Annotated in this window: 55 protein-coding genes, 2 tRNA genes and 1 other RNA gene (2 of these 58 running past the window's edge); 32 read left to right on the forward strand and 26 right to left on the reverse strand. The window is 70.3% G+C overall.

The window, feature by feature from the left end; translation table 11 throughout:
* From Actob_RS42360 to ffs, 6 genes are all read right to left on the reverse strand, one after another.
* Positions 1–1,399 carry the 5' portion of an ABC transporter substrate-binding protein gene (locus tag Actob_RS42360; RefSeq protein WP_284917574.1) on the reverse strand. 386 nt of this gene lie to the left of the window's left edge, so only the first 1,399 of its 1,785 coding nucleotides appear in the window; its start codon is at positions 1,397–1,399; its stop codon lies off the left edge, out of view.
* A gap of 72 nt (positions 1,400–1,471) precedes the next feature.
* Entirely contained in the window at positions 1,472–2,479 is a 1,008-nt protein-coding gene (locus tag Actob_RS42365) for an ABC transporter permease (RefSeq protein ID WP_284917575.1), read from the reverse strand.
* Positions 2,480–2,888: 409 nt separating this feature from the next.
* Complete coding sequence (gene recR / locus Actob_RS42370; protein ID WP_284917576.1) at positions 2,889–3,482, reverse strand: recombination mediator RecR; 594 nt, start codon at positions 3,480–3,482, stop codon at positions 2,889–2,891.
* 3 nt (positions 3,483–3,485) lie between these two features.
* Complete coding sequence (locus Actob_RS42375; RefSeq protein ID WP_189332240.1) at positions 3,486–3,809, reverse strand: YbaB/EbfC family nucleoid-associated protein; 324 nt, start codon at positions 3,807–3,809, stop codon at positions 3,486–3,488.
* A 913-nt stretch (positions 3,810–4,722) separates the two neighbouring features.
* On the reverse strand, positions 4,723–8,184 hold the full coding sequence (locus tag Actob_RS42380) for a DNA polymerase III subunit gamma and tau (RefSeq protein WP_284917577.1): 3,462 nt from the start codon (positions 8,182–8,184) through the stop codon (positions 4,723–4,725).
* A gap of 91 nt (positions 8,185–8,275) precedes the next feature.
* Positions 8,276–8,371, reverse strand: an RNA gene (gene ffs / locus Actob_RS42385) — signal recognition particle sRNA small type.
* A gap of 84 nt (positions 8,372–8,455) precedes the next feature.
* Between ffs and Actob_RS42390 the strand changes: the two genes are divergently transcribed.
* A tRNA-Ser gene (locus Actob_RS42390) sits at positions 8,456–8,540 on the forward strand.
* 271 nt (positions 8,541–8,811) lie between these two features.
* Here Actob_RS42390 and Actob_RS42395 read toward each other — a convergent pair.
* The 3 genes from Actob_RS42395 to Actob_RS42405 all read right to left on the reverse strand — a co-directional run bounded on the left by Actob_RS42395 (position 8,812) and on the right by Actob_RS42405 (position 10,108).
* The gene (locus Actob_RS42395) at positions 8,812–9,153 is read right to left on the reverse strand and encodes an STAS domain-containing protein (protein WP_284917578.1); all 342 of its coding nucleotides are present in this window, start codon (positions 9,151–9,153) and stop codon (positions 8,812–8,814) included.
* Between the two features lie 187 nt (positions 9,154–9,340).
* The gene (locus tag Actob_RS42400) at positions 9,341–9,550 is read right to left on the reverse strand and encodes a hypothetical protein (RefSeq protein ID WP_284917579.1); all 210 of its coding nucleotides are present in this window, start codon (positions 9,548–9,550) and stop codon (positions 9,341–9,343) included.
* A 468-nt stretch (positions 9,551–10,018) separates the two neighbouring features.
* A tRNA-Ser gene (locus Actob_RS42405) sits at positions 10,019–10,108 on the reverse strand.
* A gap of 116 nt (positions 10,109–10,224) precedes the next feature.
* On the opposite strand from Actob_RS42405, the gene deoD reads away from it, so the two are divergent.
* Positions 10,225–10,932 (forward strand): purine-nucleoside phosphorylase, encoded by a 708-nt coding sequence (deoD, locus tag Actob_RS42410; RefSeq protein ID WP_284917580.1) that lies wholly within the window; start codon positions 10,225–10,227, stop codon positions 10,930–10,932.
* A gap of 830 nt (positions 10,933–11,762) precedes the next feature.
* Here the strand turns inward: deoD and Actob_RS42415 are convergent.
* From Actob_RS42415 to Actob_RS42430, 4 genes are all read right to left on the reverse strand, one after another.
* Complete coding sequence (locus tag Actob_RS42415; RefSeq protein WP_284922523.1) at positions 11,763–12,179, reverse strand: nucleoside deaminase; 417 nt, start codon at positions 12,177–12,179, stop codon at positions 11,763–11,765.
* A gap of 213 nt (positions 12,180–12,392) precedes the next feature.
* Positions 12,393–12,908: a tRNA adenosine deaminase-associated protein gene (locus Actob_RS42420; protein WP_284917581.1), complete on the reverse strand. Its 516-nt coding sequence runs from the start codon at positions 12,906–12,908 to the stop codon at positions 12,393–12,395.
* A gap of 90 nt (positions 12,909–12,998) precedes the next feature.
* Positions 12,999–13,166, reverse strand: coding sequence for a hypothetical protein (locus Actob_RS42425; RefSeq protein ID WP_284917582.1), 168 nt, complete (start codon positions 13,164–13,166; stop codon positions 12,999–13,001).
* Positions 13,167–13,290: 124 nt separating this feature from the next.
* Positions 13,291–13,638 carry a hypothetical protein gene (locus Actob_RS42430; protein ID WP_284917583.1) on the reverse strand — a complete coding sequence of 116 codons (348 nt, stop codon included), beginning with the start codon at positions 13,636–13,638 and terminating at the stop codon, positions 13,291–13,293.
* Between the two features lie 71 nt (positions 13,639–13,709).
* Between Actob_RS42430 and Actob_RS42435 the strand changes: the two genes are divergently transcribed.
* From Actob_RS42435 to Actob_RS42445, 3 genes are all read left to right on the forward strand, one after another.
* Positions 13,710–14,390: a M23 family metallopeptidase gene (locus tag Actob_RS42435; protein ID WP_284917584.1), complete on the forward strand. Its 681-nt coding sequence runs from the start codon at positions 13,710–13,712 to the stop codon at positions 14,388–14,390.
* Positions 14,391–14,455: 65 nt separating this feature from the next.
* Positions 14,456–15,397 carry a prephenate dehydrogenase gene (locus tag Actob_RS42440; RefSeq protein WP_284917585.1) on the forward strand — a complete coding sequence of 314 codons (942 nt, stop codon included), beginning with the start codon at positions 14,456–14,458 and terminating at the stop codon, positions 15,395–15,397.
* Positions 15,398–15,435: 38 nt separating this feature from the next.
* On the forward strand, positions 15,436–16,017 hold the full coding sequence (locus tag Actob_RS42445; RefSeq protein ID WP_284917586.1) for a DinB family protein: 582 nt from the start codon (positions 15,436–15,438) through the stop codon (positions 16,015–16,017).
* Here the strand turns inward: Actob_RS42445 and mtnA are convergent.
* The 3 genes from mtnA to Actob_RS42460 are packed head-to-tail and all read right to left on the reverse strand — an operon-like array spanning position 15,983 to position 18,815.
* Complete coding sequence (gene mtnA / locus Actob_RS42450; RefSeq protein WP_284917587.1) at positions 15,983–16,951, reverse strand: S-methyl-5-thioribose-1-phosphate isomerase; 969 nt, start codon at positions 16,949–16,951, stop codon at positions 15,983–15,985. The two genes, Actob_RS42445 and mtnA, sit on opposite strands and share 35 nt — an antisense overlap.
* Positions 16,952–16,968: 17 nt before the next feature.
* Positions 16,969–18,303 (reverse strand): HtpX-like protease, encoded by a 1,335-nt coding sequence (locus Actob_RS42455; protein WP_284917588.1) that lies wholly within the window; start codon positions 18,301–18,303, stop codon positions 16,969–16,971.
* On the reverse strand, positions 18,300–18,815 hold the full coding sequence (locus tag Actob_RS42460) for a M48 family metallopeptidase (protein ID WP_284917589.1): 516 nt from the start codon (positions 18,813–18,815) through the stop codon (positions 18,300–18,302). Before Actob_RS42460 ends, Actob_RS42455 begins: the two co-directional genes overlap by 4 nt.
* 172 nt (positions 18,816–18,987) lie before the next feature.
* Between Actob_RS42460 and Actob_RS42465 the strand changes: the two genes are divergently transcribed.
* The 12 genes from Actob_RS42465 to Actob_RS42520 all read left to right on the forward strand — a co-directional run bounded on the left by Actob_RS42465 (position 18,988) and on the right by Actob_RS42520 (position 33,928).
* Complete coding sequence (locus tag Actob_RS42465) at positions 18,988–20,046, forward strand: PHP domain-containing protein (RefSeq protein ID WP_284917590.1); 1,059 nt, start codon at positions 18,988–18,990, stop codon at positions 20,044–20,046.
* Positions 20,047–20,089: 43 nt separating this feature from the next.
* Positions 20,090–21,760 (forward strand): DUF885 domain-containing protein, encoded by a 1,671-nt coding sequence (locus Actob_RS42470; RefSeq protein ID WP_284917591.1) that lies wholly within the window; start codon positions 20,090–20,092, stop codon positions 21,758–21,760.
* 465 nt (positions 21,761–22,225) lie between these two features.
* Positions 22,226–23,302, forward strand: a complete 1,077-nt coding sequence (locus tag Actob_RS42475; protein ID WP_284917592.1) for a hypothetical protein — start codon at positions 22,226–22,228, stop codon at positions 23,300–23,302.
* On the forward strand, positions 23,289–26,546 hold the full coding sequence (locus Actob_RS42480; protein WP_284917593.1) for an ATP-binding protein: 3,258 nt from the start codon (positions 23,289–23,291) through the stop codon (positions 26,544–26,546). The genes Actob_RS42475 and Actob_RS42480 overlap by 14 nt, the downstream gene beginning before the upstream one ends.
* Positions 26,543–26,989 carry a roadblock/LC7 domain-containing protein gene (locus tag Actob_RS42485; protein ID WP_089295051.1) on the forward strand — a complete coding sequence of 149 codons (447 nt, stop codon included), beginning with the start codon at positions 26,543–26,545 and terminating at the stop codon, positions 26,987–26,989. The genes Actob_RS42480 and Actob_RS42485 overlap by 4 nt, the downstream gene beginning before the upstream one ends.
* Positions 26,986–27,453 carry a DUF742 domain-containing protein gene (locus tag Actob_RS42490; protein ID WP_284917594.1) on the forward strand — a complete coding sequence of 156 codons (468 nt, stop codon included), beginning with the start codon at positions 26,986–26,988 and terminating at the stop codon, positions 27,451–27,453. Before Actob_RS42485 ends, Actob_RS42490 begins: the two co-directional genes overlap by 4 nt.
* Complete coding sequence (locus Actob_RS42495) at positions 27,431–28,057, forward strand: GTP-binding protein (RefSeq protein ID WP_185038245.1); 627 nt, start codon at positions 27,431–27,433, stop codon at positions 28,055–28,057. The genes Actob_RS42490 and Actob_RS42495 overlap by 23 nt, the downstream gene beginning before the upstream one ends.
* 118 nt (positions 28,058–28,175) lie before the next feature.
* Complete coding sequence (locus tag Actob_RS44230) at positions 28,176–28,955, forward strand: hypothetical protein (protein ID WP_284917595.1); 780 nt, start codon at positions 28,176–28,178, stop codon at positions 28,953–28,955.
* Positions 28,956–29,298: 343 nt separating this feature from the next.
* Positions 29,299–30,630: a glycosyltransferase family 2 protein gene (locus Actob_RS42505; protein ID WP_284917596.1), complete on the forward strand. Its 1,332-nt coding sequence runs from the start codon at positions 29,299–29,301 to the stop codon at positions 30,628–30,630.
* 62 nt (positions 30,631–30,692) lie between these two features.
* Complete coding sequence (gene wecB, locus Actob_RS42510) at positions 30,693–31,874, forward strand: non-hydrolyzing UDP-N-acetylglucosamine 2-epimerase (protein ID WP_284917597.1); 1,182 nt, start codon at positions 30,693–30,695, stop codon at positions 31,872–31,874.
* The gene (locus tag Actob_RS42515) at positions 31,874–33,502 is read left to right on the forward strand and encodes a polysaccharide deacetylase family protein (RefSeq protein WP_284917598.1); all 1,629 of its coding nucleotides are present in this window, start codon (positions 31,874–31,876) and stop codon (positions 33,500–33,502) included. Before wecB ends, Actob_RS42515 begins: the two co-directional genes overlap by 1 nt.
* Before the next feature lie 75 nt (positions 33,503–33,577).
* Positions 33,578–33,928: a hypothetical protein gene (locus Actob_RS42520; protein ID WP_284917599.1), complete on the forward strand. Its 351-nt coding sequence runs from the start codon at positions 33,578–33,580 to the stop codon at positions 33,926–33,928.
* Positions 33,929–34,092: 164 nt separating this feature from the next.
* Here Actob_RS42520 and Actob_RS42525 read toward each other — a convergent pair whose 3' ends face one another.
* Positions 34,093–34,854: a dienelactone hydrolase family protein gene (locus tag Actob_RS42525; protein WP_284917600.1), complete on the reverse strand. Its 762-nt coding sequence runs from the start codon at positions 34,852–34,854 to the stop codon at positions 34,093–34,095.
* 89 nt (positions 34,855–34,943) lie between these two features.
* On the opposite strand from Actob_RS42525, the gene Actob_RS42530 reads away from it, so the two are divergent.
* Positions 34,944–35,501: a TetR/AcrR family transcriptional regulator gene (locus Actob_RS42530; RefSeq protein WP_284917601.1), complete on the forward strand. Its 558-nt coding sequence runs from the start codon at positions 34,944–34,946 to the stop codon at positions 35,499–35,501.
* Between the two features lie 116 nt (positions 35,502–35,617).
* Entirely contained in the window at positions 35,618–37,084 is a 1,467-nt protein-coding gene (locus Actob_RS42535) for a cellulose binding domain-containing protein (RefSeq protein ID WP_284917602.1), read from the forward strand.
* Positions 37,085–37,165: 81 nt separating this feature from the next.
* Here Actob_RS42535 and Actob_RS42540 read toward each other — a convergent pair whose 3' ends face one another.
* Positions 37,166–37,774 (reverse strand): TetR/AcrR family transcriptional regulator, encoded by a 609-nt coding sequence (locus Actob_RS42540; protein WP_284917603.1) that lies wholly within the window; start codon positions 37,772–37,774, stop codon positions 37,166–37,168.
* 110 nt (positions 37,775–37,884) lie between these two features.
* Here Actob_RS42540 and Actob_RS42545 point away from each other — a divergent pair, with 110 nt between their 5' ends.
* From Actob_RS42545 to Actob_RS42555, 3 genes are all read left to right on the forward strand, one after another.
* The gene (locus tag Actob_RS42545) at positions 37,885–39,462 is read left to right on the forward strand and encodes an MDR family MFS transporter (protein WP_284917604.1); all 1,578 of its coding nucleotides are present in this window, start codon (positions 37,885–37,887) and stop codon (positions 39,460–39,462) included.
* Positions 39,463–39,662: 200 nt separating this feature from the next.
* Positions 39,663–41,252, forward strand: coding sequence for a GGDEF domain-containing protein (locus Actob_RS42550; protein WP_284917605.1), 1,590 nt, complete (start codon positions 39,663–39,665; stop codon positions 41,250–41,252).
* 132 nt (positions 41,253–41,384) lie between these two features.
* Positions 41,385–42,212, forward strand: coding sequence for an SAM-dependent methyltransferase (locus Actob_RS42555; protein ID WP_284917606.1), 828 nt, complete (start codon positions 41,385–41,387; stop codon positions 42,210–42,212).
* A gap of 978 nt (positions 42,213–43,190) precedes the next feature.
* Here the strand turns inward: Actob_RS42555 and Actob_RS42560 are convergent.
* Positions 43,191–43,439 carry a hypothetical protein gene (locus tag Actob_RS42560; RefSeq protein WP_284917607.1) on the reverse strand — a complete coding sequence of 83 codons (249 nt, stop codon included), beginning with the start codon at positions 43,437–43,439 and terminating at the stop codon, positions 43,191–43,193.
* Between the two features lie 626 nt (positions 43,440–44,065).
* Between Actob_RS42560 and Actob_RS42565 the strand changes: the two genes are divergently transcribed.
* Positions 44,066–44,302 (forward strand): DUF397 domain-containing protein, encoded by a 237-nt coding sequence (locus tag Actob_RS42565; protein ID WP_014695100.1) that lies wholly within the window; start codon positions 44,066–44,068, stop codon positions 44,300–44,302.
* Between the two features lie 66 nt (positions 44,303–44,368).
* On the opposite strand, the gene Actob_RS42570 is transcribed toward Actob_RS42565, so the two are convergent.
* Entirely contained in the window at positions 44,369–45,259 is an 891-nt protein-coding gene (locus Actob_RS42570) for a helix-turn-helix domain-containing protein (RefSeq protein ID WP_284917608.1), read from the reverse strand.
* Between the two features lie 300 nt (positions 45,260–45,559).
* On the opposite strand from Actob_RS42570, the gene Actob_RS42575 reads away from it, so the two are divergent.
* The 3 genes from Actob_RS42575 to Actob_RS42585 all read left to right on the forward strand — a co-directional run bounded on the left by Actob_RS42575 (position 45,560) and on the right by Actob_RS42585 (position 46,643).
* The gene (locus Actob_RS42575; protein WP_229830402.1) at positions 45,560–45,847 is read left to right on the forward strand and encodes a hypothetical protein; all 288 of its coding nucleotides are present in this window, start codon (positions 45,560–45,562) and stop codon (positions 45,845–45,847) included.
* Positions 45,844–46,029 (forward strand): hypothetical protein, encoded by a 186-nt coding sequence (locus Actob_RS42580; protein WP_284917609.1) that lies wholly within the window; start codon positions 45,844–45,846, stop codon positions 46,027–46,029. The genes Actob_RS42575 and Actob_RS42580 overlap by 4 nt, the downstream gene beginning before the upstream one ends.
* Positions 46,030–46,340: 311 nt before the next feature.
* Entirely contained in the window at positions 46,341–46,643 is a 303-nt protein-coding gene (locus tag Actob_RS42585) for a DUF3040 domain-containing protein (protein ID WP_284917610.1), read from the forward strand.
* A gap of 30 nt (positions 46,644–46,673) precedes the next feature.
* Here the strand turns inward: Actob_RS42585 and Actob_RS42590 are convergent, their stop codons facing one another.
* Positions 46,674–47,513, reverse strand: a complete 840-nt coding sequence (locus Actob_RS42590) for a phosphoribosylaminoimidazolesuccinocarboxamide synthase (RefSeq protein ID WP_284917611.1) — start codon at positions 47,511–47,513, stop codon at positions 46,674–46,676.
* Between the two features lie 198 nt (positions 47,514–47,711).
* On the opposite strand from Actob_RS42590, the gene Actob_RS42595 reads away from it, so the two are divergent.
* The gene (locus tag Actob_RS42595; protein WP_284917612.1) at positions 47,712–48,491 is read left to right on the forward strand and encodes a hypothetical protein; all 780 of its coding nucleotides are present in this window, start codon (positions 47,712–47,714) and stop codon (positions 48,489–48,491) included.
* 30 nt (positions 48,492–48,521) lie between these two features.
* Here the strand turns inward: Actob_RS42595 and Actob_RS42600 are convergent, their stop codons facing one another.
* The 5 genes from Actob_RS42600 to Actob_RS42620 all read right to left on the reverse strand — a co-directional run bounded on the left by Actob_RS42600 (position 48,522) and on the right by Actob_RS42620 (position 53,216).
* Positions 48,522–49,625, reverse strand: coding sequence for an outer membrane protein assembly factor BamB family protein (locus Actob_RS42600; protein WP_284917613.1), 1,104 nt, complete (start codon positions 49,623–49,625; stop codon positions 48,522–48,524).
* A 90-nt stretch (positions 49,626–49,715) separates the two neighbouring features.
* The gene (locus Actob_RS42605) at positions 49,716–50,315 is read right to left on the reverse strand and encodes a DUF305 domain-containing protein (protein WP_284917614.1); all 600 of its coding nucleotides are present in this window, start codon (positions 50,313–50,315) and stop codon (positions 49,716–49,718) included.
* A complete protein-coding gene (locus Actob_RS42610) occupies positions 50,312–51,124 on the reverse strand; it encodes a lytic polysaccharide monooxygenase (RefSeq protein WP_284917615.1) in 813 nt (270 codons plus the stop codon). Before Actob_RS42610 ends, Actob_RS42605 begins: the two co-directional genes overlap by 4 nt.
* A 92-nt stretch (positions 51,125–51,216) precedes the next feature.
* A complete protein-coding gene (locus Actob_RS42615) occupies positions 51,217–52,533 on the reverse strand; it encodes a HAMP domain-containing protein (RefSeq protein ID WP_284917616.1) in 1,317 nt (438 codons plus the stop codon).
* The gene (locus Actob_RS42620; protein WP_067690995.1) at positions 52,530–53,216 is read right to left on the reverse strand and encodes a response regulator transcription factor; all 687 of its coding nucleotides are present in this window, start codon (positions 53,214–53,216) and stop codon (positions 52,530–52,532) included. Before Actob_RS42620 ends, Actob_RS42615 begins: the two co-directional genes overlap by 4 nt.
* 36 nt (positions 53,217–53,252) lie before the next feature.
* Between Actob_RS42620 and Actob_RS42625 the strand changes: the two genes are divergently transcribed.
* The 5 genes from Actob_RS42625 to Actob_RS42645 all read left to right on the forward strand — a co-directional run.
* Entirely contained in the window at positions 53,253–53,852 is a 600-nt protein-coding gene (locus tag Actob_RS42625; protein WP_284917617.1) for a DNA mismatch repair protein MutL, read from the forward strand.
* Positions 53,853–54,026: 174 nt separating this feature from the next.
* Entirely contained in the window at positions 54,027–55,946 is a 1,920-nt protein-coding gene (locus Actob_RS42630; protein WP_284917618.1) for a M4 family metallopeptidase, read from the forward strand.
* A gap of 146 nt (positions 55,947–56,092) precedes the next feature.
* Entirely contained in the window at positions 56,093–56,695 is a 603-nt protein-coding gene (locus tag Actob_RS42635; protein WP_284917619.1) for a biotin transporter BioY, read from the forward strand.
* Positions 56,696–56,755: 60 nt separating this feature from the next.
* Complete coding sequence (locus Actob_RS42640; protein ID WP_284917620.1) at positions 56,756–57,439, forward strand: hypothetical protein; 684 nt, start codon at positions 56,756–56,758, stop codon at positions 57,437–57,439.
* Between the two features lie 84 nt (positions 57,440–57,523).
* Positions 57,524–57,671, forward strand: partial view of a GNAT family N-acetyltransferase gene (locus tag Actob_RS42645; RefSeq protein WP_284917621.1) — the start only. Its footprint extends 446 nt past the window's final position; 148 of the gene's 594 nt are visible here — the first part of the coding sequence; it begins with the start codon at positions 57,524–57,526; its stop codon lies off the right edge, out of view.

Genomic DNA, 57,671 nt, shown 5'->3' on the forward strand with positions numbered 1-57,671 from the left:
TGGAAGCCTGCTGCGAGCCGTCGTACTGCTCGATCTTGGCGTTGATCTTGGCGCCCTTGAGCGCGGCCTGCAGCGCCTCGGCGGACTTGACCTCGGCCGGCTTGTTGTTACGCACCGCGATGGTCACGTCGAAGCCGTTCGGCTTGCCACACGCGGCGAGAGCCTTGGTGGCCTCGTCGACCTGCGGCTTGCCCTGGAGGCGGTTGAACGGGTCGTACTTGGTGTCCGAGCCGGCGATGTTCGGCGGCAGCATGCTGGTGCCGATGTCGCCACCCGCGATCGGGCCGCCACGCGCGGTCTGCAGCGAGGTCGGGTCGGCGGCGTAGATGATCGCCTTGCGGCACTCGATGTTGTCCAGCGGGGCCACCGAGGTGGCCAGGCCCGCGTACCGGAGGAAGCCGGTGGTCGGGGTGTCCGCGTTCGCCTTCAGGGTCGGGTCCTGGAGGATCTTGGTACGCGCGGTGGCCTGCACACCGGTCTGGCCGGCGTCGATGTCGGCGGTACCGGCGATCAGCCGGGCGTCCATGTCGTCGGCGTTCGTGGTGACCGTGAAGTTGATCTGGTCCGGCAGCGCCTTGCGGATCGGGTCGGTCGCCGGGTCCCAGTTCGGGTTACGAACCCAGGTGGCGCCCTTACCGGGCTGGATGCCACCTTCCTTGAACATGTACGGGCCGGACGCGGCCGGGGCCGTGCCGTACTGCGCGCCCTTGTCCCGCTTCTGCGGCACCGGGCCGGAACCCGGCATGGCCAGCAGGTAGATGAAGTCCGACGACGGGGTCTTCAGCTTGAAGGTGATCGTCGAGTCGTCCGGCGTGGTGACCGACTTCAGGCCCAGCTTGTTCGGGTCGGTGTCCTTGTACGGACCCGGGTACTTCTGGCCCTGGTCGAGCAGGCCGGGCAGGTAGACCGGGCCGCCGGAGATGACGTCGGTGGCCCAGACCCGCTCGATGCCGTACTTGATGTCCTTCGACGTGATCGGGGTGCCGTCGTCGAACTTGATGCCGCTGCGCAGCTTGAAGGTGTAGGTCAGCTTGTCGGCGCTGATCTCCGGCATCGCCTGCGCGAGGTCGGGCTGCAGCTCGAGGCCGGCCTTGCCCGGCGCGGCCGCGTAGTCGACCAGCTTGCGGGTGTAGAGCCGGTTGAGGTTCCACACGAACGCGTAGTAGCCGCGGGCCGGGTCGAAGGAGTCGGCGTCCTGCGCGCCCCACAGGTTCAGCGTGCCGCCCTTGGTGGTGGACGGGTTCACCACGTCGGTGATGGCGGCGTTGTAGGCGGACTTGCCGCCGGAGGAACCGCCACCGCTCTTGTTGTCATCCTTCGAACCGCCGCACGCGGCGGTCGTCAGGCCGAGCGCGAGCGCGACGCCGGTCGCCGCAATCGCCCTAGTCTTCCTGGACACCTGTACTCCTACCTCCTCGAACAGCGGAGCCGAATGGATCCGCCGAAATTGCGATTTCCAGTCGCCCCTGTGTCAGCGGGCCTTCGGATCGAGCGCGTCGCGCAGGCCGTCACCGAAGAGGTTGAAGGCCAGCACCGTGATGAAGATCGCGGCACCCGGGATGATCATGTACATCGGGTCGATGGTGTAGGTCGCCACGGCGTCCGACAACATGCCGCCCCAGGAGGGGTTGGGTGGTGGAATACCGACGCCGAGGAAGCTGAGCGCGGCCTCGGTGAGGATGTTCGTCGGGATGATCAAAGTGGCGTACACCAGAATCGGCGCGGCCAGGTTGGGCAGCATCTCGCGGAACAGGATCCGCGGTGAGCGGGCGCCGATGCTCTGCGCGGCCTCGACGAACTCCCGCTCGCGCAGCGAGAGGGTCTGACCGCGGACGATCCGGCCGATGTACGGCCAGCCGAAGAAGCCGATGATGGTGATCAGCACCAGCATCCGCGACCAGCGGCTGTTGAGCCCGAACATGTTCTGCGGCAGCACCGAGACCAGCGCGATCGAGAACAGCAGCTGGGGGAAGGCCAGCAGGAAGTCCATCACCCGGCTGATCGCCGCGTCGACCCAGCCGCCGAAGAAGCCGGCCGCGGTGCCGAAGAGGACGCCGAGGAAGGTCGACACGAAGGCGGCGAGGAAGGCGACAGTCAACGAGGTCTGCGCGCCGTACACGATGCGACTGAACACGTCCCGGCCGCTGCTCGGCTCGACCCCGAAGATGAAGTCGGAGCTGATGCCGCCCCACGGCTTGAACGGGGTACCGAAGGTCGGATCGATCTGATCGTTGTGGAACTCGTCGATCGGATGCCCGAGAAGTTTCGTCAGCACCGGCGCGAGAATCGCCACGGCTATCAGGAAGAGGACGACGAAGCCGCCGCCCATCGCCACCTTGTCCTTTTTCAGGCGGCGCCACGCGATCTGCTTCAGCGACCGGCCCGCGATCGCCTTTTCGGCGGGGCCTCGCACCTCAGCCGCGTCGGCTGTCGGCGCCGTCACCTCATCGGAGATGGGCGCTTCTGGGCCAAGCGACATATTGTTCGCCGGTCCTCTCCCGGCCACCACGGGGCAGAGGAGTCCACGGTCACCAGCGCGTGGTACACGGAAGCTCCCACGGCCCGGCGACAATGGCCCACGCTGCTCGCGGTAAACCGATCGGTTATCGCATGCCTCGAGTGCCGGCCCTCATCGCACCGGCCGAGATCAGGCCGAGACCACGAAGGCGCCCGACGGCGGTTGTGGCCGCCGTCGAGAGGAACATTCACCTAATGCGGAGCCTCGGTCAAGCTCACGGACCGCACGCGGATACTTCCGTGTCTCCCTCGTGATGTCACCGTGACCTAGACACCGAACAAACGGAAGGTACCGCGTAAGGGGCCCGCAAGTAGCTAATCCGGACCAAAACAGCGGGCATCCCGTTACGTTCGCGTTACTGCATGTGAAGTCAAATCGCCCGACGGCCCTCGAAGGCCCTACCCAGCGTGATTTCGTCCGCGTACTCCAAGTCACCGCCGACCGGGAGGCCGCTCGCCAGCCGGGTCACCGCGATACCCATCGGCTTCACCAGCAGCGCCAGATAGGTGGCGGTGGCCTCGCCCTCGGTGTTCGGGTCGGTGGCCAGGATCAGCTCGCGGACCTCGCCGGTACCCAGCCGCATCAGCAGCTCCCGGATCTTGAGGTTGTCCGGGCCGATGCCCTCCAGCGGATTGATCGCCCCGCCGAGAACGTGGTACCTGCCCCGGAACTCGCCGGTACGCTCGATCGCGACGACGTCCTTGGGCTCCTCGACCACGCAGAGCACCTCGTTGGTGCGGCGCGTGTCGCGGCAGACCCGGCACTGCTCCGACTCCGCCACGTTGAAGCAGGTGGTGCAGAACCGGACCAGTTCCTTCACCTTGCGCAGCGCCGTGGCCAGCCGGTTCACGTCGGCCGGATCGGCGGACAGGACGTGGAACGCGATGCGCTGAGCCGACTTCGGGCCCACGCCCGGCAGCCGGCCCAGCTCATCGATCAGGTCCTGGATGGCACCTTCGTACACGGATCAGAACCCCGGCAGGGAGAGGCCGCCGGTGGCCGGTCCCATCTTCTCCTCGGCCAGCTCACGCTGCGCCTCGGCGGCGTTGTGAATAGCCGCGAGCACCAGGTCCTCGAGCGTCTCGACGTCGTCGGCGTCCACCGCCTTCGGGTCGATCTTCACCGCCTTGAACTCACCCAGCCCGGTCACCGTCACGGTCACCAGCCCGCCGCCGGCCGTACCGGTCAGCTCAGCCTCGGCCAGCTCGGCCTGCGCCTGAGCGACCTGCTGCTGCATCTTCTGCGCCTGCTTCATGAGTTGCTGCATGTTCGGCTGTGCACCGGGGCGCATGGCACCGCTCCTCAACTAGTCATCTCTCCCACGGAAACCACCATCAATAACCCGGCGGCCTCCGAATCAACCGCCGCCAGCGTAGCCGCCACCGTCCCCGTCCCCGGGCAACCACCACACCCAGCCACGCCGCCCGGCCGCCAACCACCCCCACCCGAGGCGACTGCCACACCGCCCGGCCGCCAACCATCCCCACCCGAGGCGACTGCCACGCCGCCCGGTCCGTCGCCACACCAACTTCCGATTTCGGTACGCCCACGGCGCCGCCCGGCCGCCAACCATCCCCACCCGAGGCGACTGCCGCACCGCCCGGTCCGTCGCCACACCAACTTCCGATTTCGGTACGCCCACGGCGCCGCCCGGCCGCCAACCATCCCCACCCGAGGCGACTGCCGCACCGCCCGGTCCGTCGCCACACCAACTTCCGATTTCGGTACGCCCACGGCGCCGCCCGCACGGGAAGCATTGAGCACCCGTGGCCTGCCAGCTACAAGCGTCCCCACATCCCACCCCGCGGCCACGCGCAGCCGACCGCGTGCGTTATCCACAGTTGGAGATTGTCCACAGGGCCGCAGCGGCCAGTCTCGGTCTCCGCCACACTGTCTTGCGGGGGCTACCCCCAGGGAGGGCGGGCTCTGGGGTGCGGCTCTGAAGTGCAGCTCTCGGGTGCGGTTCTCAAGTCCGCTCTGACGCAGCTCTCGGGTGCGGCTCCGAAGCCCGCTCTGACGCGCAGCTCTCGAGTGCGGCTCTGAAGCCCGCTCTGACGCGCAACTCTCGGACGCGGCTCCGAAGCCCGCTCTGACGCGCAACTCTCGGACGCGGCTCTGAAGTGCGGAACTGGACTGGGCCGGAGCTCCGCATCCGGCCCGACGTCCAGCTGACCGCCACCCGCACCGCGATCGTCGCGTCCGGGCTACATCTCGCCGATCTTCTCGGCGCCGAAGGCGTCCCGGAGAAGTTGGAAGGCCTGCTCCTCGCTGCTCTGCCGGGCCGTCTTCTCGTCGATCACTTCGTCCAGCGGCTCGTCGCCCGGGTCGAAACCCTCATAGCCCGGGTTCCCGCCCGAGGGCGGCGGACCGTCGTACTCCGGGTCGTAGGGCGCCTCGCCGATCGGCGTGCCGTCGGAGAAGACCCCGCCCGAGGAGCCCTGATCCGGCGAACCGGCGGGCCGGTGGGGCGCCGCGGCACGGGCGTTGAGCCCGGCACCGGCCTTGCCGCCACGTGCCGCCGCCGCCCGGGCCAGTTCCATGGCTGCCGAGCGGGCGGGGACGTTCGAGCGAGCGGGTTCTGCTCGCACGGGCGGCGAGGCAGCCTGCGCGGACGCCGCTGCAGCCCCAGCGGCTGCGGCGGGGAACGCCGCCGGAGCAGTAGGGGCTACCGAGCGATCCGCGCCCGTCGCGGCAGAGACTGACGAACGATCCACACCTGATGCGGCAGGGACCACCGAACGATCCGCGTCTGCTGGAGCGGAGGCCACCGAACGATCCGCAACCGCCTCAGCGAAGCGAGCCGAGCGATCCGCACTGGCAGCGGAAACGGCCGCATGGTTCGCGTCGGCCGCAGCAGAGTCCGTCGAGCGATCCGCGCCAACCGGAGAGCCAGCCGATGCCGTCGGAGCCGGTGCCGTCGTGGAATCCGGGGCCGTCCGATACTCCGTGTGCGCGGAAGGCAGGTGCCCCGAGGCATCTCCGGACACGGTCGTGACCGCTTCTGATCCTCCGGCGGGAGGGCGACCTGTCGCCGGGTCCACGGCTGCCACGCTGGGCGCCACAGGCTTCTTGGCGGGGACCGCCCGGGAACCCGGCTTGGCCGGCTCGGGCCAGTCGTCGTCGGCAGGCGGGGCCGGCCGACGCGCGGCGGTACCCGGGCGAACCGGCTCCGGCCAGTCGGTGTCGCCACCACTGCTCATCGGCGCACCGGCGTGCCCGCTCCCATGGCCCACGGATGGCACGGGCCCAGCGTGCTCACCGGCCATCGACGGACCTGGCCGAGCGGTTTCCCCGTCGACCGATGGACCAGACACAACGGCCTGCCCACCAGCTGACGGCGCAGACCGAACGGCCTGCTCGGCAATCGAAGGCATAGACCGGCCAGCCTGCCCGGCGACCTGCGAGCCAGAAACGGCCTGCGGGCCGAACCCGGCAGGCTGCTCGGCGGCCGGCGGCGCGGCTGCCGCCGGGCCGTCGTCCTCAGCGTCCGCGGCGGGCGCCCGCTGCGGACGTGAGGGGCGGGACTCGGTGCGGCCGGTGTTGCGTTCGGGGGCGGTGGTGGAAGCGGCCGGTCGACCGGCGGGCATGCGGCGAGCGGCGGACTGATCGCGGTCGGGGGCTTGAGCGGGACCGCGGGGAGCGGCATTGCGGGAGGAGGCCGCGCTCGCGTCGCCGACGTCGCAGCGGATCTGCCACCGGCCGCCGAGCGCGTCGGCGAACTCGGTGGCGATGAGGTCGGTGAACTCGAGGAAACGGTCGGCATATCGCGCGTTCGGCGCGACGAAGAAGACGGTGTCGCCCTCAACGTCGCGGAGCCCGATGCCGCTGTCCTGCATCCGCTGGATCGTGGAGTTCTTCGGGCCGAAGGCCTGCCACACGGTCAGAACCTGGGGAAACGCGATCGGCGGGGCGACCGGCTCCGGATCGGCGGGCGGCTCCTCGTCCCACGGCGGCGCGTCGTCGTAGCCACCGTCGGCGATCTGGTTCCAATCCTCCTCGGGCGCGGCGGCATCCGAACCCGAACCGGCCGAAGCCGAACCCGGCCCTGCCGAAGCCGAACCGGCCGTCGGCGAACCCGGAACAGCCGCACCCGGAACGGCCGCGGCCGCAGCCACGGCAGCCGGGAGCGACGCGAGATCCGAGGCGGCCGAGGAAGGCTCGGAAACCGGCACGGCAGCGAGAGGCGCGGAATCCGGCACAGCGACGGGAGATGCGGAAACCGGCGCCGCCGCAGGCGGAGCGGAAACCGGCTCGGCGACCGGGGCCGCGGAGACGGGCGCCACCGAAGGAACAACGGCGGCCGGAGCCGGGGCGGCGGCAGCCGGCGACACGGGCCGCGCCGGGCCGGCGGCGTTGCGACGGTTGGCGCCCCTGGCGACCGCCAAGGCAGCGGCCTTCGCACCGCCCGGGGAGTCCAGACCGGCGGCTGCTTGGGGAGCGGACTCCTCGCGTACGTCAGCATCAGCGACCGGGGCCACAGCGGGTCCGGCGGCGTGGGCCGGAGTCGGTGGGCCGTTTCGCTCCAGGCGCTCCAGGCGCTGCAGCAGCGCGCCGGTGGAATCGTCGGCGCCGGGCAGCAGCATGCGGGCGGTGACCAGCTCCAGGAGCAGCCGCGGCGCGGTGGTGCCGCGCATCTCGACCAGGCCGTTGTGCACGATGTCGGCGCAGCGGGAGAGGGTGGCCGCGCCCAGCCGGCCGGCCTGGGCGTGCATGGCCTCGAGCTGGTCGGCCGGGCCGTCGATCAGGCCCTTGGCGACCGCGTCCGGCACCTGCTGCAGGACGATCAGGTCGCGCAGGCGCTCCAGCAGGTCGGAGGCGAAGCGGCGGGGGTCGTGCCCGGCCTCGGCGACCCGGTCGATGGTCGAGTAGGCGGCGGCGCCGTCACCGGCGGCCAGGGCATCGCACATCTCGTCGAGCAGGGCGGCGTCGGTGACGCCGAGCAGGGCGACGGCCCGCGCGTAGCTCACCCCGTCCGGACCGGCACCGGCGATCAGCTGGTCGAGCACCGAGAGGGTGTCCCGGGCGCTGCCGCCGCCGGCGCGCACCACCAGCGGGAACACGGCCGGCTCGACGTGGATCCCCTCGGCCTCGGTGAGCTGCTGGAGGTATGGCCGGAGCGTCGCGGGCGGGATCAGCCGGAACGGGTAGTGGTGGGTGCGGGAGCGGATGGTGCCGAGCACCTTGTCCGGCTCGGTGGTGGCGAAGATGAACTTCACATAGTCCGGCGGCTCCTCGACGAGCTTGAGCAGCGCGTTGAACCCGGCCGACGAGACCATGTGCGCCTCGTCGATCACGTAGATCTTGTAGCGGCTGCTGGCCGGGGCGAAGAACGCTTTCTCCCGCAGCTCACGGGCATCGTCGACGCCACCGTGGCTGGCCGCGTCGATCTCGATCACGTCGATCGAGCCGGCGCCGTCGTTGGCCAGCGACTTGCAGGAGGCGCACACGCCGCACGGGTCCGGGGTGGGGCCCTGCTCACAGTTGAGCGAGCGGGCCAGGATGCGGGCGCTGGACGTCTTGCCGCAGCCGCGTGGCCCGGAGAAGAGATAGGCGTGGTTGAGCCGGCCACTGCGCAGCGCCTGCGACAGCGGCTCGGTCACGTGCTCCTGACCGATGACCTCGGCGAACGTGCGAGGACGATATTTCCGGTAGAGGGCGAGAGCCACTCCTGCCACCTCCTGAACGACCGCGTCATTCTCCGTCGAGGGTGTGACAAGAACAAACGACATGCCCCGGGCGGGCGAGCGAAGGGAGAAACGAAAGGACCCCCCGTGCACCCGCCAGAGCCCGCTTATCCTTGCTGCCTTCCGGCCCTGGGGAGGTTCACAGGATGACGCCGCACGAGGGGCTGATCGACAGCGTACCCGGCTGGTGCCCGGATCGCCCGCCCACCCCTCCCGTGCGGGCCCCCGGCGAGCCCTATGTATCCTGGCGCACGGAGGATTCGCCTAGAGGCCTAGGGCGCACGCTTGGAAAGCGTGTTGGGTTAACACCCTCACGAGTTCGAATCTCGTATCCTCCGCCGCTGAGGCCGGACCCACTGGGTCCGGCCTTTTTGCATGCCCGGCAGCCCGTCGGCGGCGAGACTGCGGCAGCCCGGCGGCGACGCCGGGGGCGGCCCGGCAGCCGGACCGGGGCCCGGAAAGCGATCCGGGACACCGCTGCGTGAGGCGATCATCGCGTCTCGTATGCTCCCGCACGAAAACAGTGCAGGCGAGGGCCGGCCCCGATCGGGCCGGCCCTCGCCGTTTTCCAGCGCTAGATACGCCGGCGAGCCACTCACCGGACGCCGGTTACAGCTGGCCGGCCGCTATCGCGTCGTCCACCTCGGGGAAGATGGCGAAGTACCGGCTCAGGCCGACCGTCTCCAACAGCGAGGTGAGGAACGGGTTCGCCGCGGCGAAACTGAGCCAGCCGCCGCGGGCCACGATCACCTCTTTGCTGATCACGAAGGTGCTCAGGCCGACCGAGTCGCAGAACTTCAGGTCGGTCAGATCCACCACAATCCGGGGCACCGGACGTTCCAGAAGGCCGGTGAGGACGGTACGCAGCTGCTCGGCGGTGTCCGCGTCGAGCTCGCCCTTGAGATGCAGCACGGCTACGTCAGGCCGGTGCTCGGAAATGGTGGCCCGCATGGCGATCGCTTTCTACCCGTGGATGAGATTTCAGGGTAGATTGCGCAGAATCGCGCACATCGGACTGAACGTGCGTCGCAGACCGGCTTGACATGCGAAACGGCCGGACCCCGAAGGATCCGGCCGTTGTCGAGGCTGGGCCGAGACAGTCAAGCACCGACGGCGCAGCCCGGGCTCCTGGCGCGCCTTACAGCTCGCGCCACTGCCAGCGTGGACCGCGCCACGCGTCGGCCAGGATCATCGCTGACGCCCGGCCTGGACACTGCTGCACCTTCGATTTCCCCTCGGGTCCGCCCAGCTGGGCCTCGACCTCCCACAGGTTGCCGTCGGTGCGGACGTAGACATCCCGGCGCTGGAGCCGGATGTCGCCATTCCACCAGTGATGCTCAACTCTCACGTGTCAAATTTAAGACACCCATCGACAAACCTGCCGTGGGGCGAATCTGTGAAAGTTTCTCGCCGCCCGGTCGGAACCACATTGTCTGATCCGGTGTATTTGGGCTGCGTGACTTGCGCTACACCCCATGTCGCTGGGCTGTCCATGATTCACTACGTAGCGTGATTCAAGGCTTTGACGTGCGACGACATCTCGTCGTTACAAAACCAGCGCTGATCATGGTGAACGCCCGAACGGACTAGGCCGGGACGGTACTCGCGGGCGACCCGCTCACGAGGCACACAGAGTGACGGAAGAGACGACTGGAAACAAGCGTGAAAGTAGCCGTTCGCGCCGCTCACCGGACTCGGCCGACCGCCGCGCCGGCGCACCGGTCAGGTCACCCGGCGACGATCAAGAGCAGCGGAGCCGGCCGGGCAAACGAAACGCCCGGCCTCTCGGTTCGAGATGCCGGGCGTGCCGTACTGATGGCGGTGGCGGCGGGATTTGAACCCGCGGAGGGCGTAAACCCTCACACGCTTTCGAGGCGTGCTCCTTAGGCCACTCGGACACACCACCGGGAAGTACGTTACCGGACGCTCCGAGCCGCCTGCCGCCGGGTGCCCCATAACCGCCCCCGACCACGCTGACCTGGCAAGATCGGCGAAGAAGATCTGACGAGACGGAGACACAGCATGAGCGTGCACATCGGCGCGAAGCCGGGCGAGATCGCCGAGCGGGTGCTACTGCCGGGTGACCCGATGCGGGCGAAGTGGATTGCCGAGACCTTCCTGGAGGACGCGGTCTGCTACACCCAGGTCCGCGGGATGCTCGGCTTCACCGGCACCTGGCAGGGGGAGCGGGTCTCGGTGCAGGGCTCCGGCATGGGCATGCCGTCGGCCTCCATCTACACCCACGAGCTGGTCAACGAGTACGGGGTGAAATCGGTCATCCGCATCGGCTCGTGCGGCGCCCTGGCGATGGACCTGAACCTCGGTGACGTGATCGCGGCGATCGGCTCGGCGACCGATTCGAACATGAACCGGACCCGCTTCGACGGCCTGATCGACTACGCGCCGGTGGCCGACTTCGGTCTGCTGCGCACCGCCGTCGACACGGCTGCGGCGCAGGGCGTCCCGATCCGGGTCGGCCCGATCCTGGCCGCCGACGCGTTCTACACCGACCGGCCCGACCTGTACGACTCGCTGGCCCAGTACGGCGTCCTGGCGGTCGAGATGGAGTCCGCCGCGATCTACACCATCGCGGCCCGGTATGGCGCCAAGGCCCTCACCATCCTGACCGTCAGCGATCACATCAAGCGCGGCGAGGCGATGGACTCCGCGCAGCGCGAGCAGGGCTTCAGCAACATGGTCCGGATCGGCCTCGACACGATCATCGCGTAGTTCCCGCCGGGAGCGGCCACCCCGCTGGCCCGAGCTCACAATCAAGATCAAGGGATTGCTGACTCGGATCCGCGCTGATCACTGATCGTCGCTCCCGCCAGGGACCCTTCCGGGCCGGGCAGGACGCTGGCGCGTCCAAAACGCCCGACCCTCCAGGGCGACGCCCGCGGCTGGCCACGACCGCCAACCCCAACCCCATTCCGGCACCACCTCGACTGGCACTCACGGTGGCCTCCCAAGCCCGGACACCACCCTCACGACCAGCCAAGTCCGACGGGCTGGCACCCACGGTGGCCTCCCAAGCCCGGACACCACCCTCACGACCAGCCAAGTCCGACGGGCTGGCACCCACGGTGGTATCGCGGGCCTGGACACCACCACCACAACCAGCCACCACCGGCACGACCAACCCGGCTGGCACTCACGGTGGTATCCCCGGCCCAGACACACCACCACAACCAGCCACCACCGGCACGACCAACCCGGCTGGCACTCACGGTGGTATCCCCGGCCCGGACACCACCACCACGACCAGCCACCACCGGCGAGACCAACCGGGCTGGTGCTCAGGGTGGTGTCGCGGGGCTGGACACCACCGTCACGACCAGCCGCGACCGGGGCGACCGATCGCGGCTGGTGCTCAGGGTGGTATCGCGGAGGCGGACACCACCCTGAGCGCCAGCTGACCGGGTTGGGGTTTGGGCGGACCACCGGAAGGGGGCAGTTCGGCCCGGATGCGGCCTCGCGGCCGTGAGGTAAAGGCCGCCTGGCGTCGAGGCACGGGACGGGGCTGTGTGAGTGGGGACGGGGAGGGCGTACCGGAAAAGGGTTTATCGGAAGAAATTACGCATCAACTGGGCGCATTCGGTTTCCAGGACGCCGCCATAGACCTCGGGGCGGTGGTTGAGACGGGGATCGCGGACGACGTCCCAGAGGGAACCGACCGCGCCGGTCTTCGGTTCCCAGGCGCCGAAGACGACCGTCGCGATTCTGGCCAGCACCAGCGCGCCGGCGCACATCGTGCAGGGTTCCAGCGTGACCACCAGGGTGCAGCCGTCCAGACGCCACTCCCCGCGGGCCGCGGCGGCCCGGCGCAGCGCCAGCACCTCGGCGTGCGCGGTCGGGTCGCCGGTGAGTTCCCGCTCGTTGCCGGCGACGGCCAGCTCCGTCCCGTCCGGTCCGAGAATGATCGCGCCGACAGGTACGTCTTCCGGTGAGGCGGACGCGGCGGACAGGGCCCGCCGCATCCACAGCTCATGCCGCTCACGACGGATCACGTCCCCGCGCAACCTTTCGGCTCATGCCGCTCACGATGAATCACACGACCGCAGCCCCCCGGATCACGCCGCTCACAAGAAATCCAGCCACCACAGCCCGCCGGAACACCGCTCACAACGGATCACGCCACCGCAGCCCGCGGGATCCAGCCGGTCGGGACGGATCACGCCGGTCGGGACGGATCACGCCTCGCGCAGCTCCTCCATCTCGTCGCCGCAGCCGATCCGCTGGCAGATCTCCGCGGTGATGTCGGACGGCAGCATGCCCTCCATGCCGCACAGGGCCAGCAGCCGCTGCGCGGTGATCCCCAGATCGTTCAGCAGTTCGGCGTCGCCGATCGGGTCGGCGTCCGGGTCCGCGGCCGGCCGGTCGTCCTCCTCGTCGTCGGGGGCGGCGGCCAGGTCGTCGACACCGAGCGCCGGGGTCTCCACCTCGCCGAGCAGCACCGATCCGATCCGGGACTCCTCGGCGAACGCCGAGTCGGACCCGAACACCCGCAGGTCCTCGCCCTCGTCCAGGCGCAGGATGGCCAGGTACTCGTCGTCGCTCTCGACGAACAGCAGCGCCAGCCCGGCGTCCGGTTCGGCATCCCGGAGCGCATCCACCACCTCATCGATGTCGGCCAGGCCCGAAAGGTCCAGCTCCGACGCGGTCCACCCGTTCTTACCCCGGGCGACAGCGGCAGCGAAAATCGACACGATTCCCCCAACGCGGTTCTTATCCTCAGCGCCTGACGGTAGCTGGTGCGGTGGCGGGCGTGACGCGCCACGCCCTTTGTCGCAATGAGATCAGTTGGCGGTGCGGCGGCGCGTGGCGATCAGCTCACGCAGCCGCATGCCGCGCGCCCGTTGCGGCGGCGCCGACCCACGCATCGATTTCGCATGGGCGAGAGCCGCCAGAAGTTCCAAACGGCGACGGCAGCGATCCGCGTCGAGCCGCTGCGGTGAGGGGGCCATGAAGCCGAGAGTGCCCAGCCGTCAGGCGTTCGTCAAGGGTCGATCCGCAGTTCGGCAGACCCGGTGCGCACGGCGATCAACAGCCTTCGGAGAGTGGCCGGAACCACAGTTCAAAAGCGGACAATCACCACAGCGGGAAGTTCAGCGTGTCGACCCACCGGGCGCCGACGAAACCCAGCGCGATGGAGAGCCCGAGTCCACTCACCACGGCCACCCCGAGCGCCACGCCGCGGTCGCCGACCAGGGTGAGCACCAGGGCCACCGCCCAGGCGGTGACCGCGGCGAGGATCGTCCACCAGGCGTAGGAGGCGAGGTCGCGGCCGAGGCTGCCGAACAGGGTCAGCCAGACGGTGCCCGCGGCGAGGCCGCTGAGCACCGGGCGGACCCCGATCGGGTGCGGCTCGCGGTAGACCGGCCGCGGGGGCAGCCCGGCGAGGTAGCCCGGCGGCGGCTGAGGTGGCGCGGGGTACATGCCTGCAGCCTATCCGGGCCCGGGATCGGTGGGGGTCCACGCGGAATCGAGGCGTCTGCCAGGATGGCGCGGTGCGTCTTATCCGTACCCTCTCAGCTCTGACGATCGCGGCCGTGGGTCTGGCCGGCTGCGCGGTCGGCGGTTCCGGCTCCGCCGCCGCCGCCGATGCCGCCCCGGCGCGTGTCGCTGCCGCGCCCGCCGCGGCCCCCGCCGACGTGCGGCTCGCCGCGGCCGTGGCGACCAAGAAGTACGCCTTCCCGGTCGCCGCCAAGAACGTGTCCTGGCACGACACCCACGCCGGTTACCGGGCCACCGACATCTTCGCCAACTGCGGCTCGAAGGTGGTGGCCACCACCAACGGCGTGGTCCTCGAGGTCAGCCGGGTGGACAAGTACAAGAAGGGGGTGGTGAAGGACGGGCCGTACAACGGCGGCAAGTTCGTCTCCATCCTCGGTGACGACGGTGTCCGGTACTACGGCTCCCACCTGCAGTCGGTGACCAAGGGCATCAACAAGGGCGTCCGGGTCAAGGTCGGCCAGCTGGTCGGCAAGGTGGGCAAGACCGGCAACTCCAGCGGTGTCTGCCACCTGCACTACGGCATCTCCCCGGCCTGCAAGAAGGTCGGCGACTGGAAGGTGCGGCGCGGCGTGGTGTGGCCGTACTCGTACCTGAAGTCGTGGCGCAAGGGCGGGCAGAAGAGCCCGGTGGCGGCCGTGCGGAAGTGGAACAAGGCGCACGGCTGCAAGGCCTGACCTCGTTCTGAGCATGGCTCCGGGGCTCGCGCGACCGCGCGGGCCCCGGCGTCTATAAACAAGACGTGCACATCGCGGTCATCGGTCTGGGACTCATCGGCGGCTCGCTGCTGCGGGCGCTCGTGGCCGCCGGCCACGAGGTGACCGGCTACGACGCCGACCCGGCGACGCGCGAGCTGGCCCGGGCGGCCGGCCATGACATCCGGGAGAGCGCCCCCGAGGCGACGGCCGGGACCGAGGTCGCGGTGCTGGCGGTGCCGCTGCCGGCGATGCCGCGGGTTCTCGCCGACCTGGCCGGTTATCCCGGCCTGCTGACCGACGTGACCTCGGTGAAGGGCCCGGTGCGGGAGCTCGCCGCGGGGCGCCGCTTCGTCGGTGGGCACCCGATGGCCGGCACCGAGGCGTCCGGCTTCGCGGCGGCGGATCCGGGACTCTTCGCCGGCTGCGTCTGGGTGCTCTGCCTGGAGCCGCACGACACCGGCCTCGACGACTGGCTCACCCTGGCCCGGCTCTACACCGCGCTGGGCGCCCGGGTGCTGCCGATCACCGCCGCCGAGCACGACAACGCGGTCGCCTCGATCAGCCACGTGCCGCATCTGCTGGCCGCCGCGCTGGCCGGCACTCTGGAGAGCCCGCTGAACGCGGCGCTGGCGGCCGGCTCGTTCCGGGACGGCACCCGGGTCGCGGCCACCCGTCCGGAGCTGACCGCGGCGATGTGCGGGGGCAACGCCGGCGAGGTGCTCGGCGAGCTGCGCCGGGTGATCGACAGCCTCGAGCGGATGCGCGACGCGCTGGAGTCCGGCGACCCGGTGCGGGCGCTGGTCCCCCATCTGCGCCGCCCCGCTCAGCTGCGCCGGACCTGGCCGCCGGCGGCCGGCGTCGCGGACCGGATCACCGCGGACGCCGGGGCGCTACTGGGGCTGGGCCGGGCCGGCGGCTGGGTCACCGAGGTTCACGATGACGGACTCACGACAATGCGGCCGGGAACTGACCTCTATCGGGCCTAGCGTTGTCGCCGACGACGAGAACTCGTGAAGGAGTCGGCATGCCCGGTCAGGTCGGACCCATCAGCAACGAGCAGGAGGGCCTGCTCGCCTACCTCGCCCAGATGCGTTACCAGCTCCGGCTGACCGCTTACGGCCTCACCCCGGAGCAGCTCCGGGCCACGCCGAGCGCCAGCACCCTGAGCGTCGGTGGCCTGATCAAGCACTGCGCCGCCACCGAGGAGGGCTGGATCGCCACCGTCCGGGGCAGCGATCAGAAACCGGACTTCGCCAAGTACCAGGAGAACTTCGCGCTGGCCGAGGGCGAGACGATCGACGAGCTGTTCGCCCGCTACGACCGGATCGCCGAGGAGACCGAGAAGACCGTCACCGAGCTCGACGACCTGGGTCACCGCATCCCGGTCGACAAGTCGGTGCCGTGGAACCGGCCCGACCTCGACCACTTCACCCTGCGCTGGATCCTGCTGCACCTGATCCAGGAGACCGCCCGGCACACCGGGCACGCCGACATCGTCCGGGAGAGCATCGACGGCGCCACCGCGTTCCCGCTGATGGCGGCCGCCGAGGGCTGGCCGGACACCCCCTGGCTCAAGGCCTGGGTCGCTCCGCACGATCGAGCCTGATCACCCGGCGGTCGGTGACGATCGCCGTCACCAGGTCGGCCGGGGTAACGTCGAAGGCCGGGTTGACCGCGTCGCTCCACGCGGTCACCTCGGCCGCCCCGCGATCCTCGATCTCCACGTGAGCGCCGGTCGGCGTCGCCTCGTCGACCGTCGACTCCGGGGCCACCACCAGGAACGGGATTCCGGCCCGGCGGGCGCCGAGGGCGTGCGCGTAACTGCCGATCTTGTTGATCACGTCGCCGTTCGCGCAGATCCGGTCGGCGCCCAGGATCACCGCGTCCACCTCGCCGCGGGCCATCAGGAACGGCCCGGCCGAGTCGACAGCGACCCGGTGCGGGACACCCCACTGGGTCAGCTCCCAGGAGGTCAGCCGGGCGCCCTGCAGCAGCGGCCGGGTCTCGCTGGCGATCACACCGGTCAGCCGGCCGCGCCGGTGCAGCTCGCCGACCACGCCCAGCGCGGTGCCGATGGTCACCGCGCACAGCCCGCCGGTGTTGCAGTGGGTGAGCAGCCGGGCGTGCGGCCCGCACAGCTCGGTGACCAGGTCGGCGCCGCGGAACGCCATCGACTGGGAGGCGGCGATCTCCTCGTCCCGGATCGCGCAGGCCTCCGCCAGCACCGCGTCCGGACCCCAGGGCAGCAGGTTCGCCGCGCGTTGCGCGCCGCGGGCCAGGTTCACGGCCGTGGGACGAGCGGTTTCGATTCGCTGTACGGCCTGGCGCAGCGCCCCCGGGTCGTCGGCGTGCACCCGTGCCGCCAGCGCGACGCCGAACGCCCCGGCCACTCCCAGCGCCGGGGCACCCCGCACCGCCAGCGACTGGATCGCGGCGATCAGCTCGCCGACCGTGTGCAGCCGGAGCACCCGCAGGTCGCCAGGGAGCGCCGTCTGATCGATGATCTCGACGGCGCCGTCCACCCAGTCGATAGTCCGCATCGACGCAGACTATCCAGCTAACTCGCGGCCTTGTCCCGCAGTGCGGTGAGCATCTCGCGGAACAGGTCGTCACTCTTGCCGATCTTGTCGGCGGTCCAGCGCTCCTGGATGCCGACCGTACGCCCGTCGTGCAGCAGCAGCGTGGCGTTGACCGGCACCTCCCGGTCGATCCGCACGGTGGCGATCTCCTCGAACGGCAGGTAGCGGTACCGCGCCGCCAGCTCGGCCGCCGAGACGCCGCCGAGCAGCGCCGCCACCCGCTTGTCGCCGTCGTCGGTCGACTTCGGCGCCGGGGTGATGACGAAGCCCTTGCTGAGCAGGATCAGGTCGGCGTGCTCGGTCCCGTCCACCTTGACGTTGGGCATCGCGCCGAGCACCTCGGCGCCCTGCCCGGTGGCCCGGGCCTGCACCACCGTCGCGTGTTCCACCCGCACGCCCCGCTCGGCCAGCCGGCTGCGGGCCTCCGGGAGGGTCTCCGGGGAGACGGCCAGCTTGGCGATCTCCGAGTAGTCGACCGGCTGCCCGTCGCCGTCGACCAGCTTGGCCGGCTCCGCCCAGGAGTGCTGCCAGCGGGCCAGCCCGGAGCGCACCGCGGCCAGTTCGATCAGACCGTCCATGATGGCGGCGAACTCGACGGCCGCCTCCCGGTCGGTGGACCGCGGGAAGAACTCGGCCGCCAGCTCACCCAGCCGGCCCGCCTCGACCAGGGCGAAGACCTCGGCGAGGCCGGCCGCCGGGACGCCGGTGTGCCGGGCCGCGCTGCGGAACACCCGGTCGGCACGGTTCTGCTGCACCAGGGTCATCGACGCGGCGGTGAAGTCGGCCCAGGGCAGGACGGTACGCGTACCGAAGTCCACCACCTCCCGCTGCAACGCCAGCCCGGCCGCCTCGACGGCGGGCAGCAGCACGGTGGCCGGCCGCCCGTCCACCGCGTGCGGGGTGCGCGGCGCGGCCCGCATCGCGGCGATCCGCTCGCCGATCGCCGGGTGGCTGTCCCAGCGCGACGTCTCGTCGTCCGGCTCCTGCTCGCGCAGCTCGGCAAGCTCCTCGGCGCGCGCCTGGTAGAGCTTGCCGAACCCGCCGAACACGTCGTCGGGCGCGTAGCCGAGCTCCCAGCCGTAGCCGATGTAGCGGCCCATGTAGAAGTTCCAGGCGGCGTCGACGACCGGCAGCTCCCGCATCGACGAGACGGCGGCGTCGACCCCGGCCACCCGTACCGAGGCGAGGTCGGCCTCCAGCTCCTGCCGGCGCGCGACGGCGCTGCTGACCAGCTGGTAGAGCCAGCCGTACGCCTTGAAGACCCAGCCGAACACGTTCCACCTGCCGACCCGGCCGAGGGTCTCGTGCATCACCAGCCGGCCCCGGTACGCGACAGCCGGGTGTGCGAGCCGGAGTAGTGCCCCAGCTCGTGGGCGAGCACCGAGCGCATCTGGTCCACGCTGAACGTCTGCAGCAGCGGCATGCCGATGAACAGCCGCCGCGTCCCGCCGAGCAGGCCGAGCAGCTTGGTGTCCTCGTCGACCGCCGCGTTCACCTCGGGCACCAGCCGGATCTCGTCCGGCGCCCGGGTGCCCACCTCGGCGGCCAGCGCCCGGACCTGCTGCCACAGCTCGGGCGCCTGTTCCGGGGTGACGACCAGGCCGTGCGGGTCGCCGGGCTTGGCCCGGACCGCGCGCCACAGGCCGGCCACCACCGCGCCGACCGCGGCGATCAGCAGCCAGCTGAGCTTCGCCGCGCCCACCCCGTGCAGGTGCGTCCAGATCTCGAACAGCAGCCAGCCGACGAGTGCCAGCTGGATCAGTCCGAGCAGATAGAAACCGGCCAGCATGACGACCGAGATCGCGGCACGCAGCGCAGTGGGCATCGCGGTGTTCTCCCCCGTTCACGCCGCCGGCCCGACCGGACGGCGCAGGGAACATACCGACATGAATCTGTACCGGCAACCCCGTTGGGCCGCCGGCCTGACCTGGGTACGCCGGCTCCGCCGGTCGTGCGGCGGGCCGCGACGGCGGCTGGTTCCGCCTAGGGTGGGTCACATGGCATCGCGTGATCCGGTGGCCGACCTGCGGCGCATCGCGTTTCTGCTGGAGCGGGCGAACGAGGCGACCTACCGGGTGAAGGCGTTCCGGTCGGCGGCCGCGACGGTGGCCGGCACGCCCGCCGACGAGCTGGCCGAGCGGGCCGCGGCCGGCACCCTGGCCAAACTGTCCGGGGTGGGTGAGGTGACCGCCCGCTGCGTGACCGAGTCGCTGGCCGGGGAGGAACCGGTCTACCTGCGGCGGCTGCTCGGCACCGAGGGCACCGACCTGCCGGCCGCGGCGGCCGCGCTGCGGGCGGCGCTGCGCGGCGACTGCCACGTGCACTCGGACTGGTCCGACGGCGGCTCGCCGATCGAGGAGATGGCCCTGGCCGCGGCCGAGATCGGGCACGAGTACTTCGTGCTCACCGACCATTCGCCGCGGCTCACCGTGGCCCACGGGCTGACCGCCGACCGGCTGCGCCGCCAGCTCGACCACGTGGCGAAACTGAACGCGCAGCTGCCGGACGGCTTCCGGATCCTCACCGGCATCGAGGTGGACATCCTGGAGGACGGTTCGCTGGACCAGGAGGACGAGCTGCTCGCCCGGCTGGACGTGGTGGTCGGCTCGGTGCACAGCAAGCTGCGCGACGACTCGGCGCGGATGACCCGGCGGATGCTGGCCGCCATCGCCAACCCGCACCTGGACATCCTCGGGCACATGACCGGGCGCAAGGTCGCCGCGACAGGCGCGGGCGACGCCGCGCACCGGACCGTCCGGACCCGCCCGCCGAGCACGTTCGACCTGGAGAAGGTGCTGGCCGCGTGCGTCGAGCACGACAAGGCCGTGGAGATCAATTGCCGGCCGGACCGGCTCGACCCGCCGAAACGGATGCTGACCGTGGCGGTCGAGGCGGGCTGCCGGTTCAGCATCGACACCGACGCGCACGCCCCGGGCCAGCTGGACTGGCAGGGCTTCGGCTGCGAGCGGGCGGCGCTGTGCGGGGTGCCGGCCGATCGGGTGGTCAACACCTGGACCGCCGATCGCCTGCTGGAGTGGACGGCGTCGCACCGCTGAAATGGGACGACTCAGCCGGCCGGACATCCCATAGGGTCGGGCCGTGGGACGAATTGACGAACTCGCGAACCGATACGTCGACGCATGGGCCGAGCTCAACCCGACCGGCGCCACCGCCGTCGGCATCTCGGGTCACGACGACAAGACCGACGACCTCTCGCCGGAGGGCTTCGCGGCCCAGGCCGAGCTGGTCCGCCGTACGCTCAACGAACTCGACGGGCTGGAGCCCGAGCACGAGTCCGAGCAGGTCGCCAAGGACGCCATGGCGGAGCGGCTGGGTCTGGAGCTGGCCCGGTTCGACGCCGGTTACGCGGCCACCGACATCAACGTGATCTCCAGTGCCCTGCACGGGCTGCGGATGGCCTTCGACGTGATGCCGACCGAGGGCGAGACAGCGGTGGCCAACATCGCGGCCCGGCTGAACGGCCTGCCGCTCGCGCTCGAGCAGTACCGGCGCACCCTGCTGGAGGGGGCCGACCGCGGGGTGATCAGCGCCCGGGCTCAGCTGGTCGCGGTCGCCGAGCAGTGCGACGCGTGGACCGACCCGAGCCGGGACAACTTCTTCGCGGGGCTGGCCGGCCGGTTGCCGGCGTCCGGGGCGCTCGCCGCCGAGCTGAGCCGGGGCGCCGCCGCCGCGACCGCCGCGACCGCCGACTTCGGGCGTTTCCTGCGCGACGAGCTGGCCCCGCGCGGCCGGGACAAGGAGGCCGCCGGGCTGGAGCGGTACACCCTGGCCTCGCAGTACTTCCTCGGCGCCAAGGTGGACCTGCACGAGACGTACCTCTGGGGATTCGCCGAGCTGCACCGCCTGGAGCGGGAGATGCTCGCGGTCTCGGCGGTGATCGCCGGCCCGGGTGCCTCGATCGGGCTGGCCGTCGACACGCTGGACGCCGACCCGGCCCGCAACATCCCCGGCAAGGAGCAGTTCCGGGACTGGATGCAGGCGCTCTCCGACCGGGCGATCAGCGAGCTGAACGGCACCCACTTCGACATCGAGCCGCCGGCCCAGAAACTGGAGTGCTGCCTCACCCCGACCAGCGACGGCGGCATCTACTACACCGGTCCGAGCGAGGACTTCTCCCGGCCGGGCCGGATGTGGTGGGCGGTGCCGGAGGGTCAGGAGACGTTCTCCACCTGGCGGGAGGTGACAACCGTCTACCACGAGGGGGTGCCCGGCCATCACCTGCAGGTCAGCCAGACGCTGCTCCGGGCCGGCACGCTGAACCGCTGGCAGCGGCTGCTCTCCTGGTGTTCCGGGCACGGCGAGGGCTGGGCGCTGTACGCCGAGCGCCTGATGGACGAGCTCGGCTACCTCACCGATCCGGGCGACCGGCTCGGCATGCTGGACGGCCAGGCGCTCCGCGCGGCGCGGGTGATCGTCGACATCGGCATGCATCTCGAGCTGGAGATCCCGAAGGACAACCCGTTCGGCTTCCACCCGGGTGAGCGGTGGACTCCCGAGCTGGGCTGGGAGTTCCTGCGGGCACACACCCGGATGCAGGAGGACGTGCTGCGGTTCGAGTGGAAGCGGTACCTGGGGTGGCCGGGGCAGGCGCCGTCGTACAAGGTCGGCGAGCGGATCTGGCTGCAGGCGCGGGACGACGCGAAGCAGCGTCGCGGCAGTGACTTCGACCTCAAGACATTCCACCGCGACGCGCTCAATCTGGGCTCTCTCGGTCTTGACCCGCTTCGCAAAGCACTAAGCAGGATTTAAGTCAATCGGGTCTCTCCGTGCCGAAAACGGGACGGAGAGACCCTGCTTTTATGTCGCGATCCGGCCACGCTCGGTGACTTTCTGCCTTTCTGTGATTGGCAGACCACTTTCCGTGGGGCAGATCACTCCCAAGACGTAACGAATCCGAAGTAGAACTCATATTCACGTCTCCGCCACGATACGGATACCATCTGCGCGGCACGTGCCACTTCGCCGACGCCCCCACGCTGCTGGTACAGCGGGTTCGGCAGTGCTGCGTATCCCCCGATCAGCCGAGCGAACTCTGACCCTTGGAAAGGGGTTTCTTGAGGATTTCTCGGATAGATTGACCCAGATCGGTGCGCCCGCATGGCTACGTTCAGTAGCCCCCCAATGGCCCATCGCGTGTGTGCATGGCGGAGGACGAAAGCAATGTCAGTCTCGGTGAACAGCCGGCGAACCCGTTTACGCTCCGCCCTCGCGGTGGTGCTGACGGCTCTGGTCCTGCTGCCGGCCGCAGGCCTGTTCCTGCGGGTCCTGCAAGAGAACTCCAAGCAGCGCGACAACACCACGCTCGAGCAACAGGGCGTGGAGTACCTGACCGCCCTGTCGACGCTGGTCAGCGCGCTCGCCGAGTCGCAGTCCTCGGCACTGCAGGGTGTGGCCGCCGAGCCCGCCTCGGTGACCGCGGCCGTGTCCCGGGTGCAGGGTGTCGACGAGCGTCTCGGTGACGACCTGGAGACCAAGACCCGCTGGGCCGACCTCAAGGACAAGATCTCCAAGCTGCCCAAGGTCACCGGTACCGCGGAGCAGATCTTCGAGGCCCACGTCGAGGTCGCCGACCTGACGCTCGAGATGTACGACCTGGTCGCCGAGAACTCCACGCTGGCCCAGGACGACGACAACGACATCTGGTTCCTCCAGGAGGCGGTCACCGTCCGCATGCCGGAGTCGGTCACCGCGGTCAGCCGGATGAGCGACCTCGCGGCCATGGCCGCCGGCGCCAAGAAGGCGCAGAAGCAGCTCCTGACGGTCCGGTTCGGCTACCAGGCGCTCCAGGTGCAGGACAGCGTCGACGAGGTGACCGACAGCCTCCAGGAGGCGGTCGACAGCACCAACAGCGACACGCTCAGCGGCAACCTGGTGAGCAACCTGGACTCGTTCCGCCGTGGCATCGAGGCCGCCAACCGTGGTGCCAACCTGGGCGGCGGCGCACCCAACGCGTCGACCCTGGTGACCGCGCAGTCCACCCTGCAGACCGCGCTGAGCGCGCTGTCCGGCGTGGTGCTCAAGGAGATCGCCGGCCTGCTCGACGACCGGATGGACACCCTGAACTACAAGCGCATCGAGGCGTACGGCATGTTCGGCGTCGCCGTCGTGCTGATCGTGGTGGCCACCTTCTGGACCCGCGGCCGGGCTCGCGAGGTGCGGGCCGCCCTGGCCCAGCAGCCGGGCGAGGGCAGCCGCGACGTCTCGGTCCAGTCGGCCGGCTCGTACGACTCCACCTACGGCGACATCCCCAACTACGGCGGCGGGCGGGAGCGTACCGGTGCTCTTCGCTAAGTTCCGCATCCTGGGCAAACTCGCCCTGTTGGTGCTCGTACCGCTGCTGGGCGTCCTCGCCCTGACGGTGCCGATCATCTACAACCGTGTCTCCGCGGCGTCGACCGCGCAGGACACCTCGGACACCGTTCAGCTGGCCACCCGGGTGAGTACCGCGGTCCTGGAGCTCCAGGAGGAGCGCCTGCTGACGGTGGGCTACCTCCTGGGCCTGGTCCAGGAGCCGGACCTGGTGGTGCAGAGCGCCGAGGCCGCCGACAAGGTCGCCGAGCTGCTCAACGACGACGACCTGGAGCTGCCGCCGGCCCTGCGCCGGTCGATCGTGCTGGCCACCAAGCTGAACTCCACCCGGCAGAACGCGCTCAACAAGCTGGTCCAGCCGACCGACGTGGTCCAGGACTTCACCAACGTGATCACGCCGATGATCGACGGTCTGGCGCTATCCAGCCACGCCGACCTGACCACCAGCGTCGGCCAGCAGGTCTTCGCGCTGGAGCGCGCGATGCGCTCCGACGACCTGATCAGTCAGGCGTCGTGTTACCTGGCCACCGCCGCCGCGGTGAGCCGGGCGCCGAGCGCGAAGACGCGGGCCTCCGCGCCGCTGCTGCTGACGCTGTTCAGCAACACGTTCAGCGAGATCCAGTCGATCATCACGTCGTCGAAACCGTACTTCACCGACGGCCAGTACAAGCTCTACCTGAGCACCCAGGACGCGTTCCAGTCCCGGGTGGGCCCGGAGTTCACCGCCTCGCTGGCGACCAACCCGGCCCAGGCGCTGACCAGCCTCCGGATCAGGACGCTGTTCCCGTCGCTGAACTCCGTCATGGTGCTCGGTGGTTTCGTCGAGAAGCGCGTGGCGAAGGACGTGGACGTCGCGGTGAACGACAACCGCGCCAGCGCCATCCAGCAGGCCCTGTTCGTCGGTGGTGGCGCGCTGCTGCTGCTGATCCTGGTGGTCACGCTCTCGATCTTCATGGCCCGCGCCGTCGCCCGGCCGCTGCGCCGTCTGACCGTCTCCGCCGACCGGATCGCCCGCGCGGCCGAGGCCGAGCTCGAGCGCGTCGCCGACGACGAGGCCGAGGCCCAGGTCCGCCCGATCCGACTGGACCCGGTCGACGTCGAGGCCCAGGACGAGATCGGTGACCTGGCCCGCGCGTTCGACCGCGTGCAGACTACCGCCGCCCGGCTGGTGGAACGCCAGGTGCTCGGCCGCCGTAACGTCGCCCAGATGTTCGGGCACGTCGGCCGGCGTACGCAGAACCTGGTCGGCCGCCAGCTGTCCCTGATCGACTCCCTGGAGCGCCGGGAGACCGACAGCGACCGCCTCCGCGAGCTGTACCGGCTGGACCACATGTCCAGCCGTCTGCGCCGGAACGCGTCCGCGCTGGTCGTGCTCTCCGGTAGCGCCGGCTCGAACGAGCACATGGCGCCGCTGCCGCTCTCCGACGTCGTCCGTCTCGCCCTCGGTGAGATCGAGGACTACACCCGTGTCGACGTGGAGGTGCCCGAGGAGATCGTGGTGGTGCCGGCCGTCCTGGCCGACCTCACCCTGCTCCTCGCCGAGCTGCTGGAGAACGCCACCACGTTCTCCCCGCCGCACACCAACGTCACGGTCTCGGCCGAGGAACTGCGTGGCGGCGCCCGCCTGGCGATCATCGACCACGGCCTCGGTCTGGCACCGGAGCGGCTGGCCGAGGAGAACGCCCGGCTGACCCGCCGTGAGCGACTGGACCTGGCGCCCACCGAGGTGCTCGGCCTGTTCGTGGTCGGCCGGCTGGCCCGCCGGCACGGCATCGAGGTGACCCTCACCGACACCCCGGACGGCGGTCTGACGGCCTGGATCGACCTCAGCCCGCAGCACCTGATCGCCCGGGTGGAGAGCCTGGCCCCGGCCGGGGTGCAGCCGCCGCCGGCGGTTCCGGCGCCGGCCGCGATGCCGCAGATCCCGGCGCAGCGCGAGCCGATGGCCGTGCCGGCCAACGGCGCCCTCCGGGGCAACACCGCCGAGGTGGCGATCGCCAGCACCGCGGTTCGTACCGTCCCGGGCAGCCAGCAGCCGTTCGACCCGAACGTGCTGAACCGGGCCACCCAGACGCTGGAGTCGGTCCCGTCCTGGAACGCGTTCGGCGGCGCGCCGGCGCCGGCCGTCGAGGACCCGTACGCCGGCCAGCCGGTGTACGACGCCGAGCCGGTGTACTCGCCGGGGATCGCGTACCAGGAGCCGGTGTACCAGGAGCCGGTCCCGTCGCTCAGCTACAACAGCGGCATCCCGGTCGCCGGCCGGGTGCCGAGCGCGCTGCCCGAGCTGCCGGCCGCCGGCCAGCCCGCCTGGGGCAACGAGCCGGCCCTGCCGGCCGGACCGGGCTGGAACACCCCGCAGCCGTCCGAGACCGCCTGGAACGTCCCGGCCCCGGCCGAGACCTCGTGGAACGCGCCGGCCCCGGCTGCCGAGGCCGCGTCGCAGTGGAACACCCCGGCTCCGGCCGAGAGCACGAGCACCTGGAACACCCCGGCCCCGGCCGAGAACCACTGGAACACTCCGCAGCCGGCCGAGCCGGTCTGGAACACCCCGGCCCCGGCCGTGGAGGCACCCATGGCTTCGGCCGGCAACTCGGGCTACTCGGCGCCGGCCCCGGAGCCGACCGCTCCGGAGCCGGTCGTCACCCCGCGGAACGGCGGCAACAAGCCGCTGCGCCGCCGGGTGCCGGGCAGCCAGCTCCCCATGGAGACCGGCCCGAAGCAGCACGCCGCGGCGCCGTCGCAGGACGACGCCCTGGCCGCCCGGGCCGCCTTCGACGCGTTCGAGGCAGGGGTCAGCCGGGCTCACGAGACCAGCACGTCGCTGCCGGCCCCGGACTTCGTGAACGGCCAGTGGACCATGCCGGCCTCGATGCCCGACCTGCCCGCGCCGCAGTGGAACGTGCCGGCCCCGGCCGCCGAGGCCGCACCGCAGTGGAACAACACGCCGGCCCCCGAGGCCGCACCGCAATGGAACAACCCGGCTCCGGCGCAGCAGTGGGACGCCCCCGCCGCGACGCCGCCGCCCCCGCCGTCCAACGGTGGTGGCTTGACTCGCCGCGTGCCAGGGGCAACCCTGCCGCGTGACGAGCCGCACCAGCCGATCCTTCCGCCCGCGCCGGTGCAGATGGATCCGGAGCAGGCCCGAGCCCTGATGGATCAGTTCGAGTACGGCGTCGCACTCGCACTGAATGAAACTCAGCCACAACCCGAGGGACAACCGCGATGACTTCCCCATACCCCACCGCGCAAAGTCAGCTCAGCGCCGAAGCCAAAACCTTCAACTGGCTGCTGGACTCCTTCACGTCCGGAACAGCGGGCGTGATCGAAGCCATCGCGGTCTCCTCGGACGGCCTCCTGATGGCCATGTCCGCGATCAAGGACCGGCCGAACGCCGAGCGTCTCGCGGCCGTCGTCTCCGGTCTCACCAGCCTGGCCGGCGGCGCCGCGAGCTGGTACCGGCTGGGCGCCCTGAACCGGGTCATCATCGACATGGCCGACGGCTACCTGCTGGTCACCGCGATCAGCGCCGGCTCGGTGCTCGGCGTGATCGCCGACCGGACCGCGAACCTGGGCACCCTGGCGTACGAGATGACGCTCTTCGCCACCCGGGCCGGTGGCGCCCTGAGCCCGCGCCTGATCGCCGAGCTGAAGAACGCCGTCCAGCAATGACGTACCCGGACCCCGCCGACGAACCGGTACCTCCGGCGCGCTCCGGAGTCCGGCCCTTCCTGCAATCCGGTCCCAAGCACTCGGCCGGTGGTTACACCCCTACCGGGGAACAGCCGCCGGTCGAGCAAGGACAGTCCAACACTCTGCGCCCGTTCGTCATCACGGCGGGCCGCACCGATGGAGGCGATCCCGACATCGGTATGGAGACTCAGGTGGCGGTGGTGCATGGCGCGCCGCCGTCCCGGCTCTCACCGGAAACCAGGGCGATCGTGTCTCTCCTCGAGGAGAGCCCGATTTCGGTAGCCGAGATCTCCGCACGCCTTCGCCTGCACCTGGGCGTCTGCCAGATTCTCGTCGGTGACCTGCGGGCCGCCGGCCAGGTGGACGTGCAAGGGCGCGAAAACGACACCCCTGACCCCGAGACCATCATGCGAGTGATCCGTGGACTTCGATCCATCAGCTAACCGCGTCGTCGGCACCGCGCGCATACCCGGCGCGCCCGCGCCCAAGAAGGCGCCGGTTCCGGTCAAGATCATCGTGGCCGGCGGCTTCGGGGTGGGCAAGACGACGACCGTCGGCGCCATCTCGGAGATCTCGCCGCTGACCACCGAGGCCGAGATGACCTCGGAGTCGATCGGCATCGACAACGTCGGCCAGGCCACCACGAAGACCACCACCACCATCGCGATGGACTTCGGCGTCCTGACCATCGATCAGACGCTGAAGCTCTACATCTTCGGCACGCCGGGCCAGACCCGGTTCGCCTTCATGTGGGACGACCTGGTGAAGGGCGCCCTCGGCGCGCTGGTCGTGGTGGACACCAACCGCATCGACGACTGCTACCCGGCGGTCGACTACTTCGAGCGCGCCGGTCTGCCGTTCGTGGTCGGTGTCAACACCTTCAACGGGCAGATGGGATACAGCCTCGACGAGGTGCGCTGGGCGCTCGCGGTCCGCGAGGACGTCCCGGTCATCTCGTACGACGCCCGGTTCCGCGCGTCCGTCCGGGACGCCCTGCTGGTCGTTCTCGATCAGGCGCTGGACAAGGCGATCCGGATGAAGGCCTGATCCGTATCCCGTCATAGGGTGTGCGGCGAGTCGCCCGGTTCACAGGCATTCCCAAACGTGCCCGTGGGAGGGCACAGTGGGGTACCGGGCGGCCGCGCGAACGAAGAGGACGGTGACCGTGCGAGGCGGACTGGACGACGCGCTCGACAAGCTTGCTCGTCGCGACGAGCTGCGGCGGCGCGCGACCGGTGAGAGTCCGGCGACACCTCCCGCCGTGACCGAGCTGGTCGAGGCGATCGCCGCGGTGGTCGCCAAGCATCCGAGCCTGGCCGTCACGGTCGGGGTCGAGGGTGTCGGCGACCCGGTGCTGCTCCAGTTCGCCTTCGCCGGCGGCACGGTGCAGGTCAGGGCGGACCGCCCGTCGGCCGACCGGCCGCCGGCGGCGGCGCCGGGCCGGATGCACGCCGACTTCGAGATCCACGTCGAGGATCCGGAGCCACCACCGCGCGGCAGCCACGACGACCAGGACCGGTTCGGCCCCACGGACTACGACTACGCCGGGCCGCCCGCCGCGGAGCGGCCGTTCGTGGCGCCGCAGTCCCCGCCCCCGCCGCCGGCCGCCTATGCGCCGCCGCCGGTGCCCCCGTTCACTCCCCCCGCGTCGCACGCCGAGCCGGCCGCGCTCCACGAGCCGGTGTTCCACGAGCCCGCGTTCCAGGAGCCGGTGTTCCATGAGCCCGCGTTCCAGGAGCCGGTGTTCCATGAGCCCGCGTTCCAGGAGCCGGTGTTCCATGAGCCCGCGTTCCAGGAGCCAACGTTCCAGGAGCCGGTGCAGCTGCCGTACCAGGAGCCGGTCCCGTTCCAGGCCGGCCCGGCGGAGGAGACCGAGCTGGCCGCCCGCCGCCTCGCCGCGATGTTGCGGGACAACCCCACCCTGCTCGACGACACCCAGGCTTAGCCCATCGGGCACGGAAAGCGGTCGCTTACGGCGGCCGCTTTTTCGTACGCCATGAGCACGTTCTGTAATCGCTCCGCCACGCCGCGTCAACTACTCTCCGCAGTCTCCTGATCACCCCAGGAATTCACTTCCGACCCTGCCGAAACGGGCAATCCGCGCCGGGTTTCGCCGGGTCCGAGCCGTCTGAGTTGTCTGACATGGCCCTTTCGGCCGGTTCACACAGCCGCCCGGACCGCATTCCTTGGATGACGCTGAGTAGCGCCGTAATGTCCTATTACGTCCAAGAGCGTGGGTCATCAAGCTCCTGGAATCTCACCAACAGTGACAGGATTGGGGGGATGCGATGTCGGCATCGGACGGGTGGCTCCTCGCGGTAACCGGCTATGCGGTCCTGCTGGCCTGGCCGCTCTCCACGGTGATCCTGGTCTGGTTCGCGGTCCGCTACGTCGGCACGCACCGTGCGCGGGTCGTCAACAAGGCCCTGGCCAGCGGCGACGGCAAGCCCGAGCACTTCTGGATCATCGTGCCGGCGCTCAACGAGGAGGCCGTGGTCGCCAACACCGTGAACGCGGCGCTGGGCCTGCGCGGCGCCGCCGGCACGCTGGCCCGGGTCCTGGTCGTCGACGACGGCTCGGACGACCGGACGCCCGAGGTCCTGGCCGCCATCGACCACCCCCGCCTGCACGTGATGCGCCGCGAGCTGCCCGAGGCCCGGCAGGGCAAGGGCGAGGCGCTGAACGCCGCCTACCGCTACATCGCCCGGCTCTCCGCCGAGCAGGGCATCCCGGCCGGCCGGGTGGTGCTCGGCATCATCGACGGCGACGGCCAGGGCAGCGACAACATCCTGGTCGAGGTCGGCCGGCTGATGGGCGACACCCGGGTCGGCGCGGTCCAGGTGCAGGTCCGGATCCGCAACCGCAACAAGCTGCTCGGCGCGGTGCAGGACCTGGAGTTCGGCGCGATCGTGGACGCCTGCCAGAACATGCGGGACGCGCTGAACACCGTGGGCCTCGGCGGCAACGGCCAGTTCAGCCGGCTCTCCACGCTGATCGCCCTGGGCAGCGCCCCGTGGTCGAGCTGCCTGGTCGAGGACATGGAGCTGGGCCTGCGGATGCACCTGCAGGGCGTGTCGATCCGCTACACCTCGCGCGCCTCGGTCACCCAGCAGGCGGTGGTGGACATCAAGCGGCTCACCCGGCAGCGCACCCGCTGGGCGCAGGGCAACCTGCAGTGCGCGCGCTACCTCGGCTCGCTCTTCTCCTCCGGCAACATCACCCGCGGCTCGCTGGTGGAGATCCTGCACTACCTGGTCTCGCCGTGGGCCAACGCGATCGTCGCGGTGCTGCTCTCGCTGACCGGAACTCTGGGCGCGCTGGGCCTCATGATCGGGCATCCGCTGCCGATTCTGCCCACCTGGTGGCACCTCGCCCTGAGCCTCGGCGTCTGGGTGGTGGTGACCACGTTCCCGGGTCTGGTCTGGGTGCTCGTGCACCGGGTCAAGCGCGGGGACGAGTCGACGGGCCGGATGCTGCTCGCCGCCCTGGCCTACCCGGCCTTCCTGCTCCTCGGCCTGACCGCCACCTACCGGGCGCTGGGCCGGCAGCTGACCGGCCAGCAGGCCTGGGCCAAGACCGAACGGCTCGTCGAGGAGCCGCTGGTCCTGCAGACCGCCTGATCCCGCGGGCACGCTCCACCCCCTGCTCCGCCCCTCTCCCTGGTGTGAAGGAAGGCTCCCCCTTGTCCCTTCGCGAAGTCCACCTCATCGGCGGCACCCGGCCGGAAGCCGTCAAGCTCGCCCCGGTCGCCATCGCCTTCCGCGAGGCCGGTCTGCTCGAGCCGATCCTGCTGGCCAGCGGCCAGCACCCGACCATGGTCACCCAGGCCCTCGCCGCGTTCGGCCTGGAGCCGGACATCACCCTCACCGTGGAGCGCGCCTCCGGCACCCAGGCCGAGCTGCTCACCGCCATGATCCAGCAGCTCGACGAGCTGTGGTCGGTACGCACCCCGGCCGCCGTGATCGTCCAGGGCGACACCACCACCAGCCTGGCCGGTGCGCTGGCCGCGTTCTGGCGGCGGATCCCGGTCGTGCACCTGGAGGCCGGGTTGCGCTCCGGTGACCTCGACTCGCCGTTCCCCGAGGAGGGCAACCGACGGCTGGTCGCCCAGGTGGCCGCGCTGCACCTGGCGCCGACGCCGCTGGCCGCGATGAACCTGCTGGACGAGAAGATCCCGGCGAGCGACGTGCTGGTCACCGGTAACACGGTGGTGGACGCGACGCTGTCGGTGGCGGCGCGCAGGTTGCCGTACGAAAATCTCGCCGTCGCCGACGCGCGGGCCGCGGCCACCGGCCGTCTCGTGCTGGTCACCGCGCACCGCCGGGAGTCCTGGGGTGAGCCGCTGGACCGGATCCTGGGCGCCGTCAAGGAGCTGATCGCCAGGTACCCGGACATCGACGTGGTGCTGCCCAGCCACCCCAACCCAGCGGTCCGCGCGCAGGTGGACGCGGCGCTGGCCGGGGTGGAGCGGGTCACCGTCACCGATCCGCTGCCCTACCCGGACCTGGCCCGGCTGCTCTCCGAGGCCTACCTGGTGCTCACCGACTCGGGCGGGATCCAGGAGGAGGCGCCGTCGTTCGGCGTCCCGGCCCTGGTGCTGCGGGACGTCACCGAGCGCGTCGAGTCGCTGCACGCCGGCTGCGCCAAGCTGGTCGGCTCCGACCCCGACATGATCGTCACGGAGGCGTCCGCGCTGCTGGACAGCCGGATCCGCCGGGACGCGATGACCGCCGGCGGCAATCCGTACGGTGACGGCCGCGCCGCCCAGCGCACCGCCCAGGCGACCGCCGCCCTGCTCGGCCTCGCCCCCGCACCCGAAGCCATGCCCGTCCAGCAGTCCGCCGAGATCGGAGCCGTCGCCTGATGCGCACCTCGAAGGTCACCCGACGCACCCTGCTCGCCGGTGGCGGGGCGGCTGCCGTCGCCGCCGCTGTCGGGCTGAACACCGTGGAGGCCGACGCCTCCGTGCCCCTGCCGGTCATCAGCACGCTGACCACCCGGACCGGCAAGGCCGCACCCGGCGCCGGCTCGGCCAAGACCCTGATCCTGTACGACACCACCGGCGACTACGGCTGGCTCGGCGAGGTCTACGCCACCCAGACGGCGAACCTGGCCTCGCACTTCGGCAGCTGGGCGGCCGCGCCGGTGGGCCGGTACAAGGCCGGCGACCTGAACGCGTACACCGCGGTGATCTACCTGGGCTCGACCTACGACGAGCCACTGCCGGACGCGTTCCTGACCGACGTGCTGGCCACCACCAAGCCGGTGACCTGGGTCTACGACAACATCTGGCAGCTGGCCGCGAAGGCCGGCTTCACCGACCGGTACGGCTTCGCCAGCGGCACCTTCGACCTGGCCGAGGTGACCGAGGTCGGTTACAAGGGCCGGAAGCTGACCCGGAGCAGCGACAACCGGGCCGGCATCATGAACCTGCCGATCAGCGACACCACCAAGGTGCGCACGCTGGCCACCGCGGTCCGCGCGGACAGCACCGGCTTCCCGTGGGCGGTGAGGTCGGGGAACCTCACCTACATCGGCGAGATCCCGTTCTCCTACGTCACCCACGACGACCGCTACCTGATCTTCGCGGACCTGATGTTCGACGCCGTGGGCAGCACCGCGCCGGAGCGGCACCGTGCCCTGATCCGGATCGAGGACGTCGGACCGGACGCCGACCCGGAGCAGCTCAAGGCGGTCGCCGACTTCCTGGCGGCGGAGAAGGTGCCGTTCAGCGTCGCCGTCTATCCGCGCTTCCGGGATCCGAAGGGCACCCAGAACGACGGCAAGGCGCAGGACTACACCCTGGCGGCCCGGCCGAAGGTGGTCGCCGCGCTCAAGTACATGCAGGCCAAGGGCGGCACGCTGGTCATGCACGGGTACACCCACCAGTACGGCTCGGTGGCGAACCCGTACGACGGGGTGAGCGCGAACGACTTCGAGTTCTTCCGGGCACACGTCGACGCGAACGACAGCGTGATCTACGACGGGCCGGTGGCCGAGGACTCCGCGGCCTGGGCCACCGCCCGGATGATCGCGTCCGGTGCCATCTTCGTGGCCACCGGCCTGGGCGCTCCGAAGATCTTCGAGTTCCCGCACTACGCGGCCAGCCCGATCGACTACCAGGCGGTGCACACCCTGTTCGGCAAGCGGTACGACCGGGGCCTGTACTTCCCCGGCGTGCTGACCGGCGGCAGGTACGACTTCCCCCGCCAGTTCGGGCAGTTCTTCCCGTACACGGTGCGCGACGTGTACGGCTCGGTGGTGGTGCCGGAGAACATCGGCAACGTGGAGACCGAGCCGTTCAACAACCACCCGGTCCGGCTGCCCGCCGACATCGTCGCGTCGGCCGAACGCAACCTGGTGGTCCGGGACGGCGTGGCGAGCTGCTTCTACCACGCCTACCTCGGCACCGATCACCTGACGGACCTGATCGGCGGGATCAAGGGCCTCGGCTACTCCTTCGTGAGTGCCGAGACCATGCTCAACGGCTGATCAGCCGACATTTCGCGAGGCCGCCGCCCGGGGTCGGGCGGCGGCCTCCGGCGTACCATCACGGAGGAGACGAACGTGGACGTAGTGGACTTCTGGGTGCGGTCCTGGACCTCGGACGACCCGGCCGCGGCCCGCAAGGTGCTCACCCCCGACGTCGAGACCGAGTGGAACCTGGACGCCCCGGTCGACGACGAGGAACTGCTGCAGGTGCTGCACCGGATCGCCGCCTTCGCGGACCGCGTCGAGGTGGCCGCCCGCACCGACGCGCTGGACGGCGCCGCTGTGGTCTACGACCTGGTCGCCCCGTTCGGCACCGCCCGGCTGGTCGAGTTCCTCGCCGTCGAGAACGACACCATCACCGAGGTCCGCCACGTCTACGACACCACCGCCATCGACCGCTACTTCCCCGGCCTCTACGCCAACTAGCCCGTCAAGATCAGTCTCGGCTGGCCGTGACGGTGGTATCCGGGGCGCCGACACCACCCTGAGCACCAGCCGCAAGAACCCGGCTGGCCGCGACGGTGGCATCCAGGGCGCCGACACCACCCTGAGCACCAGCCGCAAGGTCCTGACTCGCCGCCCCGTGATGGCTAGCCGGCGGGGGTCGGCAACGCCCGCTCGAGCAGCGCGAACAGCGCCTCCCAGTGCCGCCGCTCGGCCCCCTCGTGATACATCGCCGTATCGGACATGGTGAACCCGTGCGGCGCTCCCTCGTACAGCTCCGACGTATAGGTCACCCCGGCCTCGCGCAACGCACTCTCCAGCGTCGCGATGTGCTCCGGCGTCATCGACCCGTCATTGTCCGCGTGTCCGAAATAGACCTCGCCGGTGATCGCGCCGACCCCCCGGTGCGGGCTGTCCGGGCCGTCGGCCACCACCCGGCCGGCGTGGAAGCTGGCCAGCACCGCGAGCCGGTCCGGCAGCGCGGAGATCGCGATCAGGGCGTTCCGCCCGCCCATGCAGTAGCCGACGATCCCGGCCGGTCCGGCCGCCACGCCCTCCTGAGCGGCCAGAAAGTCCAGGTAAGCGGCGGTGTCGGCGATCAGCCGCGGCGGGGTGAGCGCCTGCATCATCGGCATCAGCCGGCCGAACGCCGCGCCGCGCTTGTCCGCGTCGATCAGCTCGTCCGGCTCCACCAGCGGGCTGCGCCGGCTGCGGTACAGGATGTTGGGGACCAGGACCGCGTACCCCCGCTCGGCGATCCGGTCGGCCATCTCGCGCAGTCGCGGCCGGAGGCCGAAGGCGTCCATGAACATCAGGATCCCGGGGTACGGCCCGGGCCCGTCCGGCGTCACGAGGTACGCGTCGGCCGTCCCGTCCGCGGCCGGTACATCGACCGAAGCCTGCCGCATCTCCGTCTCCTCTGCCCCATTCGTCATGATCGGGGCGACCCTAGCATCGGCTGACGGTTTTGCCGCCGGAACGTCGTATTCTCATCCGCATGGCCACCCGGCTGCGTGCGGATGCCCGCCGAAATCGAGCGGCCCTGCTCACCGCAGCCCGCGAGGTCTTCGCGGAGCAGGGCCTGGACGCGTCGCTGGACGAGATCGCCCGGCGTGCCGGGGTCGGCAACGCCACCCTCTACCGCCGCTTCCCCAGCCGCCGGCACCTGATCGCCGAGGTCTTCGCCGCCCACATGACGGCCGCGGTCCGCCTCGCCGACCAGGCGCTGGAGCACCCCGACCCGTGGGCCGCGTTCGTCGGCTACCTGACCCGGGTCTGCGAGCTGCAGGCGACCGACCGGGGTCTGGCCGAGCTGCTGGTCACCAGCGCCTTCGACGACGACGAGCGGCTGTCCGCGCTGCGGGCCGCCGCCCAGCAGCGCGCGGTGGACGTGCTGCTCCGGGCGCAGCGGGCCGGCCGGCTGCGCGGCGACTTCACCCGGCACGACCTCTGGCTGGTGATGATGGCGAACGCCGGGGTCAACCGGCACGCCACCGACCCGAACGCCTGGCGCCGTCAGTTGTCCCTGCTCCTGGGCGGTCTGGCGACTCGGTAACCGGCCGGTCACGGTGCGGCTTTTAAGGATGTTTAAGGCTTGCGCCGGAGACCCTTAAGACGGCTTCGACGAACAATCGCTGACGTCCCGTTCCCGGTGATTGATCGGAGCCTCCCATGCAACGCAGCCGTCTGCGGCTCGCCATCTACTCGTCCGCCGCGGTGCTCGCGGTCGGCGGCGGCATCGGCGCGGCGGTCGCTGCCACCACCGGCGAGACCGGCGGCCTGAGCGCCTCGTTCGCCAAGGACAGCGACTGGGGCGCCGGATACCAGGCGCACTACACGATCAAGAACGGCTCGAGCGCCGAGGTGAACGGCTGGGAGCTGGTCTTCGGCCTGCCGAGCACCGCGAAGCTGAGCACGTCGTGGGATGCCACGGTGACCACCGCCGGCAGCACCGAGACGGCGAAGAACGCCGCGTGGAACGGCACCATCCCGGCCGGCGGCTCGATCTCCTTCGGCTTCGTGGTCAACGGCAAGGGCGACCCGACGAGCTGCACCATCAACGGCGTGTCCTGCACCGCCGGCGGCGCGACAGCGGCACCCACCGCCACCGCGACGGCCACCAAGCCGCCGACCACCAAGCCCACCGCGACCGCCACGGCGACCGCGACGAAGACCGCGACGGCCGCGCCGACCGCCACCCGCACCACGACCGCCGCACCGACCGCGACGGCCACCTCGACCAGCGGCTCCGGCTCGGGCGGCGGCGTGCTGGTCGCCCCGTACGTCGACATGGGTGTGCTGTCCAACGGCGGCACGCTCGCCTCGCTGGCCGACGGTGGCAACGTCAAGTCGTTCAGCCTGGCGTTCGTCACCGCCTCCGGCTGCAAGGCCAGCTGGTTCGGCGCGTTCGACCCGCGGCAGAAGCAGTTCGCCGACCAGATCGGTGCGATCCGCGCGGCCGGCGGCGACGTGAAGGTCTCCTTCGGCGGCGCGACGGGCGTCGAGCTCGCCCAGGCCTGCACCTCGGCCACCGCCCTGCAGGCCGAGTACCAGGCGGTTGTCGACGCCTACGACCTGAAGTACATCGACCTGGACATCGAGGGTGCGGCCTCGGCCGACACCGCCTCGATCGACCGCCGCTCGACGGCGCTCGCCGCGCTGCAGAAGGCGAACCCGGGCCTGAAGATCTCGCTGACCCTGCCGGTGCTGCCGGAGGGCCTGACCGCTGACGGCCTGAACGTGGTCAAGTCGGCCAAGAACGCCGGCGTGGACCTGGACCTGGTCAACATCATGGCGATGGACTACGGCCGCTCCGCCCAGGACTACGGTGACCTGGCGATCCAGGCGGTCAAGTCCACGAAGGACCAGATCAAGGCGCTTTACGGCAACTCCGACGCGGCGGCCTTCAAGATGGTCGGCGTCACCCCGATGATCGGCAAGAACGACGACAGCGGCACCTTCACCCAGAGCGACGCCAAGGACCTGGTCGCGTTCGCCAACGCGAACCACCTCGGCTTCGTCTCCTTCTGGGAGATGCAGCGGGACAAGAACGCCTGCCAGGGCGCGCTGTTCCAGTGCACCAACGTCAGCCAGACCGCCTTCGAGTTCTCCAAGATCTTCGCCGGCTTCAAGGGCTGACAAACCATTTCGCGTACGCCGTGAGCACGGTCCCCGGGGCCGTGCTCACGGCGTACCCAAATCCGGTGTTGATCGGGAAGGTCAGGCGAAGCCGCGGCCGGCCTCGGCGAGCGACTCGCCGGCCAGGTCCCAGTAACCGATGTCCGGGCGGCGCTCCAGCCAGACGTTGAGCGAGATCCGCAGCACCGACAGGAACATCCCGGCGATCAGCTGGGACCGCAGCCCGAGCGGATCGGCCGGGCCCAGCCGCAGCGCCACCTCGGCGGCCATCTCCCGCTCCAGCGCGGCGAACGTCTGCACCTGCGCGGCCGCCAGCGACGGGTGCCGGCGCACCATCCGGTTCCGGGTCATCCACTCCGGGTCGAGATCGCCGAGCCCCCGGTAGAACACCTCGGCCGCCGCGCTCAGCGCCGCCCACGGCGACTCGCTCGCCGGTCGTTGCCGGACCAGCCCGGCCAGCTGCCGCATCCGCTGCAGGTCGCCGTAGAAGAGCGCCTCCTCCTTGTTGGCGAAGTAGTTCGAGAACGTCCGCCGGGAGACGCCCGCCTCGTCCGCGATCGCCTCGACCGTCACCTTGTCCGGACCATGCTCGAACGCCAGCCGCAGGGCCGCCTCGTGCAGCGCCTGCCGGGTGGCCGCTTTCTTGCGTTCGCGCAGCCCCGGCTCCGGCTCGGAGGTGGTGTCGGTCATGCGATGAAGGGTAACGGCGACGTACATCACTTCCCAGTGAGAAAGTTTGCCCACCGGGCAAACGCTGCCGATAGTTGTATTGAGCAACCAATACGAAAGGGGCAGCGCGGATGAGCACTCCGACCACGAGTCGCGGCGAACCCGGAGCCATGTCACACCGCGAGATCCTGGAGGCCCTCTCCGGCCTGCTGCTCGTGCTCTTCGTCGCGATGTCCAGCTCGACCATCGTCTCCACCGCGCTGCCGACCATCATCGGCGACCTCAACGGTTCGCAGACCCAGTACACCTGGGTGGTCACCGCGACCCTGCTCACCGCCACCGCGTCCACCCCGATCTGGGGCAAGCTCGCCGACCTGTACAGCAAGAAGCTGCTCGTGCAGGCATCGATCGTGGTGTTCGTGCTCGGCTCGATGCTGGCCGGCCTCACCCAGAACACCGAGCAGCTGATCGCCGCCCGGGCCTTCCAGGGACTCGGCATGGGCGGCGTGCAGGCGCTGGTCCAGGTGGCCATCGCGGCGATGATCCCGCCCCGCGAGCGCGGCCGGTACAACGGCTACCTCGGCGGCGTGATGGGCCTGGCCACCGTCGCCGGACCGCTGCTCGGTGGCGTGATCGTCGACTCCTGGCTGGGCTGGCGCTGGTGCTTCTTCGTCGGCGTCCCGATCGCGGTCGTCGCCCTGGTGGTGCTGCAGAAGACCCTGCACCTGCCGGTCCTGCGCCGCGACAACGTGAAGATCGACTACCTCGGCGCCACCCTCATCGCGGCCGGCGTCAGCGTCATCCTGGTCTGGGTCTCGTTCGTCGACGACTCGTTCGCCTGGCTCTCCTGGCAGACCTTCGCCATGGTCGGCGGCGGCGTCGCCCTGCTCGCGCTGGCCACGTTCGTCGAGTCCCGGGCCGCCGAGCCGGTGGTCCCGCTGCCGATCGTCCGCCAGCGCACCACCGCCCTGTCCATCCTGGGCAGCCTCGCGGTCGGCATGGCCATGTTCGGCGGCTCGGTCTTCCTCGGGCAGTACTTCCAGATCGGCCGCGGCTACAGCCCGACCGAGGCCGGCCTGCTCACCATCCCGATGATGTTCGGCCTGGCCTTCGCCTCGACGGTGGCCGGCCGGCTGATCACCAAGAGCGGCAACATCAAGCCGTACGTGGTGGCCGGCACGATCATCCTGGTGCTCGGCTTCGCCGGGCTCTCGGTCCTCGACCACGACACCCCGCTCTGGTACATCGGCATCGCGATGTTCCTGGTCGGCGCGGGCGTCGGCATGTCGATGCAGAACCTGGTCCTGGCCGTACAGAACACCGTGGCGCTCCGGGACATCGGCGCGGCCAGCTCGACGGTGGCGTTCTTCCGCTCGCTGGGCGGCACCATCGGCGTCTCGGTGCTCGGCGCGGTCCTGGCCCGCCGGGTCGCCGACTCGATGACCGACCAGCTCGCCGCCCTCGGCGTGCACGCCACCGGCGACTCGAACGTCAGCGCCCTCAACCTGGGCAGCCTGCCGCCGGCCATCCAGCACATCGTGCGGGTCTCCTACGGCGACGCGACCGGCCACATCTTCCTGATCTCGATGGGGATCGCGGTGGTCGGCGTGCTCGCCGCCCTGCTGATGAAGCCGACCAAGCTGCGCAGCACTGTCGACCTGGGCACCGCGACGGAGCCGGAACCGGCCCTGGCCGGTGCCGGCAAGTAACACCGCTGACGGAAAAGGGGCGCCCCGGTCCAGGGGCGCCCCTTTTTCGCGACCGGGATCACGTCCACGAATCCGTAATCTTCCGTTGACGCAGCGCTAACCTCGGATCACGGAGAGCTGATCACCGGTCTGCCGCGGTTTTCCTCATCCCCGGCACGCCGCGACCGATCTGTCCGGCCGCTGCGGAGAGGAGCACCGGGTTGAACGAGCGCGAGATGGACGCCGAGACGCTGTCCGCTGTCCTCCTCAAGATCGAGGACCGGCGGTCCTGGGATGCCCGGGCCGAGCTGGCCCGGACGCTGGAGATCGAGCGCGCCGCCCTGGCCCTGGGCGACGAGCTGATCGCCGCCCGCGCCCGGCTCTGCCAGATCAACATGCGGATGCGCTCCGGAGACGTGACGGCCGCCGCCGAGCAGATCTGGCACGTGCATCAGTGGGCCATGGAGCACGACGCCCGTCAGCTGCTGGCCCGCACCCACCTGGTCTGGTCCGCCATCCACCTGCACCTCGGTGACGCCGAGCAGGGCCTGGAGCACGCCGTCCTGGCCGTCGAGCTGCTCGACGACGACGCCACCGACCACATGCGGGTCTGGCACCGCACCAAGCTCGCCGACGCGCTCTACTTCGCCGGCGACATGGACGCCGCCCGGATCCGTTACGCGCAGGCCGAGGAGCTGGCCGTGCACCTCGGCTCGCCGGCCCTGCTCTGCCTGCTGAACAACTACGCCTACGTCGAGGCCAGTCTCGGCAACCAGGCACTCGCCGAGGAGGTCACCGAGCGCCTCCAGCAGCTGTCCGCCGAGTGGGGGATCCCGCTGGAGCCGGCGTTCCTGGACACGATCGGGGCGATCCAGGTCAGCAACGGGCACTACGCGGCCGCCGCCGAGACCATGCGCCTCTGCCTGGAACGGCACACCGAGGGCAAGTGGGACGACGCCAACGACATGGCGCAGTACCTGGTCACCCTGGCGCAGGCGCAGCGCGGCCTGGGTGAGTTCGCCGCCGCCCAGGACAGCCTCGACGAGTCCCGCCGGCAGTGCGTCGAGCGCGATCTCGGGGAGTCGCTGGTCCGGGTCCACCAGGAGCAGGCCGAGCTGCACGCGGCCCGGGGCGACTTCCGGGCCGCCTTCGAGGCGCACAAGACCTTCTTCGAGGTGCACCACCAGCAACAGTCGCTGCAGCGGGAGGCACGCTCGCGTACCCGGCAGGCGATGTTCGAGACCGCCGAGGCGCGGCAGGAGGCCGAGCGGTTCCGGGAGCAGGCCCGCCGCGATCCGCTCACCGGCCTGCTCAACAGGCGTTATGTTGACGAGCGCCTGCCCAGCCTGATCCACACCGACCCGGAGCTCACCGTGGCCCTGGTCGACCTGGACCACTTCAAGCAGATCAACGACCAGCTCTCGCACGACGTCGGCGACCAGGTCCTGGTCCGGGTCGCCCAGCTGCTGGCCCGCGAGGTGACCGCCGCCTGCCCGGAGGGTTTCGCGGCCCGGATGGGCGGCGAGGAGTTCCTCGTGGTGCTGCCGGACACCACGCTGCCGCGGGCCCACGCGCTGCTCGACGGCATCCGCCGTGCCATTCGCGGCCAGCACTGGGCGCCGATCACCAGGCACCTGCCGGTGACGGTCAGCATCGGGGTGGCCGGCCTGGCCGATGCCCCGGCGTCCGCCCAGGCACCCCTTCTGTCCACTGCGGACGGTCATCTGTACGCTGCCAAGCACGGCGGACGTGACCGCGTGGTCTCCGCAGCGGATCTACACGACTGCGTCGGGCACGCCTCAGCCGCCTAGCGGGCCGCTCACCCCCTCGTGCCGCTCCGTGACGAAACACGGAATCCGGGGGTGATGCCGATCAATCGTTTGGGGCTAGGCTGGACGAACTGTCGATGATCGACGGTGGGGTTTCAGCGCGAGGAGGCGGTCGTGGAGCAGAGCAGTGGTAACTCCGCACCCAGCGAGGTCGCTCCGCCCGGGGTCAACATCAACGTCCCGCACTCCGCCCGCATCTATGACTACTGGCTCGGCGGCAAGGACAACTTCGCCGTCGACCGCGCCGTCGGCGAGGCGATGATCCAGGCGATCCCCGGCATGCGCTACATGGCCGGCGAGAACCGCAAGTTCGTCCACCGCGCCGCTCGTGACCTGGTGGAAAAGGAAGGCATCCGGCAGTTCCTGGACGTCGGCACCGGCATCCCGACCCGGCCCAACCTGCACGAGGTCGCCCAGCTGATCGCCCCGGAGACCCGGGTGGTCTACGTCGACAACGACCCGATCGTCCTGGTCCACGCCCGCGCCCTGATGCTCAGCTCCCCCCAGGGTCGCAGCGAGTACATCAGCGCCGACATCCGCGATCCCCGCTCGATCCTGACCGACAAGGTGCTCCGGGAGACCCTGGATCTGGCCCGGCCGGTCGGCCTCACCCTGATCGCGATCCTGATGCTCCTCGCCGACGAGGACGACCCGTGGGCCACTGTCGCCGAGCTGCGCGACGCGATGCCGTCCGGCAGCTGCCTGGCGATCACCCACCCGACCGCCGACTTCAATCCCGACGAGGTCAACCAGGCGGTCGCCGCCGCCACCGGCGCCGGGATGACGCTCGTCGCCCGCACCCAGGAGGCGGTGGCCCGCTTCTTCGGCGACTGGGAGCTGCTCGAGCCCGGCCTGGTCCCGGTCTCCGCCTGGCGGCCCGACACCCCCGCCACCGATCCGAAAGCGGCTTATTACTGGGCCGGGGTCGCCCGCAAACCCTGAGCCCGCAGGCTGGCCGTCGCCTCAACCGCGAGCCTCCGTCGTCGGGTCCCGGCTCGCTGAACGGCCCATGTCGTGCCCTCTCAGGTTCTTTCCACGCATAACGCCTGAGGTGCACCCCAAGATCGGCCCCGCCCACTGCCCGGGCGGGGCCGATTCTCTTCCGGCGGCCGGTGGCCGCGGGCCCGGGCCGCGGGGTGGCTGCTTTGTTCGCAGGCTCACTGCCACGCGTTCACGGACCTACCGCCCTGTTTACGGACTCACCGCCGCGTTCACGGACCGACCGCCCTATTTGCGGACTCGCCGCCCCGTTCACAGGCTCACCGCCCCGATCACGGACCCACCGCCGCGTTCGCGGACTCACCGCCGCGTTCGCGGACTCAACACCAGCGCCGCGTTATCCACACCACCACGTCATCCACAGCCTGTCCCACCGAACCACTCACCATCCGCCAGACTGTCCAGGGAAGGCCCCCTGGGAGGGTGGGCTAGGAGCGTCGGCCAGGAGCGCGGCCTCGGCAAGACCGGCCTGGCCGGCCCGATCCGGCCATGTCCCGAAATGCACCCCGGTCCCGAAGTCCAGCCCGGCCACCGCGGCTCACCCCACGCTTCCCGGCAAGAGGCGCTCCCCGGCGAGCCGCACCCGCCCAGCGCACCCAGCTCCGGCCACAACCTCGCGCCGGCCAGCCACAGAACCCCGCTCCACCCGTACCCGAAATCGCGATGCGGAAGCGGACCTCGCGCCCACCGGAAGCAATCCACCAGCGAGCCGCACGGATTTTCTTTGCCGGCCCCGCCTCCCGCCCCGGCGGGGCCGGCAAATCCACGACCCGGCCGCCGCCGGATCTCGCCAGCGACGGCCGCGCACTTACTCACACACCGCTCGGAGAACCCTCCGAACGCCATTGACGCCCGATCGACCCACTCAAGGGTGGACCGGATGGGTGGCCCAGCACGGGGAACCAGGCCACCCACCCGGCGTCAGACGGGCGTATCTCGCAACACCCGAAGTCGTGGCCGCTTGCAGGCCGGTGGGACCGGCAGCCGGCCGGCGCGGATCAGGATCTCCCGGACCGTGCCCTCGCGGCCGTCCGGATCGACGACGATCCCGCGGACGCCGAGCCAGGTCTCGCCCTCGTGCGGGATCGGCTTGTGCCAGTCGACCCGGACCACTCGCAACCGGAGCGGGCCGATGCCGTAGCAGTAGTCCGACTCGGCGAACTCGTGCACCGGCCAGCGTGGCCGGCTCGGCCGTAGCCGATCGTCACGGACGCGTGGCGCCGAGGCCATCCACCGCGAGCGGGCGTGCGGATGCCCCACGGACCGGTGCCCGTGACAACGAACGAGTTCACTCGCGCGCGTCGGACTCATCCTCCTCAGCCGGTGGCTCGGCGGTACTGGCTCCGTCGGGCCGACTCAGTGCGTAACGAACACCGCCGAACCGGTGACTGACCGCGCTGGCCCGGCTGGAAGCGGCGACCACGTCATCGGTGATCGCCACGTCCCGGTAGACCGGCGGCGGGTTACCCCGGCGCGGGCTGTCAGCCGCGCCGGGATCTCCCGGATCGGGATGTTCTGGACCGATGTTGGGTACCGACATACTCGTCACCTCTCGCTCGGACGCCCCCGCCAGGGAGCCTCGCGTCGAGGCCGCAGACGTCGCTCCGCGACCGGCCAGTCACCCAAAGATGTCACCCTGAGTGACCCTTCTTCGGATGTCTTGTGCGTTATCATGCTCAGAATCCCGGTACTACGCAAGGCCAGATGCACGTGCATTTGCATCGTCAAGCGATTTGGCACAGGGGGATCACCACCCCGGGTCGAACAGCGATCCGGGCAGACCAAGGGAGCTTGGAATGACCTACGTGGTCAACGGCATGCCAGCCGGTCAGCTGCAGGGCGTGACCTGGCAGAAGAGCCGTCGCAGCAACCCGAGTGGCAACTGTGTGGAGTGCGCCGTCCTGCCCGGCGGCGACGTCGCCGTGCGCAACTCCCGCGACCCGGAGGGTGCCGCGCTCATCTACACCCGCGCCGAGATCGAGGCGTTCCTGGGTGGGGTTCGGGACGGGGACTTCGACAATCTGGTGGCCTGAGGGCCGCGTACACGAAATCGGTCCGGCCGGGAGTGATGCTCCGGCCGGACCCCTGGCATGTCCGATTCAGATCGGGCGGCCGACCTCGTGCAGCAGCTTCCCCAGGATCTCCGGGGTGTGGTTCGGCGGGTCCGCGTCGATGCAGACGCGCTCCATCGCCATCGCGTACTGATCCACGTCCTCGCGCTTGTCGAGGTAGATGGCACTGGTGAGCTGCTCGACGTAGACCACGTCGGGCAGCTCCGGCTCGGGGAAGCGCAGGATCGAGAACGGGCCACCGGCCGCGGCGTGCCCGCCCGCGGTGAACGGAATGATCTGCAACCGCACGCTCGGCAGCTTCGACGCCTCGATGAGCGCCTCGATCTGCGCGCGCATCACCTCGACACCGCCGATCGGCCGGCGCAGCACCGCCTCGTCGATCACCGCCCACAGCTGCGGCCCACCCGAACGGGTGAGAATCTGCTGCCGTTGCTTGCGCACCTCGACCCGCCGGTCGATCTCGTCGGAACTCGCACCGGCGTGCCCCAGCATGATCACGGCCCGCGCGTACTCCGGCGTCTGGAGCAGACCCGGGACGAACTGGATCTCGTAGGTGCGGATCAGCGTGGCGGCCGCCTCGAGCCCCAGGTACGCCTGGAACCAGTTCGGCAGAACGTCGTTCAGCTGCTGCCACCAGCCGGGGCTGTTCGCCTGGCGGGCGAGGCTGAGCAGCGCCTCGCGCTCGGCCTTGTCGCCCACGCCGTACAAGGTCAACAGGTCCGCGACGTCGCGTTCCTTGAAGCTGACCCGGCCCAGCTCCATCCGGCTGATCTTCGAGCCCGAGGCGCGGATCTCGTAACCGGCCGCATCCCGGGTGATCCCTCTCGTCTCCCGCAGCTTCCGGAGCTGGGAGCCGAGCAGAATGCGCAGCACGGTTGGGCCGCCGCCTGGCGCCTCCTCCTGCGTACCCGCGCTCACCTGACTCCTCGTCGCCGCGTCGTGACTACCGGAATGCAGTCGTGTGCATCCTAAAGCGGAGATCGTCTACCGCGAAACCTTGTCAAGCGTAGTCCCGCCATGACGGATGCGCACAACAGATGCACGTGCAGACGGCCTTGCGGACGCACTTGATGACGAGCATGATAGCTGACAGACGCGTACCGACTGCTAACGCAGCGTGCCGAAAACTTCGGCTGCTCGGCCGTTGCGGGCCTTCGGTGCTGCCTGCTGGCCCAGACGCAGCCTCGACAGCTTGGAGGCACCGTGATGTCGAACTGGATGACATCCACGCCGACCGTCACTCCGCCACAGCGCGACCCGGCTGACGTGGCGCCCGCCGAGAGCTACCGCCCGGCCGACCCGGTGTGGGTCTACCGCGACGGCTGGCGCGCCGGCGTCATCGAGGCCGCCTCCCCCCGAGCCGTCACGGTGACCTACAAGCCCGGCTCCCACCGCGGCACCGGCGTCGACACGTTCACCGCGCCGTACGTGACGTCCCGCGACGACGACGACCCGACGCTCGACAACCGCGGTCTCCGGCTGGTCCGTCGAAAGCCGCTGGCATGACCGGCGCGGTCACGGTCTCCGCCATCGTCGGCTTGCTCAGCCTCTTCTCCGGCGTCGCCCTGGGCTGGTACCTGCGCCGCACCAACGACTGGTGCCCGACCTGCGGGGAGCAGCTCACCTGCGGCGATTGCAAGATGAGCGTCCACTGGCCGGAGCAGCAGACCGCCGCCAGTCACCGTTAGACCATTTTTGAGTACGCCCGGAGCGCTTCAGCCGTGGGCTCGGGGCATGACGTGCCACCCCGAACCGATCCGAACTCGCCCGCTACCGGGTAAGCCGTCCGCCTGGCGCCGGTCAGCTCGGGCCTCCGCGGACCGTAGGGCCCCAGCCAGATCCGCAACCCGGTGAGCCGCGCCGACCCGGCGGTGACCATCCGTGATCCCGCCGACGCGCTGGGTCGATGGTCGGGTGCCTGTCTGGCGACATTCGCGGTTGACACGCCCTCGGACGGGGTAGTTTCGAGCAGTCCATCCGCGCAACGGAGGTGGCCGGCGTGCTCGAGCCGCGGGATGAGCAGGAATTCGACAGCATGGTGTCCCGGCTGCGAGATGCCGACCCAGGCTTCGCACGACGGTGCGACAGGATGCAGGCCCGACAACGCCGGCGCTGGTTGATCCTGGCGGTTCTGCTGTGGACCGTGGCCCCGCTCTGCCTGCTCTTCGGTGGCTGGACCGGCGCCCTGGAGGCGGTGCTGGCGGTGAGTTACGGCGCCTGGCTGATGCGCAAACGCAGCCGGGCGACGGATGCACCGTCCTGGCCGTCGTCGACCGACCGCCGCCCGACCGCGGAGGCCTGAGCTCCTCGGCGGAGCCCGCCTCGCCGTGCGTCAGCGCCAGCGGTCGCCGGTCAGCCGCTCGTAGACCTCGACGTACCGGTTGCGGGTCGCCTCGACGACGTGCTCGGGCAGCTCCGGCCCCGGCTCCGTCCGGTCCCAGTCGGTCTTCTCGTTGGTCGCCCAGTCCCGCAGCACCTGCTTGTCCAGGTACCGCTGCACGCTACCCGGCTGCCACTCGTCCGCCGCCCAGAACCGCGACGAGTCCGGCGTCAGCACCTCGTCCCCGAGCTTCAGCTCCCCGTCCTTCAGCCCCAGCTCGATCTTGGTGTCCGCGATCAGGATCCCCCGCCCGGCCGCGATCTCGGATCCCCGACGGTAGATCTCCAGCGTGATCCGCCGCAGCTCCTCGGCCTGGTCCTTGCCCTCCTGCTCGACCACCTGCTCAAAGGTCATCGGCGCGTCGTGCCCGGCACCGACCGCCTCCTTGGTCGTCGGCGTGAAGATCGCCTCCGGCAGCTTCGACCCCTCGACCAGACCCGGCGGCAGCGGCACCCCACAGATCGCCGCGTCCCGCTGGTAGTCCTTGAGCCCGGACCCGGCCAGATACCCGCGCGCGATGCACTCCACCTTCACCATCTCGAGCCGCTCACACCGGATGGCCCGCCCCTGCCACTCGTCCGGCACGTCGGTGGAGGAGATGATGTGGTTCGGCACCACGTCACTGAGCTGGTCGAACCACCACAGCGACAGCTGAGTCAGGATCTTCCCTTTGTCGGGGATGGCGGTCGGCAGGATGACGTCATAGATCGAGATCCGATCGGACGCGACCAGGATCAGGTCGTCCCCGTCCGCATAGACGTCCCGAACCTTGCCGGAGTGCAGCAGCTCCACGTGTTCCCCTCAGATGTGGCAGGTAGGCGTGCGCTTTCACGCTATCGAACCCGGCCGTGACATATCCGGGCTGGACGAGGATCAACGAGACGACGCCCCCTAGCCCCTGCGCAAGCGAACCGCGTGATCCGATGCCGAGGTCCAGAGGATTGATCACGCGATCCGGCCGGCGCACCGGCCGAACCCAGGGGTTGAGAAGTGGGCGCTCGCGACCGGCTGCCGTGGCTGACCGATGAGTACGTGATCGTTGGCGACCTCTGGCAGCGTCGCGGCCGAACGGTCGGCATCCGGGACGCCGAAGTACGCGAGATAGCCGCGCTCTTTGGGCGTAGTCCCGCTTCCATCAGCAGGCGGGTAGGCAACTTCGCCGGAACCGAAAACCCGGGTAAGGGCTTGAAGCCCATTACCGGCGAGCCGCTCGAACGCTGGAAAGAGGTCCGTGGCAACCGCGCGGCTCTGGAACGCGCGGTTGCTCAAGCTCGTGCCCGGTTGGCGCTCTTGACCAACGGCATGGTGACGAGTCACGTCGAAGCCGCCGGTATTCGCATCATCGCTCCGGAGTTGCCGAGCGTGGAACCGGTTGCGGTGGTCACCAAGGAGGCCGCCAGGCAGGCTGAGCAGAGCGAAGCTGTACTCCGAGAGAGGTTTCGCTCGTGGCGCGACCCCAGAGGTGACAGGCTTCGCGGGATCTCGATCGAGACGCCAACGTCGAGGCTCCGTGTCGACCTCTACGACCAGCTCGCCAACGTGCTGATCGAGGTCAAGGCAAAGGCGGAACGCGATTATCTACGGTTCGCGATCGGCCAACTCTACGACTACCGGCGTTACCTCGACTTCGAGGTCGAACTCGCGGTTCTGGTTCCCCAGCGGCCCACCGATGACCTGATGGGCTTGCTGGACAGCGCCGCGGTGGGAGCGATCTGGCCGGACGGTGCCGCCTTCGCCGACTCGGGATCCGGACGCCTACTCCCCTCGTGACGGATCGGGACCGGGCGACGATCGCCTGGCTCAAGAGGAGTAGGCGGTCAGGTGGGTGCCGTCGACCTGGTAGAGCAGGCCACCGGCCGCAACCACCGAACCCGGTAGGGCAACGCCGGTCGGCTTGCCGGTGGAGGCGGTCAGTACCGGGCCGCCGGTGAAGAGCAGACCGGCGGCCAAGGTGGGCTGGACAGCGGCGGCGGGCAGGCGGCGGGACCACAGGGCATGGCCGGTAGCGGCGTCCACTGCGGAAACCGCGGAGCCCGCAGCCAGATAGAGGCGGGGCCCGTCGGTGGCCATCAGCGAGGTGGCCTTGCCCGGAGTGGACCAGAGGACCGCGCCGGTGCCGGCGTTCAAGGCGGCCAGGGCACCGGACGTGTCGGTGGCGTAGAAACGGCCGAACGCCGGGCTGGCGGCCGCCACCTGCCAGGAGGCCGGGCGGGTCCAGCGCGGCTTGCCGGTGACGATGTCGACAGCGGTGGTTTCGCCGGCCGGGACGCCGGAGCCGTCGGTCTTCTGCAAGGGGACCAGGCCGTCGGCGGAGACGCCGCTCGAGGCGTAGCCCTGCCTGCTCCACAACGGGTGACCGTCGGTGACCCGGTAAGCGGCGACCTGCTCGAAGTCGGACGGGGACCAGCCGGAGACCAGGACCACGCCCTTGTCGACGACGACCGTGTCGATCGGTGGGTCCAGGCGCAGCTTCCAGCGGGTCCGGCCGTAGAAGTCGAGGGCGGTGAGCTGGCCGTCCGGGTCGCTCTGGGAGTTGCAGCCGCCGTTGGCGAGGATCAGCAGGTTGCCGGCGACGGCCATCCGCGGGGTGCTGTTGTCCATGGCGTCGTCCCAGGTGAAGCGCAACCGCAGATCGCCTGAGTCGACGCCGTAGCTGGAGACGCCCTCGCGGTCGGTCACGAAGACCTGGTCGGCGGCGACGATCGGGGCGGAGAAGCCGGAGCAGCTCTCGTCCACCTGGCGCAGGTTGGCGGACCACGCCTTCGTCAGCGAGCCGACGGTGATCGTCGCGTGCGGGTTGAAGTGGCTGTCCTCCGCGTCATAACCGGGGTGATCCCACAACGGGACCGGCAGGCCCAGAAGCAGCGACGACAGGACGGCAGCGACACGACGACGTGCGGGCATATACCAAGAATAGGGAAAAAACGGATGGCCCGCCCGCCAGGCCAGGCCATCCGCGCCAAAGAAGAGGCGAAAAGGAGAGGCGAAAGAAGATCAGCCGTTCAGCAGGTGAAGCATCTGCTGGACCTGGTCGGCGCGGGACTGCTTGACCCGCTCCGCGAACTGCTTGGTCTGCTCGTTCGCGCCCTTGTCCAGTTCGAGCTGGGCCATCTCCACGGCGTTGTGCTGGTGTGCCAGGAAGAGGTTGAGGAAGGCCGTCTCGAAGTCCTTCCTCTTCACCGTCTTCAACGAGTTGATCTCGGCGTCGGTGGTGCTCGGCAGGCCGCCGTGGTCGGCGTGCACGCTGACCCGCTTGTCGACCGAGGTGGGCTTGCCCCACTCGGTGAGCCAGTTCTTCATCATGGTCAGCTCATCGGTCTCGGTCAGCGACACCGCCTTGGCCAGGTCGGCCACGTCGGCCCGGTTGGCCCGCTGCGCGCCGATCGCGGCCATCGCCAGGCCCTGCTGCTGGTGGTCCACCAGCATCTGCAGGAACATCACGTCCCGGTCGTTGAAGGTCGACCCGGCGGTGATCTCGGCGACGTTCTTGACCGCGGGAGCCGCAGCCGACGACGACGGCGTGGGAGACGCCGCGGTGCCGCACGCGCCGAGCAGCAGAGGCGCCGTCAGGAGGACCGCTACCAGGCGCTTCACAGCGGCAGCCAGAGGGCGAGGGTGAACACGGACGGCTCCCAGCTGTGGATCGAGGTGTGCGCCTGCCGGCACCGGTAGGTGACACCGTCGTAGGTCACCACGTCACCGGTCCGGTAGCTCACGCCGGGCGCCCACGCGGTGCCGGTCGCCGACGAACCGCCGGAGCTGGTTGCGGTTGCCGTCGGCGCCGCGGTGGTAGCGGTCGCGGTGGGCGCGGTCGTTGCGGGCGCGGTCGTCGGCGCGGTGGTGGGTGCCGCTGTGGTCGGCGTGGCGGTGGGCGTCGAGTTCGACGAGCCGCTGCCACCGACGTTCAGGTCGACGCAGCTGTAGAAGGCGTTCGCCGTGTCCCCGATGTTCCAGACCGCGAGGACCGTGTGGTTGCCGGTGTACTTGCTGAGGTCCACCTGGTGGCTCACGGTGGCCGCGGGGATCGCGTTGCCGTCGTTGAACGTGGCGACCTCGGTACCGTCGACGTAGTAGGCCCAGGTCGCGGTCCGGTGCCGGGCGGTCAGCACCCAGTTGAAGGTGACCGAGGTACCGACGGTAGTGCGCTTCCAGCTCTTGGAGTTGTCGTTCAAGACCGGATAGCCGGCGTTTCCACCGTTGCATTGCTTGGAGCCCTTCGGTGCCTCGACGCTCTGCGGCTCGAACTGGATCGCGCCACAGTCCGCGACGGTGCCGGCGGCGCACTGCGCCTGCCGGCTCGGCGGCGATGAGACGTAGCCGTGTGCCAGGGCCGGTGAGGCGATCACCAAGGTCGACCCGACCATCCCGAGGGTGGCCAGTGGGTAGGCGATCTTCCTGCGCATGTCAGTTCTCCAGACATCTCGTCCTGGCTTCGTTACCGCGCCGAACGTTATGAGGAGCTGCCATAACGCAGCCTTAAGGCGACCGAAAACCCTTATGAAAGGGCCCGGCGCCGCCGCCGCGGCTCGTCCGCGGGCGGATCTTCCGCCGAGGTGAGAAGGAAGCCCACGCGGGCTCCGCCCAACGGGCTCCGTCCGACGACCAACTGCCCTCGTACGGTGTCCGCCGCTCGCCGCACGATGTCCAGTCCCAGCCCGGTCGATCCGGCACCGCTGAACCCGCGCTGCACGGCGGCCGCCGGGTCGGCGATCCCCGGCCCGGCGTCGTCCACCAGCAGCCCGGTCGACGAGACGCTGACCCGGAACGCGACGCCCTCCGGGGTGTGCGAGAAGACGTTGCCCAGCATCGCGTCGACCACCAGGATCATCTCGCTCTGCGGCATCGCCACCGGCACCGGTTCGTGCCCGCCGACCACCTCCCAGGGCCGTTCCTGGTCCTCGGCGAGCACCGACCAGAAGGCCAGCCGGTCGGCGAGCACCTCGACCAGGTCGCACTGCTCGGTGCCACGCACCTCGACACCCAGCCGGGCCCCGTTGATGATCGCGTCGAGCTCCTCGTCGAGCAGGTCACAGGCCTCGCGCATCCGGTCGGCGATCGGGCCCGGCGGGATGGCCTCGGCGTCCAGGCGGAGCGCTGTCAGCGGCGTACGCAAACGGTGTGAGAGATCAGCGGCCAGTTCGCGCTCGCGGTCCAGCAACCGGCGCAGGTCCCCGGCCATGGTGTTGAACGCCTGCGCGGCGTCGCGCAGCTCGCGCGGCCCGGTCGGCTCGATCCGCTCGTTGAGCTCGCCACCGCCGAGCCGGCGGGTGGCGGCGGCGAGCTGCCGGGTGGAGCGCACCAACTGGGCGCCGAGCCGGTCGGCGAGCAGCGTCGAGCCGCCGACCAGCACCACGGCCAGCCCGCCGAGCGCCAGCCAGGCCGACCAGACGCCGCGCCGCATCTCCTCGTCGGTGACGAAGACCTCGACCACCACGGTCCGGCCGTCGGTGAGCACTGTCGGCTGCAGATAGGCGACGCCGCCCTCGGCGGCAGCGGTCGCCGAGCGGCGCTGTTTCGCCGCCCGGTCGACGGTCTCCCGCGGCAGGTGCGAGGTGCCGATCGGGGCCAGGTCCGGCAGGTGTACGGCGAGCAGCCCCGCGCTACCGGCCGAGGTGCTGGCCACCGCGTTGGTCAGCGCTGTCGGTTCGGCGTTCACGCCGAGCACGGTGACCATCGAGGTGGCCTGCTGGCGCGCCTCCGAGATGGCCTTGTCGTGGGCGATCTGCCAGATCGCGACGGCGAGCGGGACCAGGAAGGCCAGCGCCACCATCGAGGTGATCGCCAGGGCCAGGCGGTTGAGCGCCCACCTCACTGGGGATCGACCATCATCACGCCGACGCCGCGGACGGTGTGCAGGAAGCGCGGTTTCGCGGCGGTCTCCCCGAGCTTGCGGCGCAGCCAGGAGATGTGCACGTCGATGGTCTGCTCCTCGCCGATCCGCGCCTGGTTCCACACCTGGTTCATCAGCTCCCGCCGGCTGATCACCTGACCCACCCGCTCGGCCAGGTACGCCAGCACGTCGAACTCACGCCGGGTCAGTTGCAGCGGCTCACCGCGCAGTTCCGCCCGGCGCTGCCGCGGCTTGATCACCAGCTCACCCACGGTGATCGCGTTCGGCGCCTGCTCGGTGGTGGTCCGCGCCCGGCGCAGCACCGCCGAGATCCGGGCCAGGATGTGGCCGCCGGAGAACGGCTTGGTCACGTAGTCGTCGGCACCGGCGCTCAGCAGTGCGATGATGTCCGCCTCCGAGCGCCGGGCGGTCGCCACGATGACCGGCACGTCGGAGACCGTGCGCATCATCCGCAGCGCGTCGGTGCCGTCGATGTCCGGCAGCCCGAGGTCGAGGATGACCAGATCGGGCCGCTCCTGGGTGACGATCTTCAGCGCTTGGGCGGCCTGGCCGACCGGGCGCACCACGTGCCCGGCATCGGTCAGCGCACGGGTCAGTGCGGCCGCGATGTTGCGGTCGTCCTCGACCAACAGGATCAACGCCATGGCGTGCAGCATAGGACCAGGTGAGAGGATGGCCTCGTGCGATCTTCCAGGTGGGTGCCGGTAACCGGGTGGTTCGTCGCGACCGCGACCAGCATCGTGCTCTCCTGGGTCGCCCTGCTTCCGGTGCTCAACGCGGCGCGGGCGGACGTCGGCGCGCTGCCGGACGTCGACCAGGTGCCGGCCGCCGAGTTCGCCGCGCAGCCCACCGCCGCGCCGGCCCGTCCGGCCCCGCCGTCCACGTCGCCCACTCCCGGCAAAACGGTGAAGCCCACCAAGAAGCCGAGCAAGAAGACGACGAGCCCGCCGGCCGAGACCAGGACGCCGACCGCGCCGGCCACGCCGACGACGCCCGCCACTGTCGAGAACGGCTGGACCGTCACCACCGGCGGCGACGGCGTGCAGGTGTACGTCCGCTCGTTCACCGTCAAGGGCGGCCAGGCGGTCGTCAAGATGACCGGCGCGGGCGTGGTCTCCCTGGTCACCGCGACCCCCGCGGACGGCTACACGGTGGAGAAGACGCAGAGTTCGCCGGACGACATGGCGGTCTACTTCAACGAGACCGGGCACAGCTTCATCATCCGCGCGATCTGGTGGAACAACGCGCCGTTCGCCGAGGTCAGCGAGATCGGTTCATAGAGGTTTCCTAATAGAGCACGCTCCCAGCCACCGCTCAGAAACCACAAGGGTTTTCCCTGATTCGGTGACGTCCGTCGATGCCTAACGTCACACCACAAGTCATCCAGGTGTGACCCATCGTCTACGGACGGTTGAGCCCGCCCGCCAACCCCCCGGGCGGGAAAGGAGCAGTGCGTGAAATCCCGTACCCCTGTCGTCGCCGCTACGGTCGCCGCAACCGCGGCTGCCGCGGCGGCCGTGGCGATCGCCGGACCGGCGACCGCGCAGCCCACCCCGCCGTCCTCGCCCGAGGCTGCCGCCGAGCAGGCCGCCTCCAAGCTGCTCGCGGCCCCGCCCGCGGCACTGCACGCCTCCGCCGACGAGGCGTTCGTCCAGCACGATGCGATCACCACCGACAAGCTGCAGTACGTCCCGTTCGACCGCACCTACAAGGGTCTGCCGGTGATCGGCGGAGACGGTGTGGTCGTCACCGACAAGGCCGGCCAGGTCAAGTACACGTCGGTGGCGCAGAGCGCGCCGCTCGGCACGGTCAACACCACCCCGCGCCTGACCGCCGCCGACTCCCTCAAGGTCGCCAAGAGCGAGCTGAAGTCGGTGAGCGGTGTCGAGGGCACCAAGCTGGTCGTCCTGTCCACCACCGGAACCCCGGCGCTGGCCTGGGAGTCCACCATCCGGGGCACGAGCGCCCAGGGTCCGAGCCGGCTCACCGTCGACGTGGACGCGGCCAGCGGCAAGGTGCTGCGCACCTACGAGCACGTGACCGACGTGACCGGCACCGGCACCGGCTGGATCAACGGCTCGGTCAGCATCGACACCACGCTCTCCGGCAGCACGTACCTCATGCGTGACCCGAACATGACCACCCTGCAGTGCCAGAACGCCACGGGCAACACGACCTTCAGCGGCCCCGACAACGTGTGGGGCAACGGCACCGGCACCGACCGGGAGACCGGTTGCGTCGACGCGTTCTACGTCGCGCAGAAGGAAAAGGCCATGCTCTCCGGCTGGCTGGGCCGCAACGGCTTCAACGGCAGCGGTGGCGCCTGGCCGATCCGGGTCGGCCTGAACGACCAGAACGCCTACTACGACGGCAGCCAGGTCCAGATCGGCAAGAACACCGCCGGTAAGTGGATCTCCTCGGCCGACGTGGTCGGGCACGAGCTGGGCCACGGCATCGACGACAACACCCCGGGTGGCATCTCGAACGGCGGCACCCAGGAGTTCGTCGCCGACACGTTCGGCGCGGCCACCGAGGCGTACGCCAACAACCCCAACGACCCGGCCGACTACCAGGTCGGCGAGGAGGTCAACCTGGTCGGCAGCGGCCCGATCCGGTACATGTACAACCCGTCGCTCGCCGGTGACGACAACTGCTACTCCAGCAGCACCCCGAACGACGAGGTGCACGCCGCGGCCGGCCCCGGCAACCACTGGTTCTACCTGCTCGCCGAGGGCACCAACCCGACCGACGGCCAGCCCACCAGCACCCGGTGCTCCGGCTCCGGCGCGATCACCGGCGTCGGCATCCAGACCGCCATCAAGGTCATGTACAACGCGATGCTGATGAAGACCTCCAGCTCGTCGTACCTGAAGTACCGCACCTGGACGCTGACCGCGGCCAAGGCCCTGGACAGCACCTGCGGCGTCTTCAACACCACCAAGGCCGCCTGGGACGCGGTGAACGTGCCGGCCCAGTCCGCCGACCCGACCTGTGGCAGCACCGGCCCGACCACGCCGCCGCCGGCCGGCTGCACCGCCAGCAACACCACCGACGTCACCATCCCGGACGCCGGCTCGGCGGTCTACAGCGACATCGTGATCAGCGGCTGCGCCCGCAACGCCTCGTCCTCCTCGACGATCGCGGTGAACATCGTCCACACCTACCGGGGTGACCTGCGGGTCGACCTGGTCGCGCCGGACGGCAGCGTCTACAACCTGAAGGCCACGTCGGGCTCGGACAGCGCCGACAACGTCGCCACGACGTACACCAAGGATCTGTCCAGCGAGGCGGCGAACGGCACCTGGCGCCTGAAGGTCCAGGACGTCTACTCCTCGGACACCGGCTACATCAACAGCTGGACGCTCACTCTCTGACCGGAGGGGTGAGTACGAGGGGCGCTGCCGCGGCAGCGCCCCTCCCGGCATACCGGAATCGGTCCGATGTGGTCCGAGACACAGTGACGCCGGACCGTGATCTTCAGCGCTTACGGTTCCCGACAACGCAGGACGGGAGGTCGCACATGGTGACTGACGTGTTCGGGGCGGTGGTGCCCGGCCGTCCGACCGGGGTGCTCGCCGACGTGTGGGGCCGTTCCGCCGTACGCGATGTGGTCCTGACCGTGGGTGCCGCCGCAGCCGTCGGCCTCGCCGCCCAGCTCGCCCTCCCGGTGCCCGGCTCGCCGGTGCCGATCACCGGCCAGACCTTCGCGGTGCTGCTGGCCGGCGCGGTGCTCGGTCCCGGCCGCGGCGTGGCCGGCATGGTCCTCTACGCGGTGGCCGGGATCCTCGGCGTCCCGTGGTTCGCCGACGGCGGCTCCGGCTGGCCCGGCGCGACAGGCGGTTACCTGCTCGGCTTCATCGTCGCCGCGGCGCTGGTCGGCCGGCTCGCCGCGCTCGGCGCGGACCGCCGCCCGGGCCACATGATCGGCCTGATGCTGATCGGCAACCTGCTGATCTACCTGTGCGGCGTGCCATGGCTGGCCCTGGCCACCACGCTGGACGTGCCCGAGGCGGTCAGCCAGGGCCTGTTCCCCTACCTGCTGGGCGATGCCCTGAAGATGACACTGGCGATCGGCCTGCTGCCCGGCGCCTGGCTCCTGCTGGACCGCAAACGCGCTGGTTGAGCCGCCCCGGCAGGGGTACCCCGCGGAACGACAGCGAGGGACCCAGGGAGGCCACCGGACATGCGACTGAATCTGCTGCGACCACTGTACGAACGGCCCGGACCATGGGCTTCGGTATACCTGGACACATCGCGGGACACCGGGGACACCGCGCGGGCGGTCGAGGACCGCTGGTTCGCCGCACGGGACACACTGGCCGACGCCGGTTGTGATCCACCGACCGTGCACGCGCTCGAGGACGCCGTCCTGGACCACCATCCGGAGGTGCCGGGCCGGCAGGGGTTCGCCCTGTTCGCCACGGCCGGCGAGGTGATCACGCGGCAGGCGCTGCCCGAGCCGCCCAGGGCGATCACCGCGTACGACCCGCTGCCGCACGCGATGCCGATGGTCGTCCAGCTGGCGCGGGCCGCCGAGGACGACGCGGCGCCCGACCAGTTCCGGGACGGCCTGGCCGAGGTGGTGAGCCACCTGTCGCGGGGAGAGGTGGACACGCTGCTGCTGGTCGACGACCCGTCGTCGACCGAGCGGCTGTGGATCGGGCCGGATCCGCTGCAGCTCAGCGATGATCCGGAGGTGTTGAACCGGGCCGGGATCCGGCATCCGCCACTGGTCCGTGCGGATGCCGCGATACTGCGGGCGCTGACCGCCGCCGAGGGGTCGATCCGGATGGTCGATCCGGCCGAGCACCACGACCTGCACGGCGGGGTGGCGGCGCTGCTGCGGTACGCGGACGTACGCCGGTGAAGCGCAACCCACAGGCTGTGCGCACAGCCTGTGGATAACTCGAACAGGCGTGCTAACCGCGACACGTGATGGCACTATGATCGCGTGTCGCCCACCGAGCTGCGCCCGACCTATCCCATCACTACCGAGCGCCTGTTGCTGCGCCCGCTGACCGAGGCCGACGCCGAGGCGCTGCTGGCCTACCGCAGCCGCCCCGACGTCTGCCGTTACGTGCCGTTCGAGCCGATGACGC

It is taken from the genome of Actinoplanes oblitus, assembly GCF_030252345.1.
Lineage (GTDB): Bacteria > Actinomycetota > Actinomycetes > Mycobacteriales > Micromonosporaceae > Actinoplanes > Actinoplanes oblitus.

Coding starts and splice junctions, on each gene's coding strand:
- Actob_RS42535 (WP_284917602.1), top strand. CDS start 35,618: ATGCAACGCAGCCGTCTGCGGCTCGCCATCTACTCGTCCGCCGCGGTG.
- Actob_RS42365 (WP_284917575.1), bottom strand. CDS start 2,479: ATGTCGCTTGGCCCAGAAGCGCCCATCTCCGATGAGGTGACGGCGCCG.
- Actob_RS42635 (WP_284917619.1), top strand. CDS start 56,093: ATGGTGACTGACGTGTTCGGGGCGGTGGTGCCCGGCCGTCCGACCGGG.
- Actob_RS42565 (WP_014695100.1), top strand. CDS start 44,066: ATGACCTACGTGGTCAACGGCATGCCAGCCGGTCAGCTGCAGGGCGTG.
- Actob_RS42545 (WP_284917604.1), top strand. CDS start 37,885: ATGAGCACTCCGACCACGAGTCGCGGCGAACCCGGAGCCATGTCACAC.
- Actob_RS42505 (WP_284917596.1), top strand. CDS start 29,299: ATGTCGGCATCGGACGGGTGGCTCCTCGCGGTAACCGGCTATGCGGTC.
- Actob_RS42395 (WP_284917578.1), bottom strand. CDS start 9,153: ATGCGGGCCACCATTTCCGAGCACCGGCCTGACGTAGCCGTGCTGCAT.
- Actob_RS42525 (WP_284917600.1), bottom strand. CDS start 34,854: ATGCGGCAGGCTTCGGTCGATGTACCGGCCGCGGACGGGACGGCCGAC.
- Actob_RS42600 (WP_284917613.1), bottom strand. CDS start 49,625: ATGCCCGCACGTCGTCGTGTCGCTGCCGTCCTGTCGTCGCTGCTTCTG.
- Actob_RS42640 (WP_284917620.1), top strand. CDS start 56,756: ATGCGACTGAATCTGCTGCGACCACTGTACGAACGGCCCGGACCATGG.
- Actob_RS42425 (WP_284917582.1), bottom strand. CDS start 13,166: ATGGCCCCCTCACCGCAGCGGCTCGACGCGGATCGCTGCCGTCGCCGT.
- Actob_RS42460 (WP_284917589.1), bottom strand. CDS start 18,815: ATGCCCACTGCGCTGCGTGCCGCGATCTCGGTCGTCATGCTGGCCGGT.
- Actob_RS42575 (WP_229830402.1), top strand. CDS start 45,560: ATGACATCCACGCCGACCGTCACTCCGCCACAGCGCGACCCGGCTGAC.
- Actob_RS42610 (WP_284917615.1), bottom strand. CDS start 51,124: ATGCGCAGGAAGATCGCCTACCCACTGGCCACCCTCGGGATGGTCGGG.
- mtnA (WP_284917587.1), bottom strand. CDS start 16,951: ATGCGGACTATCGACTGGGTGGACGGCGCCGTCGAGATCATCGATCAG.
- Actob_RS42445 (WP_284917586.1), top strand. CDS start 15,436: ATGCCCGGTCAGGTCGGACCCATCAGCAACGAGCAGGAGGGCCTGCTC.
- Actob_RS42580 (WP_284917609.1), top strand. CDS start 45,844: ATGACCGGCGCGGTCACGGTCTCCGCCATCGTCGGCTTGCTCAGCCTC.
- Actob_RS42540 (WP_284917603.1), bottom strand. CDS start 37,774: ATGACCGACACCACCTCCGAGCCGGAGCCGGGGCTGCGCGAACGCAAG.
- Actob_RS42490 (WP_284917594.1), top strand. CDS start 26,986: ATGACGTACCCGGACCCCGCCGACGAACCGGTACCTCCGGCGCGCTCC.
- Actob_RS42430 (WP_284917583.1), bottom strand. CDS start 13,638: ATGTACCCCGCGCCACCTCAGCCGCCGCCGGGCTACCTCGCCGGGCTG.
- Actob_RS42620 (WP_067690995.1), bottom strand. CDS start 53,216: ATGGCGTTGATCCTGTTGGTCGAGGACGACCGCAACATCGCGGCCGCA.
- Actob_RS42415 (WP_284922523.1), bottom strand. CDS start 12,179: ATGCGGCGGGCCCTGTCCGCCGCGTCCGCCTCACCGGAAGACGTACCT.
- Actob_RS42530 (WP_284917601.1), top strand. CDS start 34,944: ATGGCCACCCGGCTGCGTGCGGATGCCCGCCGAAATCGAGCGGCCCTG.
- Actob_RS42465 (WP_284917590.1), top strand. CDS start 18,988: ATGGCATCGCGTGATCCGGTGGCCGACCTGCGGCGCATCGCGTTTCTG.
- Actob_RS42375 (WP_189332240.1), bottom strand. CDS start 3,809: ATGCGCCCCGGTGCACAGCCGAACATGCAGCAACTCATGAAGCAGGCG.
- Actob_RS42515 (WP_284917598.1), top strand. CDS start 31,874: ATGCGCACCTCGAAGGTCACCCGACGCACCCTGCTCGCCGGTGGCGGG.
- deoD (WP_284917580.1), top strand. CDS start 10,225: ATGAGCGTGCACATCGGCGCGAAGCCGGGCGAGATCGCCGAGCGGGTG.
- Actob_RS42485 (WP_089295051.1), top strand. CDS start 26,543: ATGACTTCCCCATACCCCACCGCGCAAAGTCAGCTCAGCGCCGAAGCC.